Here is a 56,890-nt window from a genome sequence, read left to right as displayed (position 1 = left end):
GGCCAGCTCGGACAGGGACAACCCGGCGCGTTCGCGCTCGCGGCGCAACGAGCGGGCGATCGCGGCCAGCGGTGGGGCGGACTTCACGTCGGACACTTGGTTCGCTCCATCGGTCAATCGTTCGCCTTGACGAACACTCCGGTATTCGTTCATTATAGAAGTCATGCGTTCGATATGGCGATCGCTCGATCCGGGGCTGGCCCGCGACATCGCGCTGGTCCTGGCCGCCGACACACTCGTCGGCGTGTCGTTCGGGGCGATCACGGTGAGCGCGGGCCTCCCGTTCTGGCTGCCCATGGTGTTGTCCGTGGTGGTCTTCGCCGGTGCCGCGCAGTTCATCTTCGTCGGCCTGGTCGCCTCCGGCGGCAACCCGGTGGCGGCGGTGCTCGCCGGGCTGCTGGTCAATGCGCGGCACTTACCGTTCGGCTTCGCGGTGGCCGACACGCTGGGCACGGGGTGGCGCCGGCTGGTGGGCGCCCACCTGATCATCGACGAGTCGGTGGCCTTTGCGCTCGCGCAGCCGAGCCCGGACCAGCGGAAACGGGCCTTCTGGGTCACCGGGGTGAGCCTGTTCGTGTGCTGGAACCTCGGCGTGGTCGCAGGCGCGGCCGCGGGCACGGCCATCACCGACACCGACGCGCTCGGCCTGGACGCGGCATTCCCCGCCGTGCTGTTGGCACTGGTGCTGCCGTCGCTGCGGGACCGGCATGCCCGGCGCGCCGCGATCGCCGGCGCGGTCGTCGCACTGGCCACCACGCCTTTCCTGCCCGCGGGACTGCCGGTACTGCTCGCTCTGGCCGGGGTCGCCGTCGCCGAGGTCTCGCGGGGCCGTGAGCGCTTGCCGGAGTCGTCATGACCGCGACGGCGACGACCCTGCTGGTGTCCGCCCTGGTGCTCGGGCTCGGCACGTACGGGTGCCGTGTCGTCGGTCCGCTGCTGCGCGACCGGTTCTCGCTCTCGCCGCGCGTCGAACGCCTGATGGTGACCGCCACGGTGGTGCTGCTCGCGGCTCTGGTGGCCACCGCGGCGTTCGTCGAGGGGAAGGCGTTCGCCGGGTGGGCCCGGCCCGCCGGGGTGCTGGTCGGTGCCGTGCTGGCGATCCGGAAAGCCCCGTTCGTGGTGGTGGTGCTGGCCGCCGCCGCCACTGCGGCGCTGCTGCGGCTCGCCGGCGTTCCCTGACCCGGTCACCGGTGCGGGGCGCCGGACAACTACGCTGGTAGAGGCCGTTCAGGAAGGTTTCGCCGTTGACCACGAACAAGCCGCACGTCGGTGTTCTCGCCCTGCAAGGTGACGTCCGCGAACACCTCGCGGCATTGGAGTCGGCAGGCGCGCGGGTCAGCGCGGTACGCCGGGTGTCCGAACTCGAGGCCGTCGACGGGCTGGTGATCCCCGGTGGCGAGTCCACCACCATGTCCCGGCTGCTCGACGTGTTCGGCCTGCTCGAGCCCTTGCGTGCCAGGCTGGCCGGCGGGATGCCCGCCTACGGGTCGTGCGCAGGAATGATCCTGCTGGCCGACAAGGTGCTGGACGGCAGGCCGGACCAACACCAGCTGGGCGCCGTGGACATGCTGGTCCGCCGGAACGCGTTCGGCAGGCAGGTCGATTCGTTCGAGGCCGACCTGGACTTCGCCGGGTTAGCCGAGCCGCTGCACGCCGTCTTCATCCGGGCACCGTGGGTCGAGTCGGTCGGGGCGGACGTCGAGGTGCTGGCCACGGTTCCGGACACCCCGGCTGCGGGACCCGCCGCGGGTAAAATCGTCGCGGTTCGGCAGAAGGCGGTGCTGGCGACCGCTTTCCACCCGGAAATCACCGGGGATCTGCGGGTGCACGAGCTGTTCGTCGGCATGGTGTCCGCCGCACGAGCGTAGGGAAGAGACGAGGAGAAATGGCCGGACACTCCAAGTGGGCGACGACCAAGCACAAGAAGGCCGCGCTGGACGCCAAACGAGGCAAGCTGTTCGCGCGGCTGATCAAGAACATCGAGGTGGCCGCGCGTACCGGCGGCGGTGACCCGGACGCCAACCCGACGCTGTACGACGCGATCCTCAAGGCGACCAAGAACTCCGTCCCGAAGGACAACATCGAGCGGGCCCGCAGGCGCGGAGCGGGCGAGGAGGCGGGCGGCTCCGACTGGCAGCCGGTGACCTACGAGGGCTACGCGCCCAACGGCGTCGCGGTGCTGATCGAGTGCCTGACCGACAACAAGAACCGCGCGGCGTCCGAGGTGCGCACCGCGCTGACCCGCAACGGCGGCTCGCTGGCCGATCCCGGCTCGGTCTCCTACCTGTTCAACCGCAAGGGCGTCGTGGTGGTGCCCAAGGGCGACCTGACCGAGGACGACGTGCTGATGGCGGTGCTGGACGCCGGCGCGGAAGAGGTCAACGACCTGGGCGAGAGCTTCCAGATCATCAGCGAGGCGACCGACCTGGTGGCGGTCCGCGACGCGGTGCGGGCGGCGGGCATGGAGTACGAGTCCGCCGACGTCAGCTGGATCCCCTCGGTCACCGTTCCGCTGGACGCCGAAGGCGCTCGCAAGGTCTTCAAGCTGATCGAGGCGCTCGAGGACTCCGACGACGTACAGAACGTTTACGCCAATTTCGACGTTTCCGACGAAGTGCTGGCCGAGGTCGGTTAGGCTGCACCCCGCAGTGAAGGGGGTTCGATGCAGCCTGGGATGCAGCCTGGCCTGAGTGGTGTTCAGCCGCCGCAAGCGCAGCCGTTTTCGCCGCAGCCGGCACCGCCGGTCACCAGGATTCGTCCGGGTGTCCTGCTCGGCGTCACCCTGTGGCGGCTGCTGATCGTCGCCTTCGCGCTCATCGGCGTCATCGCGGCGGTGCAGCAGGACGGCAACCCGTGGCCCGGTCTGAGCCTGCAGGCCAGCCTGTTCACCGCGATCGTCTACGGCGTGCTGATGCTGTGGCCGCTGTTCACGCTCGGTCGCAGCCACGAACCCCCGTCGGCGTGGATTCGCGGCGGCACCGCAGTGCTGTTGCTGCTGGTCATGTCGGTGTACATGACGCTGCTGGACGGCGACCTGAGCGAAACCTGGTCGCTGTTCGAGCACCTGCTGACGCCGCTGGTGGTGTTCGCCGACGCGTGCTTCGTCGGCGCGAGCGCGGCGCGGATGAAGTGGTGGTTCCCGTTCACCTGGGTGTCGCTGCCACTGGCCTACCTCATCTACTACATCGCCGACGACCTGAAGATGTACGGCGGCATGCTCCGGCCGGACAGCGACAAGTTCTTCGTCTACGTGCCGGTGCTGCTGGTGGTCACCATCGCGCTCGGATTCGTGGTGTTCGGGCTGGGCAAGCTGCGCGGCCTCGTTGCGACGTCGGCTGTCACGCCCGGTGGCGGGCAGGCCCCCTTCGGTGGTCCCGCTCCCCAGCACTGGGGGACGGCGCCCCAGCCCGGCATGCCGCCGGCGGGACCGCAGCCCCCGGCCGGTCGTCCCGCTCCGCAGGGCGGGCAGCCGTACCCACCGCAACCGGTGCCGCCGTCGGGCGGTTTCCCGGGCCCGCAGCACTCGCCCGGCGGTCCGCGGTGACGTGATCCCGGCCGGGCGTGCTGCCGTCGGGCGGCTGGGCTGAGCCGTTCGGCGCAGGCGCCGCGGGAATGCCCGGCGGGCCTGTGCCGGTCACGATACGGATACGGCAAGATGTCCGCTGTGACGACCGACTCCTACGCCGACGCTTCTCGTACCCCGAGGCCCGCGCCGCGCCGGGCGCCCGCCTCGCCCGTGGACGCCGTCCTGAGCCCGGAAGAAGCAGAGCTTAAGGAGTGGATGCTCGAACAGGCGCAGACCCGCGGCAACGCGGTGATCTCGGTGCAGCCGGGCGACGGGGTCGGCAACTTCGAGTTCACCGCGGGGGCGTGGCGGACCCACGGCGTGGCCGAGGCCGTGGTGATCGGCCTGCCCAGGCCGATGGGCACGGTGCTGCTGGACGCCTACGTCGACCGGGCGGCGACCGGCGAGCAGTTCCGCATCGGCGTGCCGTACGAGGACTTCTTCGACGGGGTCCCGGTGCTGTTCCAGAAGGTCGCCGAGCGGTACTACCCGCAGTACTTCGGGTCGGCGTTCCTGCTGTACCCGATGGGTGACTTCCCCGCGCTGCAGATCGTCGTGCCGACGCCGCAGGGGCAGTGGCCGTGGAGCCCGGACGCCCCGCCGGGATTCCGCCGCTGGCAGCCGGTGCTCACCGACACCGGGCAGCCGGACCTGGCCTGACGCGGCGCGTCGCCGGCCGGGTGCGCGGCCGGTGGCGGTAGCCTGCGTGTCGAACGGATGTTCGTCGGCTCGGCGGGACGGAGGCGAGAGGGTGCGCGTGCTCGGGGTCGACCCGGGGCTGACCCGGTGCGGGATCGGCGTGGTGGACGGCGGCCCCGGCAGGCAGGTCACCTGCGTGCACTACTCGGTGGTGCGTACGCCGGCCGACGCCGAGCTGCCGTCCCGGTTGCTGGCCGTGGCCGAGGCGGTGGACCAGGCGCTCGAGCAGCACCGGCCCCAGGCAGTGGCCATCGAGCGGGTGTTCAGCCAGCACAACGTGCGCACGGTGATGGGCACCGCGCAAGCCAGCGGCGTGGTCGCGCTGTGCGCCGCGCGGCGCGGCCTGCCCGTCGGCTTCCACACGCCTAGCGAGGTGAAGGCGGCCGTGACCGGGTCCGGTGCGGCGGGCAAGGCCCAGGTGACGACGATGGTGACGCGGCTGCTGTCGCTGCCCCAGCGGCCCAAGCCCGCGGACGCCGCGGACGCGCTGGCGCTGGCCATCTGTCACCTGTGGCGGGAACCGCTGCGCAAGCGACTGGCCGAGGTGGAACGGCACGCGGCCGAGCTGGCCAGGCAGCACAAGGCCAGGCTGAAGGAGGCGGCCCGGCTCCGGGCCCGAGCATGATCAGGGAGTGAGGAGATGATCTCGTCGGTACGCGGCACGGTGCTCTCCGTCGCGCTCGACCACGCGGTGGTGGAGGTCGGTGGCGTGGGACTGGCCGTGCAGGCCGCGCCGGCGACGCTGGCGACGCTGCGGGTGGGGGAGCAGGCGCAGCTGTTCACCTCGCTGGTGGTGCGGGAGGACTCGCTCACCCTGTACGGCTTCTCCGACGTGCAGGCCCGTGAGCTGTTCGAACTGCTACAGACGGTGTCCGGTATCGGGCCGCGGCTGGCGCTGGCCGCGATCGCGGTGCTGGAGCCGGAGACGCTGCGTGCCGCCATCGCCGACGGCAACATCTCCGTGCTCACCCAGGTTCCCGGCATCGGCCGCAAGGGTGCCGAGCGGTTGAGCCTGGAGCTGCGGGACAAGATCGATGCCGCCGGCCAGGCGACCGCAGCGGCCGGGCCCGCCGCCGCGACGGCGAACTCCGCCGTGCGCTCCGAGGTGGTCGAGGCGCTCATCTCGCTCGGCTTCCCGGCCAGGCAGGCGGAGCAGGCGGTCGACGGCGTCCTGGCGGCCAACGGCGACGGTGACAAGTCGGCGGTCTTGCGGGCCGCGCTGAGCAGCATCGGGAAGCAGCGCTGATGAGCGACGAGGACTACGGCGAGTTCGGCACCGCGCGCTCTCCGGTCTCCGCGCTGCCGGAGACGGGGGAGCGGGAGCTGGAGACCGCGCTGCGGCCGCGCAGGCTGAGCGAGTTCATCGGCCAGGCCAGGGTGCGGGAACAGCTGGAGCTGGTGCTGGAGAGCGCCAAGCGGCGCGGCAGGCCGCCGGACCACGTGCTGTTGTCCGGTCCGCCGGGGCTCGGCAAGACGTCGCTGTCGATGATCATCGCCGAGGAGCTGAACAGCACGATCCGGATCACTTCGGGGCCGGCGCTGGAACGCGCAGGCGACCTGGCGGCCATGCTGTCCAACCTGGCCGAGGGCGACGTGCTGTTCATCGACGAGATCCACCGCATCGCCCGGCCCGCCGAGGAGATGCTGTACATGGCCATGGAGGACTTCCGGGTCGACGTGGTGGTGGGCAAGGGCCCCGGCGCCACCAGCATTCCGCTGGAGATCGCGCCGTTCACCCTGGTCGGTGCCACCACCAGGTCCGGTGCGCTGACCGGGCCGTTGCGCGACCGGTTCGGGTTCACCGGGCACATGGAGTTCTACGAGCCGGAAGAACTCGAGCAGGTGCTGCACCGCTCGGCGGCCATCCTGGGCGTGCCCATCGAGCCGGACGGTGCCGCGGAGATCGCCCGGCGCTCCCGGGGGACGCCACGGATCGCCAACCGGCTGCTGCGCCGGGTGCGGGACTACGCCGAGGTGCGGGCGGACGGTGTCGTCACGCTGGAGACGGCGCGCGCCGCGCTCGAGGTGTACGACGTGGACGAGCTGGGCCTGGACAGGCTGGACCGGGCGGTGCTCAAGGCGCTGGTCGAGTCGTTCGGTGGCGGTCCGGTCGGGGTGTCCACGCTGGCGGTGGCCGTCGGTGAGGAGGCGGCCACCGTCGAAGAGGTCTGCGAGCCCTACCTGGTGCGCGCGGGCATGCTGGCCCGCACCCCGCGTGGCCGGGTGGCCACCCCGGCGGCGTGGCGGCACCTCGGCCTGATCCCGCCCAAGGAGCAGCCGGAAGCCCCGACGCTGTTCGACTAGCAGCCTCCAGCGCGCGGTCCGCACGTGGCAAAGACCGATTCCCGGCACTGTTCGCCGAGGCCAAGGCCGGGGACGGGGACCTGCCGACCGGGTGCGGGGCGTACACTGGCACACTCGGCTGCGACGCGGACTTGACAGCCGGTCACAGACGGACGTTGACACAACCGGGCGCCGCGAGTGCCCGACAAGGGAGCAACATGGAAATCCTCCTTCCCATGTTCGTTGCGCTGCTGCTGGTGATGGTCTTCAGCGCGCGCAAGCAGAAAAAGGTGATCGCCGCCCAGCAGGAGATGCAGGACAGCCTCAAGCCGGGCGACCGTGTGATGACCACCTCCGGCTTGTATGCCACGGTGGCCGACGCCAGCGACGACACCACCATCGACCTGGAGATCGCCGACGGCGTGGTGACCACGTGGCTGCGCCAGGCCGTCCGGGAGAAGGTCGGCCCGGTCGTCGAGGACGACGAGGAGCTGACCGACGGCGACACCGACGGCTCCGCCGAGGCCGAGCTGTCGGCCGACGGCTCCGCCGAGGACAAGGCCGAGACCAAGACCGAAAGCGGCGCGCAGGTCGCCCCTCCGCTGGAGCACGGCACGAAGTAGCCATCGGCCAAGGTGTCACACCGGGCTCACGCGGCACGGAGTAAAGTCTCCGTGCCGCGAGGTGAGGTGTGACCGTTCCCACGCGGCATCTCGTCGAACGTCAACTTCGGGCAGCCTCGTCGTGCGGCCCTGTCGAGGAGGAGTAGCACTCCCGTGGCACCACCTGCCGGGACCATCAGACCCTGGCGCCATCTGGCGATATTCCTGCTGATCGGCATCGTCCTGTACGGCTTGGTGTTCTTCACCGGCGACGGCAAGCCGGTGCCGAAGCTGGGCATCGACCTGCAGGGTGGCACCAGCGTCGTGCTGACCGCGCGTACCCCGGACGGCTCGGACCCGTCGCGGGAGTCGCTGAACACGGCGCGAGCGATCATCAACCAGCGTGTGGACGGCCTCGGCGTCGGCGGTGCCGAGGTGGTGCTGGACGGCAACAACATCGTCATCACCGTGCCCGGATCGGGCAACGCGGAGCAGGCCAAGACGCTCAGCCAGACCGCCAAGCTGGGTTTCCGCGAGGTCATCGCGGGCCCGTTCGACCCGGCCGCGGTTGCCGCCGGTGGTGACGAGAAGAGCGAGGCGGACGACGAGAAGGCGGAAAAGGGAGACAAGTCCTCCGGCTCCTCCGGTGACAAGCCGGATTCCGGGAAGAAGTCCGGCTCCGACGCCGACAAGGGCAGCAGCTCCGGCGGCGGCAGCGCCCCGGCCGGCCAGGGCGCGCTCGCGCAGCAGCCGGACAACGACGACGACCTCGACGAGCAGACCAAGAAGGAGATCGCCGCGGCGCGCAAGGTGCGCCAGCACAAGGACCTGGCCTCGCAGGACCCGGCCAAGCAGCGCGCGGCCATCGAGCGGGCGGTCAAGGAACTGCAGGGCTGCGCCAAGAACTTCGACGACCCGCTGCGCGGCAACGACCGGCCCGACCTGCCGCTGGTCGCCTGCCAGCGGCCGAGCGACGCCGCAGGATCCAGCGAGGACGCAGCGGACGAGCCGCGCCAGGCGTACGTGCTCGGCCCGGTGGTGCTGGACGGCACCATGGTGGCCAGCTCGACGTCCAGCGTGAACCCGGACAGCGTCGGCTACCAGGTCAACATCGACTTCACCAGCGAGGGCAACGACAAGTGGTCCGAGCTGACCGCCAAGCTGGCGCAGAAGTCGCAACTGCAGGGCCTGGACAACCCGGCCCGGGTGGCGTTCGTGCTGGACACCGAGGTGGTGTCGGCGCCGTCGGTGACCCAGCAGATCAGCGGCAGCACTCGGATCACCGGTGACTTCACCGAGCAAGAAGCTCGTGAGCTCGCCGAGATCCTGAAGTACGGATCACTGCCGCTGTCGTTCGAGACGCAGGACGCCCAATCGGTGTCGCCGACGCTGGGCCTGTCGTCGCTGCGGGCCGGGCTCATCGCCGGTTTCATCGGCTTGGCGCTGGTGGCGTTGTACTGCCTGTTCTACTACCGCTTGCTCGGGGTGCTGCTGTTCGCGTCGTTGATCTTCACGGCGGCCGTGGTGTACCCGGTGATCGTCCTGCTCGGCCGGTCGGTGGGCTACACCCTGGATCTGGCGGGCGTCGCCGGTCTGATCATCTCCATCGGTGTCACCGCGGACTCGTTCATCATCTACTTCGAACGCATCAAGGACGAAATCCGCGACGGCCGGTCGGTACGGTCGGCCGTGCCGCGGGCGTGGGTGCGCGCCAGGCGCACCATCCTGTCCGCCGACGCGGTCGTGCTGATCGCCGCGGTGGTGCTCTACATCCTCGCCATCGGGCAGGTGAAGGGCTTCGCGTTCACCGTCGGCCTGTCCACCGCGCTCGACCTGACCGTGGTGTTCCTGGTGACGCACCCGCTGATGGTGCTGGCCGGCAACTGGAAGATCTTGAGCAACCGGGCGCTGTCCGGGCTCGGACTGGTGCAGGACGAGGGCAACCTTGCGGCCGCCCGGCGCAAGGCTCGTACGGCGACGGCGAAGGGGGTCTGACGTGGCGGACGAGAAGACGTACTCGCTGGCGACCCCGATCGACCAGGAGCCGAAGAAGCACAGCGTGTTCGCCCGGCTCTACATGGGCACCGGCGCGTTCAACATCGTCGGCAGGCGCAAGATCTGGTACTCGGCGACCGTGGTGCTGCTGCTGGTGTGCATCGGCAGCATGATCTTCCGCGGATTCAACCCGAGCATCGAATTCGTCGGCGGGACGAAGATCCAGCTGCCCGCGGTCTCCGCGGAGGGCAGGCTCGACGTCGACCGGGTGGAGGAGGTGTTCGCGGACACCCTCGGCAAGGACCCGGCGGCGGTGCAGGAGGTCGGCAGCGGCCCGGACGCCACGATCGACATCCGGTCCGAGACGCTGACCAACGCCGAGGTCGCCAAACTCAAGGACGCGCTGTACGAGCAGCTGCAGCCGCTCGGCACGGACGGGGAGCCGGATCGGGCGGCGATCAGCGACCGGGCGCTGAGTGGATCCTGGGGCGGCGAGATCACCGAGCAAGCGATCATCGCGCTGGTGGTGTTCCTTGCCCTGGTCGGGCTCTTCCTGGCGTTCTACTTCGAACGCTGGATGGCGGTGTCCGCGCTGCTGGCCCTCGGTTTCGACCTCACCACCACCGCGGGTGTGTACTCGCTGGTCGGTTTCGAGGTGACCCCGTCGACCGTGATCGGTCTGCTCACCATCCTGGGCTTCTCGCTGTACGACACCGTGGTGGTGTTCGACAAGATCAAGGAGAACAGCAAGAACCTGCTCGATCTGACCAGGATGACGTTCCCCGAGGCGGCGAACCTGGCGGTCAACCAGGTGCTGATGCGGTCGATCAACACGTCGTTGGTCACCCTGCTGCCGGTGCTGGCGCTGCTGGTGATCGGGGTCGGCATGCTCGGCGCGGGCACGTTGAAGGACCTGGCGCTGGTGATGTCGGTCGGCACCGTGGCCGGCACCGTGTCGTCGGTACTGCTGGCCACCCCGCTGCTGGTGGACTTCAAGATGCGCTACCCGGAGTACCGGGAGCACGAACGCCGGGTCATGGAGCGGCGGGCGCAGACCCAGCAGCGGAAGGGCCAGCTGAACGAGCAGATCTCCGTCGACGAGGAGACGCTGGAGGCCGAGATGCGCCGGGAGCGGGCGTACGCGGCGGCTTCCAGCGTGCCCGGTCGCACGCTGCGGCGGATCGACCAGCAGCGAGTGGCCGGTAAGGAGGCCAGGCGGTCCGGCCGGGGCAGCGGCCGCCCGACCGGTAAGCCAACCGGGAAGCGTCGTCGTTGAGCCGAGCGAGCTAACCTGGGTATTCATACCGACCGCGCCGGGACGACGTGAGGGAGGTGCGGGTGAGCCAGGAGCTCGACTCGACGGCGGGCGCGTCGACTGTCGCGCCCACACCAGGGTCCGGCAGGCCCGCGACTCCGTCGGCGACCAAACGGGTGCGGGCCCGGTTGGCCAGGAGAATCACCGCCCAGCGTGCCGCCTCGGTGAAGCAGGTGCTGGAACCGCTGGTGGCGGTGCACCGGGAGCTGCACCCGAACGCCGATCTCGCGCTGCTGCAGCGGGCCTACGACGTCGCCGAGGAGCTGCACCGCGGTCAGCGCCGCAAGTCCGGCGACCCGTACATCACCCATCCGCTGACCGTGGCCACCATCCTGGCGGAGCTGGGCATGGACACCACCACGCTGGTGGCGGCCCTGCTGCACGACACCGTCGAGGACACCGGGTACTCGCTGGAGCAGCTGCGCCGGGACTTCGGCGACGAGGTGGCACACCTGGTCGACGGTGTCACCAAGCTGGACAAGGTCAAGCTGGGCACGGCGGCGGAGGCGGAGACCATCCGCAAGATGGTGGTCGCCATGGCGCGCGATCCTCGCGTGCTGGTGATCAAGCTGGCCGACCGGCTGCACAACATGCGCACGATGCGCTTCCTGCCGCCGGAGAAGCAGGTGCGCAAGGCGCGGGAAACGCTCGAGGTGCTCGCGCCGTTGGCGCACCGGCTGGGCATGGCGACGGTCAAGTGGGAGCTGGAGGACCTGGCGTTCGCCATCCTGCAGCCGAAGAAGTACGACGAGATCGTCCGGCTGGTGGCCAAGCGCGCGCCCAAGCGTGACGAGTACCTGCGCCGGGTCATCGACGAGCTGAACAAGAACCTGTCCGAGGCGCGGATCGAGGCCAAGGTCGAAGGCAGGCCGAAGCACTACTACTCGATCTATCAGAAGATGATCGTCCGCGGCCGCGACCTGGACGAGATCCACGACCTGGTCGGGGTGCGGATCCTGGTCGAGGACGTGCGCGACTGCTACGCCGCCATGGGCGTGGTGCACGCGCTGTGGCAGCCGATGCCCGGCCGGTTCAAGGACTACATCGCCCAGCCGCGGTTCGGTGTCTACCAGTCGCTGCACACCACGGTGATCGGCCCGGACGGCAAGCCGCTGGAGGTGCAGATCCGCACCTACGAGATGCACCACACCGCCGAGTACGGCATCGCTGCGCACTGGCGGTACAAGGAGACAGGCGGCACGCACCGCGGCTCGGCCGACATCGACCAGATGGCGTGGATGCGGCAGCTGCTCGACTGGCAGCGGGAGGCGGCCGACCCCGGGGATTTCCTCGAGTCGCTGCGCTACGAGATGGCGACCAAGGAAATCTTCGTGTTCACCCCGAAAGGCGACGTGATCACGCTGCCCGCGGGCTCGACGCCGGTGGACTTCGCCTACGCCGTGCACACCGAGGTCGGCCACCGGTGCATCGGGGCGAGGGTCAACGGCAGGCTGGTCCCGCTGGAGCGCAAGCTGGAGAACGGCGAGGTCGTCGAGATCTTCACCTCGAAGGCGGAGAACGCGGGCCCGAGCCGGGACTGGCTGAACTTCGCCGGCTCGGCCAAGGCCAGGGCCAAGATCCGCCAGTGGTTCGCCAAGGAGCGCAGGGAAGAGGCCATCGAGGCGGGCAAGGAGGCCATCTCCAAGGAGATCCGCCGGGCGGGCCTGCCGCTGCAGCGGCTGATCTCCGCCGACGTCATGGGCGCACTGGCCACCGAGCTGCGCTACAACGACATCACCGCGCTGTATGCCGCGGTGGGCGAGGGCAACATCAGCGCCAAGCACGTCGTGCAGCGGCTGGTGGCGTTCATCGGCGGCCTGGAGGAGGCGGAGGAGGAGCTGGCCGAGCGCTCCACCCCGTCCACCATCAGCCGCCGGCGCAGCACGAACGACGTGGGCGTGATCGTCAAGGGTGCCGACGACGTCTGGGCCAAGCTGGCCCGCTGCTGCACTCCGGTGCCGGGGGACGAGATCCTCGGTTTCGTCACTCGCGGCGGCGGGGTGAGCGTGCACCGCACCGACTGCACCAACGCCGACGATCTGCGCAAGCAGCCCGAGCGGCTGGTCGAGGTGGAGTGGGCGCCGTCGGAGAACTCGGTGTTCCTGGTGGCGATCCAGGTCGAGGCGCTGGACCGGCACCGGCTGCTGTCCGACATCACCAAGATCCTGGCCGACGAGAAGGTCAACATCCTGTCGGCGTCGGTGACCACCTCGCGCGACCGGGTGGCGATCTCCCGTTTCTCGTTCGAGATGGGCGACCCGAAACACCTCGGCCACGTGCTCAACGCGGTGCGCAAGGTGGAGGGCGTCTACGACGTGTATCGCGTGACATCGGCCTCGTGACCGCGCAACCGGTTTGTGACGATTACTCTGAGTTGTCTTTGTCACGTTCGGTGAGCTGAACCCCGTCGCGTGCGGCCGACGTGTAGCGAGTGACAGCGCCGGACAGCAGTCGCGGCGGCTCCCCGCACGGCGCACAGCGTGCCGGTGCCGGGGATGTCGTCGGCTTCGGCCCACCGACGCTGTCGGGATTGACGCGAGACTGCGAACTCCGGTCGATCGCCCAGAGGTCACGAGTGGCCATCGCAGACGGGTGCCATCGGGTGAACGGGAGCGGACGGACGGCACGACGGGAATTCGCGGCTCGGTCGGGACCACTGGTGTGGTTTCTGCGCGCCACACCAGTCCTGGCGTCCGGCAAGCGAGGGGCATCGTTTCGCGCGACATGTGACGATGCAGGCAGGGACCTCGCTTGCCGGCGCCTTCGACCCCGTTTCGTGTGCGGAGGTCATCAGCACGCCGCGCAGCGCTAGTTGATCGCGTCTCGACCCGTTTCGTATGTGGAGGTCATGCTCGCTTGTGTCCGCGTGTCCGGTGCGTGGCCGGGTGCGTGAGCCTGACAACGTGTGCGGCACCGCGGGCCGCTGACGCCGTAATGTGCTGGACATGGTTGCCGGCCTCGAGTTCTCGGTCGATGCCGACTCCGGCATCGCGCGCTTGACGTTCAACCGTCCGGACAAGCACAACGCGATCACCCTCGACATGTGGCGGGCCATCCCGGAGCTGGTCGCAAAGGTGGAAGCCGACCCGACGGTCCTGGTCCTGCAGCTCACCGGCGCGGGCGGCTCGTTCTCCGCGGGCGCCGACGTCGCCGAGTTCCGCCACCTGCGGGCCGAGCCCGCCGACGCCGCCCGCTACGACGAGGCGGTGCTCGGCGCCGTCCGAGCCCTGCGCGAGATGGTGAAACCCTCGATGGCCGTCCTCCGCGGGAACTGCATCGGCGGCGGATGTCAGATCGCCGTCGCGTGCGATCTGCGGTTCGCCGCGGAGGGGGCCCGGTTCGGCATCACGCCTGCCAAGCTCGGCATCGTCTACGACTTCGAGTCGACCCGGCAGCTGGTGTCGCTGGTCGGCCCGGCGCGCGCCAGGTACCTGCTGCTGTCCGGCGAGCTGATCGACGCGGCGCGGGCCAGGGAGATCGGCCTGGTCGACGACGTGGTCCCGGCCGGCGAGCTGGAGCAGGTGGCCGACCGCTTCGCGGCCACCATCGCCAGTCGGTCGCAGGCGTCCGTGCGCGGGATGAACCGCATCATCGGCAAGATCGCGGCGGGCCAGCACGAGCCGGACGACGAGGTGCGGCACATTCGCCTGCGCGCGTTGACCGGCGAGGACTACGCCGAGGGCGTTGCCGCCTTCCTCGAGCGCAGGCCGCCGCGATTCACGTTCCGCTGACCGCCGGCGCGGCTGCGCTCGGTGCCGGTGTGCTTCGCCGCCGCGACCGGACGCAAGCTTCGAAAAGATCCGCGGGGCCGCGGCGGCGGGGCAGGCCCAGCTCGTTCAGTCGTCCTTCACCGAAACCTTGGTGAACTTCACCTCGAGTACGGGCTTGGCCGTCCCGTCGGCGTACTCGAGGTAGGACTTCGGATCGAGCCCCTTGCGGGCCACCTTCTCCAAGGTCTTCAGCCCGGTGTCGGAGATGGTGCCGAACACCGTGTACTGCCGCGGCAGCATCGAGCCGTCGGACATGGTGGCGGAGCCGTAGATCAGGAAGAACTGCCCGCCGCCGCTGTTCGGCGCCCCGGTGTTGGCCATCGCCACCAGGCCCCGGCCGTACTTCAGCTTGCTGTGGAACTCGTCCGGCACGGTGTACCCCGGCCCGCCACGGCCGGTTCCGGTCGGGTCACCGCACTGCAGCATCTGCAGCCCCTGGATGCCCAGCCGGTGGCACGACGAGCCGTCGTAGTAGCCCTGCTCGATCAGGCTGACGATGCTGTTGACGGTGCAGGGCGCCATCGACCGGTCCAGCGTCAGGCCGATCTCGCCCGCCGTGGTGTCGATGGTGACGTCCACCGTGCCGGACGCGGGCACCGTGGTCTGCTCGGGCGGATCGACGTCCTTGGCTGCTTCTTGCGCCGACTCGGGGTACTTGCACGTCGACGGGTTCGGCAGCGGCTTGGGGTGGGGGACCGGCTCGGTCCGCTTGCCCGGGATCTTCAGCTTGCGGACCATGTCGTCGATCTCGGCCTTCGCCTTGTCCAGCCGCTCCTTCTCGCTCGCCTTCTGCTCCGCGGCCGCCTTGGCCTGGCGAGCGGCTTCGGCCTCCGCTTCCTGCCTGGCCTGGTTGACGAAGATCAGCACCAGCGCGATGACGGCGACCACCGCCACCCCGGTGGCGACGGCGGCGATGATCCGGTTCCGCCGTGCCCGCGCCGCTCTGGCCTTGAGCTGGCGTTCCAACTTGCGCTTCGCGGCTTCGCGGCGCTGCTGGTTGGTCGACACAGGCCCTCCTGATCATGTTCGCCGATGGCGTGTCGGGGCGGATTCTAGGGCGAGCGGGTGTCAAGCCCTCGTGTAGGTCGCCTGCGCCTGGCCCGATGGAGCAGGACCGGTACCCTGACGGCGTGCTTGTGGTGGGGTTTCCGACCGGGGCGTTCCAGGCCAACTGCTACGTGGTGGCCGCGGACACCGGGCAGGACTGCGTGATCATCGACCCGGGGCAGGATGCCGAGCAGGGCATCGAGAAGGCGCTGCGCGAGCACCGGCTCGACCCGGTGGCGGTGCTGGCCACCCACGGGCACTTCGACCACGTGTTCGCGGCGCAGACCGTGGCGGACGCGCACACCATCCCGGTCTACATCCAGCCCGAGGATCGCGTGCTGTTGTCCGACCCGTTGCGCGGGCTCGGCCCGCAGCTGGCGGCCGTGTTCGCCGGCCAGGTCAGCATGCGCGAACCGCGTGACGTCGTGGAACTCACCGAGGGCACGCTGCGCGTCGCCGGATTCGAGTTCACCGTCGACCACGCCCCCGGCCACACTCCCGGTTCGGTCATCTACCGGGTGACCAGCGACGAGGGCGGCCAGGTGGCGTTCACCGGCGACGTGCTGTTCGCCGGCTCGATCGGCCGCACCGACCTGCCCGGCGGCGACCCGGAAGTGATGCAGCGTTCACTGAAGGAGAAGGTGTTGACGCTGTCCGACGACACGGTCGTGCTTCCCGGCCACATGGGAGCGACGACGATCGGTAAAGAACGCGCGAGCAACCCGTTCCTGCCATCATGAGCGAAACACCCGAACAGGCTTCCCGGCCCGGACCGGAGAAGGGGCCGGGCGAGCGGATCCTGTTGCACGGCTCCGATCCGCAGCAGCGCCGCAGGCGAGCCGTCGGCGCGATCGTCGTGGTGGGCGTGCTGGCCGCCGCGGTCGGCGGCATCGTCGGGTTGTTCGCCGACCGCACCGGCGGGCTCATCGCGGCCGCCGTGGTGGGGCTGCCGTTGTTGCTGCTCACCCTCTACTCGGTGCGCAGGCAGGTGTGGCTGGACGGCAACGACCTGGTGGTGCGCACGTGGGGAACGCGGCGCCTGCCGATCGCCGAGGCCACGCGGGTGGACGTGGTGATCACCCAGATGCGCGGCGCCCGCACGGTCGCCCTGCTGTTCGGCGGCAAGCGCACGTCGGTGAAGGTCGACCTGGCCGTCTACCAGGGGTCCGGCCTGGCCGCCACCGGCCGGGAGATGGGCATCGTGCCGCTGCGCAGGCTGGCGAACGCCCTGATGAACAACACCGAGGTCAACGGCATGGTGTTCGCCGAGCTGCTGGTCGCTCAGCTGCGCTCGGAGGCCAAGGGGGACGGGCTGGAGGACCGGCCGCTGTACCGGCTGGCCACCGCGGCCCCGGGGGATCGGCTGGCGCAGCGGTACAGCATGCAGGCGATCAGTCGGTTCGTCGCTTCGCTCGACTGACCTGCCCCGGCCTGCCCGCGCGCGCCTGCCGGGCCTGCCGGTCGGGGGCGGGCCGCTTGGCTCCCGGGGCGCCCGGCTCGGGCTGCGTGGCGTGGGAAGCGGTCGGTTCGGCGGGCCGAAACCGCTGGGGCCGTTCGGCCGGTGCCGGCCCGGGATGGCGGCCGGGTTGGTCGGTCCGGGCGGCGGACGACCCGGAGCGCTGCGTATGTGGCTCGGCTGCTTGCTCGTCGTCGGTCTCGGCCGAGCCGGCGAGCCGTTCGCGGTGCACCACCAGCGCGGCCAGGGCCGTCGTGACCGGGACGGCGGCGATGATGCCCAGGCTGCCCGCCAGCGTGCGCAGGATCTCCTGCGCGATGTCCTGCGAGGTCAGGATGGTGCCGAGGCCGACGCCCGAGATCGCCGTGTACAGCATCACCGGCAGCGCGGCACCGGCGTAGGCGAGCACCAGGGTGTTCACCGCCGAGGCGACGTGGTCCCGGCCGATCCGCAAGGCCGAGCGGTACAGGCGCGCCCAGCCCAGCCCGGCGTTGGCCTGCTTGAGTTCCCACACCGCGCTGGCCTGGGTGATGGTGATGTCGTCCAGCACCCCCAGCGCGCCGATCACCACCCCGGCCAGCAGCAGGCCGCGCGCGTCGATGCCGTGCCCCAGCGCGCTGATCAGCGCCGCCGTCGGCTCGTCCAGGCCGGTGAGCACGGCCAGCCAGGAGAACAGTGCGGCGAACAGGCCGATCAGCGCCAGGCTGATCAGCGTGCCGAGCACGGCGACCGTGGTGCGCGCCGAGATGCCGTGGGTCAGGTACAGCGTGGCGAACATGATCAGCCCGGCCCCGGTGATGGCCACCAGCAGTGGGTCCCGGCCGTCGAGGATCGCGGGCAGGACGAACACCGCCAGCGCACCGAAGGTGAACGACAGCCCGGCGAGCGCGCGCAGTCCTTTCCAGCGCCCCAGCGCCAGCACCGCGAGCACGAACACCGCCGCGAGCAGCAGCAACGGTGTGGCGCGCTGGAAGTCCTTGATCTGGTAGGCGTCCGGTGAGGTGGGGTCGCCGCCGGTGTAGGCGAGCACGACGTCGTCCCCTGCGGTGAACCGGGGCATTGCCGGCTGGATCGGGACGATCTTGTGCAGGGTTTCCCCCGCGGCCGGGCCGTCGGTCAGCCGGAGGGTCACCGTCAGGCACTTCTTGCCGTCGGCGCCGTCGTCCGGGCTGTCGTCGACGGTGATCTCGCCCGGCTCGGTGCACGACCCGGACGCCACGGCGGTGACCGTGGCGTCGACCGGGTCGCCGGAGTCGATGGTGCTGCTCGGCAGATCGCCCGACGGCCACAGCAGCACCAGGCCGACCAGGGTGGCCAGGATGAACGGGGCCAGCAGCGTCCCGAGCAGCGTGCGCAGCCGCGCCGAAGCCGGTGGTGGCGGTTCGTGGGAGTGTGCGTGGCCGTGCGGCGGTTCGGGGCGCTCGGCCTGCTGATCGTCTCGTGGCGGCGCCGTGCGAGTTCGGGTCGGTCGTTGCGCGGGCCGGGAAGTGCGCGCCGCACGAGTGGCGGAGCCGCGGTGCGGCATCCCTTCTCCGGGCGTCGCCGGCACGCGCGGAATCAGATGGGTGGCGTCGTTCGGTCGTCGTGGACGGCCGTGCTGCGGGGGTTCGGGTCGCGTCACCCCTCGACTCCTGTCTGTTCGGACTGCTGGTGATCCCGGCGCCGACGTCGGCCCGGCGGCAGTATGCCAGCGTCGGCCGGTGGCCGTGACCGAAACCGGTGGCAGGCCGCGCGCGGGCGTTGGTTAGCCTTGCCGTCTGGGGAGAACAACGACCAACCGAGAGGCAGCGATACTCGTGCTCCGCACCCACGAAGCCGGCACCCTGCGTGCCGAGCACGCCGGCCAGACCGTCACGTTGAGCGGTTGGGTGGCCAGGCGGCGCGACCACGGCGGCGTCATCTTCATCGACCTGCGGGACGCGTCCGGCGTGGCGCAGGTGGTGTTCCGGGAAGGCGAGATGGCCGAGCGCGCGCACGATCTGCGCTCGGAGTACTGCATCCAGGTCACCGGCGAGGTGGCCAAGCGGCCGGAAGGCAACGAGAACCCGGACATCGCCACCGGTGAGATCGAGGTGCTGGCCACCGAACTGACCGTGTTGTCGGAGTCGGCCCCGCTGCCGTTCCCGGTGGACGACCGGGTGGACGTGGGGGAGGAGACCCGGCTGCGCTACCGCTACCTGGACCTGCGCCGGTCCGGCCCGGCCCGGGCGCTGCGGCTGCGCAGCGAGGTCAACCGGGTGGCCCGCGAGGTGCTGCACAAGCGCGGCTTCGTCGAGGTGGAGACGCCGACGATGACCCGCTCCACCCCGGAAGGTGCGCGGGACTTCCTGATCCCGGCCCGGCTGCGCCCCGGCAACTGGTACGCCCTGCCGCAGTCGCCGCAGCTGTTCAAGCAGCTGCTGATGGTGGCGGGCGTCGAGCGGTACTACCAGATCGCCCGCTGCTACCGCGACGAGGACTTCCGCGCCGACCGGCAGCCGGAGTTCACCCAGCTGGACATCGAGCAGAGCTTCGTCGACCAGGACGACGTGATCGCGCTGGCGGAGGAGATCCTGGTCGCGCTGTGGCGGCTGATCGGGTACGAGATCCCCACCCCGATTCCGCGGATCAGCTACGCCGACGCAATGGCCAGGTACGGCACGGACAAGCCGGACTTGCGCTTCGGGCTGGAGATCACCGACCTCACCGAGTACTTCGCCGACACGCCGTTCCGGGTGTTCCAGGCGCCGTACGTCGGTTCCGTGGTGATGCAGGGCGGGGCGTCCCAGCCGCGGCGCACGCTGGACGCCTGGCAGGACTGGGCACGGCAGCGCGGCGCCCGTGGCCTGGCGTACGTGCTGGTGCAGGAGGACGGCACGCTGACCGGCCCGGTGGCGAAGAACCTGTCCGAGTCCGAACGGGCGGGCCTGGCCGAGGCAGCGGGCGCCAAGCCGGGCGACTGCATCTTCTTCGCCGCGGGCAAGCCGAACGAGGCGCGTGCCCTGCTGGGCGCCGCCCGGGTGGAGATCGCCAACCGGCTCGGGCTGATCGACCCGAACGCCTGGTCGTTCGTGTGGGTGGTGGACTTCCCGCTGTTCGAGTCGGCGGAGGAGGCCGAAGCAGGCGGCGAGGTGGCGGTCGGCAGCGGGAACTGGACCGCGCTGCACCACGCCTTCACCTCGCCGACCCCGGAGTGGCTGGACAAGTTCGACAGCGACCCGGCGAACGCGAAGGCCTACGCCTACGACATCGTGTGCAACGGCAACGAGATCGGCGGTGGCTCGATCCGTATCCACCAGCCGGACGTGCAGCGCCGGGTGTTCAAGGTGATGGGCCTGTCCGAGGAGGAGGCGCAGGAGAAGTTCGGCTTCCTGCTGGACGCGTTCCAGTACGGCGCGCCGCCGCACGGCGGCATCGCGTTCGGCTGGGACCGCATCTGCGCGCTGCTGACCGGCGCGGAGTCGATCCGCGAGGTGATCGCCTTCCCCAAGACCGGTGGTGGGTACGACCCGCTCACCGGGGCTCCGGCGCCGATCACCGCCCAGCAGCGCAAGGAAGCCGGGGTGGACGTCAAGCCGCAGGCGCAGAGCTGAGCCGCGGCGTCAGCACGCCCGCAGCCGGGGGCTGCAGCTGGCGACCGAGTTCGGCATCCGGCCGGCTTGCACCTGGTCCGCCAGCGCTTGCGCCCACGTGCGCAGGCCGTCGACGTCGACACCGTAAGGCCGCTGCCCGGCATACGGCTGGAGGTTGGCCGCGCCCCGGCGCAGCAGCCGGACGCTGCCTTTGGGATTGCCTCGTCCGACGTGGGTGAGCCCGACAGCCAGCTGGGCCAGCGCCTGCCACAGCGGTTCGCGGCCGCCCGGCAGCCCGTCTCCGGCCTTCCACGCGTCCTCGAACACCTCGTGGGCGTGGAACGGTTTTCCTTCGTCCAGCAGCCGCTGAGCCTCGTCGAGCGTCTCGGACGGCGTGCGTGCAACGCCCTCCGGTTGCCGCGGCACACCCGCGGCACCGTAGGGCAGCGGGCGGCCGAGGCCGTCGCGCGGCCGCCGGTTGTGCGGCCTGCCTGATTCGTCCCGGTCTCGGTCGGGGAGTTCCCCCGAACTGCCCGCCGATGCCGTCCCGATGCTGGTCATGGTGACTGCCACGCTAGTAGGGTCGGCCGTTGATGCGTGTGAACACTCCGTCAACCGGCGACGATCTGCTCGCTGACGGGCCGGAGGAGGATCAGCTGCAGGCGGCGGTCGCGGCCGCCGAATCGGTTCTCGCTGATCGGTTCGGGTCGCCCATCGCGCTGACCGAGCCGGAGACTCTGGCCGGCAGCGGCCCGGCCGTGGTGGTGCGGGTCCGGGTGGCGTCCTCGCCGTTCGCCCTGCCGAAGACGCTGGTGGTCAAGCACTATCGCCGCCCGGCCGAGTTCGCCACTGAGGCGGCGAGCTACCAGCTGTTCACCGCGCTGACCTCCGAGGAGCGAATGTGCCCCGAGCCGATCGGGCACGACAAGACGCGCGGCGTGCTGGTGCTGTCCGATCTCGGCTGGGCACCGACCCTGAAGGACAAGCTGCACCAGCGCGATGCTCGCGCGGCCGAGCGTGCGTTGTTGTCGTGGGCACGCGCACTGGGCCGGATGCACGCCACCACGGCGCGACGTGAGGCGGACTTCCTCGCCTTGTTGCGGCGGCTGGGCGGCACGCCGGCCTGCGCGGACGACGAGCAGGCGGCCGTTGCCGCGCAGTTGCCGGGTCTGCTGCAGAACGAGCTCGGTGTCCCGACGTCGGACGTCGTTCGAGAGCAGGTGTCGGCCGCGCTCGCCCGGGTCCAGGCTGCGACGTTCCGCGCCTTCTCCCCGGTGGATCTGTCCCCGGAGAACAACCTGGTCACCAGCAGCGGGGTGCGGTTTCTGGATTTCGAGCACGGCTGTGTGCGCAACGCCCTGCTGGACGTGGCGCACATGCGGGTGCCGTTCGCGTTCTGGGAAGGAGCGCTGGCACTGCCCGCGGGCATGAGCGAGGCGATGATCGCCGGATGGCGCGCGGAAGTGGTGTCGGTGTGGCCCCGGCTGGCCGACGAGTCGGTGTTCGCCGAGGCGCTGCTGGACTGCCAGTTGCTGTGCGTCTGGCAGCAGACGCATCGGGAGCTGCCGGGCCTGGCGGGCAGCGCGCCCGTGCCGGGGACGAGCAGCAGGCCCGCCGCACTGCGTTCGTGGTGGCTGGAGCTGTCCCGGCAAGCGGCCATCTTCGGGGCGGACGACCTGGCCGATCACGCCGGGGCGGTGGCGTCGGGCCTGGACGACCGGTTCGGCCCGGGGCTCGAACTCGCCCCGTATCCGGCGTTCGCGTGACGGCGGCGTGACCGCTGGAGATGTGGCAGCGGCGCGGTAGCGTCGAGGCGTGCAGGACGAACTGTTCACCGTCAATCCCGCGCTGGACGAGTCGCCGGCGGTGGCGGGGGAGCCGGGGCCGGTCGACCCGATGGACCCGCTGGCGGTCCGGATGCGGCCGCGCACGCTGGACGAGGTGGTCGGCCAGGACCATCTGCTCAAGCCGGGCGCGCCGCTGCGCCGCCTGGTGGAAGGCGCGACCCCGGCGTCGGTGGTGCTGTTCGGCCCGCCGGGCACCGGCAAGACCACGCTGGCCTCGCTGATGGCCGGGGCGACCGGCCGCCGCTTCGTGGCCCTGTCGGCGCTCAACTCGGGCGTGAAGGAGCTGCGCGCGGTGATCGCCGAGGCGCGGCGCAGGCGGTCGCACGCGGCGGAGAACACGGTGCTGTTCATCGACGAGGTGCACCGGTTCTCCAAGACGCAGCAGGACGCCCTGCTCGGCGCGGTGGAGGACCGCACGGTTCTGCTGGTGGCGGCGACCACCGAGAACCCGTCGTTCTCCGTGGTGGCGCCGTTGCTGTCGCGTTCGCTGGTGTTGCAGCTGCGTCCGCTGACCGACGACGACATCCGGCTGGTGCTGCACCGTGCGCTGACCGACGAGCGGGGGCTGGCCGGGAAGTTCGAGCTCACCGAGGAAGCCGCCGATCACCTGGTGCGGTTGTCGGGTGGAGATGCCCGGCGTGCGCTGACCGCGCTGGAAGCGGCGGCCGACGCCGCGGGGGAGGGCACCATCGACCTGGCCACGGTGGAGGCGACGGTCGACCGGGCGGCAGTCCGCTACGACCGGGACGGGGACCAGCACTACGACGTGATCAGTGCGTTCATCAAGTCCATCCGCGGCTCGGACGTCGACGCAGCGCTGCATTACCTGGCGCGGATGATCGAAGCGGGGGAGGACCCGAGGTTCATCGCGCGCAGGCTGATCGTGCACGCCAGCGAGGACATCGGCATGGCCGACCCGACGGCGCTGCAGACGGCCGTGGCGGCCGCGCACGCGGTGCAGTTCATCGGCATGCCGGAGGGCAGGCTGGCGCTGGCGCAGGCGACCATTCATCTGGCCACCGCGCCCAAGTCCAACGCGGTGATCTCGGCGATCGACGGCGCGCTGGCGGACGTCCGGGCGGGCAAGGTGGGCAGTGTGCCGCCGCATCTGCGCGACGGGCACTATGCCGGTGCCGAGCGGCTGGGCCACGCGCAGGGCTACCGCTATCCGCACAACGTGCCGGAAGGTGTGGTCGAGCAGCAGTACCCGCCGGACGGCTTGGTGGGCAGGGACTACTACCACCCCACCGAACGAGGCGCGGAGCGCCCGATCGCCGAACGGGTGCAGCGGCTACGCCGGATCGTGCGCGGCGAACGGGCGTGAGCGAAAACGGTCAGCCGCGGGCTGCGGCGCTTAGCACGGCCCGACCCGCGGCCACCAGTGGTTGCCGTGCACGACCTCGTCGGTGAGCGTGTGCGGCATGACCTTGGCCGGATAGCAAGGGTGCTGGACCAGGTAGCCGCCCGGTGCCTCGATGGTGGTGAAGTGACACACGCCGTCGGTCTCGATGCAGTACCGCTCCACCGGGATGCCGCCGAAGTCGGTCCGGCCGGGGCCCGGCGAGGTGAACCCGAACACGCCGATGCCCTTGGGCACGACGGCGCCGATGCCCGTGCCCGGATGCATCGGGTCGCCGTACAGCGAGCCGGACACCTGCGACTTCGGCACCCCGATGCGGCCGTCTGCGACGTCTTCGAGCACGAGGTTCGCCACGTGTGCACCTTGCGAGAAACCGACGATGACGAATTGGCCCGCCGGATCGTCGGCGTAGGTCTGTTCCAGCACGGCGCGCGCTGCCCGGTGACCTTCGGCCACGCTGGCGTCGTAGGAGATGCCGATCGGGCTGCAGAGCGGATTGCCTGCCGCCGGGTACTCCACCCGCAGCCGCACGCCGCCGCGCAGGTCGATGCCGTTGTAGGCGTCGGCGTGCGGATCACACGTGCCGCCGATCAGGACGAAATACCGCGCCCCGGCGGCGTTCTCGGCCTGTGCGGGTTCGGCCGCTGCCAGCCCGCCGGTCAGCGGCAACAGTGCCGTCGCGGCTGCGGCGGCCAGGCCGGCGAGGTGTCTGCGCATCACGTGTCGTGCCCTTCCGGTGGAGGATGCCCGGCAGGCACATTAGCGAACAAGATTGTTCACAAGTAATCCGGCGATCGGGTGGCGCGGTTGCCGGACGCAGGCGACGGGTCGTCGGAGCACGGGTGGGCGGATGGCGACGGGCGCCGGCGCGGCGGGTGCGTCGCTTCCTGCCGGGCAGGCGGCTTCGTGCCAGACTCGTGGCCATGAGCGTGCGCTTCGGAGTTTTCGTGCCGCAGGGCTGGCGGCTGGACCTGACCGAGATCGCCGACCCGGTCGAACAGTGGGAGGCCATGACCGCGGTGGCCAAGGCCGCCGATGCCGGCCCGTGGGACTCGATCTGGGTGTACGACCACTTCCACACCACCCCGGAGCCGACGCAGAACACCACGTTCGAGGCCTGGACCACCACCGCGGCGCTGGCCAGGGACACCCGCCGGGTCAACGTCGGGCAGATGGTGGGGTGCAACGGGTACCGCAACCCGGCGCTGTACGCCAAGATGGCCTCCACGGTGGACGTGCTCAGCCACGGCAGGCTCTACGCCGGGCTCGGCGCGGGCTGGTACGAGCACGAATGGAAGGCCTACGGCTATCCGTGGCCGTCGCTGAAGGACCGGATGGGCGCCTTCGCCGAGGCCACCGAGATCATCTACCGCATGTGGACCGAGGACGAGGTGGTCTTCTCCGGCCGCTACCACTCGGTCGACAAGCCGATCAACGAACCGAAGGGCGTGCGCAAGCCGCACCCGTCGCTGTGGCTGGGCGGCGGCGGCCCGAAGGTCACGCTGCGGCTGGTGGCCCGGTTCGCCGACGCGGCCAATTTCGGCGGCGGCGAACCGGAGCGGATCACCGAGAAGGCGGACATCCTGCGCAGGCACTGCGACGAGGTGGGCAGGGACTACGACGAGATCATCAAGTCCACCAACATCAACATCCTGCCCATCGACCGCGGCGACGACCCGGAACGGGCCATGGCCAGGGCGCACGTCGGCGACCCGGCGCGGTGGCGCTCCGGCTGGGGCCTGGTCGGCACCGAGGACGAGATCGTGGCCAAGGTGGAGTCGGTGCTCGCAGCCGGCGCGGACTATGTCAACTTCTACATTCCGGGCCTTGCCTACGACCTGGACCTGCTGGCGCGGGCGGAGGCGGTCGTCCGGCGGTTCTGACCGCTGGCCCGCTCCTGCCCGCGCGGACCGGTCGCGGTAGCCTGACCTGCATTCTCGGCAGCTGACGTCACTGGAGGAACGTTGTCCGCTGGCCACATCGCGGCGTTGATCGCCGCAGGCGCGTTCGTGCTGCTGGTCGTCCTGCTGGCGGTACCGCTGCTGAAGCTGGGCCGCGCGCTGGACGAGGCGACGATCGCGATCCGGAAAGCCCACGAGAACACCGACCCGATCCTGCACGGCGCCAACGACACGCTGACGCACGTCAACACGCAGCTGCAGCGGGTCGACGGGGTGACGGCCAATCTCCAGCAGGCCTCCAGCAACGTGTCCGCCCTGACATCGGTCTTCACCGCCACCCTGGGTGGGCCGTTGGTGAAGACCGCGGCCCTGGCCTACGGTGTGCGCAAGGCCGTCAAGGCCCGCAGGCAGGCCAAGGAGGAGCGGGCGGGCCGCCGGCCGCGCGCACGGAAGCGGGGCCGCCGATGAAGCGCACGTTCTGGTTCGGCCTCGGCGTCGCCGCGGGTGTCGCGCTGACCAGGAAGGCCGCCAAGTCGGCTCGTCAGGTCACGCCTGCCGGGTTAGCCTCGAACGTGGGCGAGGCGATTCGTGAGCTCGCCCAGGCCGTCGGTTCGTTCGGGGCGGACGTCCGAGCCGGGATGTCCGAGCGTGAGCAGGAGTTGCAGGAGCAGGTGACACGAGACACCGGGATTTCCCTCCGGCACCAGGAGGTGCGGTCGCGTGCGGGCAAGCACGCGGCGTCCGCGCGCCCGGACCAGCGGGCGGTGTCTCGCCGAGCGCCCAGGGCAGACGCCTGACGCGCCTGCGCGCGAGGCGCCTGCCGCCCCACTCGCTCACCCACAGCCGCCGCTTGATGAACCCGTAGGACTGTAGCCGTGCAGACACATGAGATCCGAGATCGCTTCCTGAAGCACTTCACCGCGCGCGGGCACACCGAGGTGCCGAGCGCGTCGCTGATCCTGGACGACCCGAACCTGTTGTTCGTCAACGCCGGGATGGTGCAGTTCAAGCCGTACTTCCTGGGCGAGGCGCCGCCACCGTACCCGCGGGCGACCAGCGTGCAGAAGTGCGTGCGCACCGCCGACATCGACGAGGTGGGCAAGACCACCCGGCACAACACGTTCTTCCAGATGGCGGGCAACTTCTCGTTCGGCGACTACTTCAAGGAAGGCGCCATCGAGCACGCCTGGGATCTGGTCACCAAGCCGCAGTCGGACGGCGGCTACGGGTTCGACGAGAGCCGGCTGTGGGTCACCGTCTACGAGCACGACGCCGAGGCGGCCGCGCTGTGGCGCAAGATCACCGGGATCCCCGAGGAGCGGATCCAGTACCGCAGCGCCAAGGACAACTACTGGGACATGGGCGTGCCCGGTCCTGGCGGCCCGTGCTCGGAGATCTACTTCGACCGGGGGCCGGAGTACGGCCGTGAGGGCGGTCCCACCGTGGACGAGGACCGCTACCTGGAGATCTGGAACCTGGTGTTCATGCAGGACCTGCGCGGCGAGGTCAGCCCGAAGGACGGCGGCCCGGTGCTGGGTCCGCTGCCGAAGAAGAACATCGACACCGGGATGGGCATCGAGCGGGTGGCCTACCTGCTGCAGGGGGTGGCCAACGTCTACGAGACCGATCTGGTCCGCCCGGTGATCACCAAGGCGGAGGAGATCTCCGGCCGTCGGTACGGTGCCAACCACGCCGACGACGTGCGGTTCCGGGTCATCGCCGACCATGCCAGGTCCGGCGTGATGCTGATCGGCGACGGCGTCACCCCCGGTAACGAAGCCCGCGGCTACGTGCTCCGGCGGCTGCTGCGGCGGATCGTGCGCTCGGTGCGGCTGCTCGGCGTGCACGAGCCGGTGCTCGGCGAGTTCGCCGCGGTGGTGCGGGACGCGATGGCCCCGTCCTACCCGGAGATCGCCCGCGACTTCGAGCGCATCAGCGAGGTCATGCGCAACGAGGAAGAGGCGTTCCTGGCCACGCTGACCAGCGGCTCGCGGATCTTCGACCTGGCCGCCGCGGAGACCAAGAAGAGCGGCAGCGGCGTGCTGAGCGGGGAGAAGGCCTTCCAGCTGCACGACACCTACGGCTTCCCGATCGACCTGACCCTGGAGATGGCCGCCGAGCAGGGGCTGCGGGTCGACGAGGAGGGCTTCCGCGCCCTGATGGAGCAGCAGCGGCAGCGCGCCAAGGCCGATGCGGCCAGGCAGAAGGTGGGCGTTGCCGACCTGTCGGAGTACCGCAAGCTGCTCGAGCAGCACGGCGAGACCCAGTTCCTCGGCTACACCGACCTGCAGGCCGAGGCCAGGGTGATCGGCCTGCTGCGGGACGGCCAGCCGGTCAGGTCGGTGCGTGCCGGGGAGCAGGCCGAGCTGGTGCTGGACCGTACCCCGTTCTACGCCGAATCGGGTGGCCAGATCGCCGACACCGGCGTGCTGGTCGGCGCGGGCGGCGAGGTCGAGGTGCTCGACGTGCAGAAGGTCGTCCCCGGCCTGTTCGTGCACAAGGTCAAGGTCACCCAGGGCGAGATCGGGCTGGACACCACGCTGACCGGCTCGGTCGACGAGGCCAGGCGCATGGCCATCCAGCGGTCCCACTCGGCCACCCACCTGGTGCACGCCGCGGTGCGCGGCGCCTACGGTCAGCGGGCGGCCCAGGCCGGTTCGCTGAACTCGCCGGGGCGCCTGCGGTTCGACTTCACCGTGCCCACGTCGGTGTCCACCGACGTGCTGACCGAGGTCGAGGAGGAGGTCAACGACTACCTGCTCTCCGACATCGAGGTGAAGGCCTACGTCACCTCGAAGGACAAGGCGCTGGAGATGGGCGCGATCGCGCTGTTCGGCGAGAAGTACGGCAGCCAGGTGCGGGTGGTCGACATGGGCGACTACTCGCGGGAGCTGTGCGGCGGGACGCACGTGGAGCGCATCGGTCAGCTCGGCCTGGTGAAGCTGGTGTCGGATGCGTCGATCGGTTCCGGGGTGCACCGGGTCGAAGCGCTGGTGGGTACCGACGCGCTGCGGTACGTGCGCAAGGAGCAGCTGCTGGTGTCCCACCTGGCCACAACGTTCAAGGTTCCGCCGGACCAGCTGCCCTCCCGGATCGAGGACGTGCTGACCAGGCTGAAGAACGCCGAGCAGGAAGTGGAGCGGCTGCGCACCGAGCAGGTGCTGTCGTCGGCGGGCAGCCTGGCCGGCCAGGCGCGCGAGGTCGGCGAGTTCACGCTGGTGGCCACTCAGGTGGCCGACGGGGTGGACGCGGGTAGCCTGCGCAAGCTCACCGCGGAAGTGCGCAACCGGCTGGGTTCCCGTCCCGGCGTGGTGGCGCTGTTCTCGGCCGCCGACGGCAAGGTCAGCTTCGCCGTGGCCACCACCGAGCAGGCCAGGGACAAGGGCCTGGCCGCGGGCAAGCTGATCGGGCACTTCGCGGGCGAGGTGTCCGGCCGCGGCGGCGGCAAGCCGGACCTGGCCCAGGGCGGTGGCAGCAATCCGGCCGGAGTGGAGCAGGCGATCGCGGCGCTCGAGCACGCCGTGCGGTCGGGAGCGGCCGGTTGACCCGGGGTCCGGACACGCCCGGCGCCGACGATCCGGGGCCGGGCAGGCGGCTCGGCGTGGACGTCGGGTCGGTGCGGGTCGGCGTCGCGTTGAGCGATCCGGCTCCGGTGCTGGCCACGCCGCTGGTTACCCTGGCTCGCGATGCCGACAACGATTCCGACCTCGCCACGCTGGCTGAGCTGGTGGCCGAACACGACGTCGTGGAAGTAGTCGTGGGCCTGCCGCGCACGCTCGCCGACCGGCACGGCGCTGCCGCCGATGCCGCGGTCGACTACGCGCAGCGGCTGGCTGAGCGCATCGGAAACGTTCCGGTGCGGCTTGCCGACGAGCGGCTGAGCACGGTCACGGCGTCACGGATCCTGTCCCAGCGCGGCGTGAAGGGGCGCAAGCAACGAGCGGTGATCGACCAGGTGGCGGCGGTGGAGATCCTGCAGGGGTGGCTCGACGCGCGCGCGTCGTACCGGGCCCGCCACGCCGGCCGAGAGCAAGGCGGGATGCCGAAGTGACTGGCAGGTACCCGGACGACGAGCAGAACGAGCGGTCACCGCGCAGGCAGCAGCCGCGCCGGATGCCGCCGCCGGGGGCTCGTCGTGCTGCTCGCGCCTCGGACGGCCCGCGGCGTGCCGAGCCGCAGCGGGTGCGCAGGGCGTTCGAAGGCGCCGACGACAGGACGTCGGCAGAGCGATCGGAAAGCGGGCAGGTGCCGAGGCAGCAGCCGAGGTCGCGGGCGCCGGTCCCCGATGATTCGCACACCCAGCCGTTGGCCAGGATCCGGCGCGGCCGGCCTCCAGCGGCCGACGACCGGGAAGCACAGCCTGCTGGTGAGGGCCCGCGTGGCCGTGAGCCCGGGCGCCGGAATGCGGGACCGCGCGCCGACAGGGCCGAGCAGCGGCGTGCCGGGAGACTGCCCCGGGCGCCGCAAGGTGATACCACGCAGCCGAACAGGGCGTCGCGGGTGCACGGGGATTCGCCGGCCCGCAGTGGACGCGCACCTGTGACAGGCCCCGAGTCTCGCCGCTCTGGTGCCGCGTGGGCAGGTGGCCCTGAACCTGCGATGCTGGGAGCACCGCGTCCGCATGGGCAGGGCTCGCCCGGCTCGGGCTCGGTCCCGGGTGGCCGGGGCCCGGACCGGCGTCCTGGTGGCCGTCGTCCGGTGGACGGTGACGCGGCACGGCCCGGTGGACGTCCGCGCGTGCCCGATGCCCCAGCCGGCGGGGGACGCGGTGAGCTACCCCCACGGCAGCGCGGTGCCCATCCGGCCTCACTGCCGGCAGGCGGCGTCCCCCCGGTCTCGTTGCCGCAAGGTGGGGTTCCTCCGGTCTCGTTGCCACCGGGCGGGGTTCCTCCGGTGCACGGGCCGCCGGGCCCGCCGGGGACGCGGCCGTCGATGCCGGCGGCACAAGCGGCGTCTGCGGGCGAGGCCGGTGGGTACCCGGGGCACCCGATGCGGCCGGGCCCACCGCCTGGGCACGGCAGATACGGAGAGCCGGATGAGCCCTCGCCCGGACCGCAGCACGGGAACGATTCCGTCGACGAAGACGTACCGTTCGATCCGGACATCGCCAGGAACCCAGCGATGCGCTACGAGGATGACGCAGGTCGCGGCGCCGGTCGGACGCCCGAACCCGGCGATCGGCAGGACGGGCTGTCATTCGGTGGCGACGAGCGGGACGAACGCTACGCAGACGACTACGAAGGCCGCGGCGAGGAGCACGACGAGGACTACGACGCGGACTACGGCGAGGACTACGACGAGGACTACGACGATCATCCGGTCGATGCCCTGCTCGCCGACGAGGAGTCCGAGGAGGCCCCGGAGCCGGGCAAGCTGCGCGGCAGGCGCCGGTCGGCCGTTCGCCGGCTGGCCGGATGGGCGGCGGCGATCGCGGTGATCGCGGCGATGGCCGGTGGCGCGTGGTTCGGTGCCAAGGAACTGCTGGGCTTCGGGTACGAGGACTACCAGGGCGCTGGGCAAGGCGACGTCGTGGTTCAGGTGGAGCAGGGTGACTCCACGGCGGCGATCGCCGCGCGGCTGGTGAAGGCCGGAGTGGTGGCCAGCAGCGAGGCCTTCCTGGAGGCGGCGGAGAACAACGAGGACATCCGGAGCATCCAACCCGGGTACTACCAGTTGAAGAAGCGCATGTCCGGCGCGGCCGCGGTCCGGGCGATCGTGGCCGACGAGGCCAGGGTCGGGCACGTGCAGATCCGCAGCGGAACTCAGCTGGACGACCTCCGGCAACCCAACGGCGAGAAGATCCCGGGGATCTACAGCCTGCTGTCGAAGGCGACGTGCGCCAAGATCGACGGCAAGAGCACCTGTGTGCCGGTCAAGGAGCTGCGCAAGGTCGCGGAGACCGCGGACCTGACCAAGCTGGGCGTGCCGCGGTGGCTGGCCAGCGGTGCCAAGAAGGCGCCGAAGGAGCGGCGGCTGGAGGGCATGGTGCTGCCCGGCGTGTACGACATCAAGCCCGGCTGGAGTGCCGAAGAGGTGCTGAAGGAAGTGCTGTCGGCGTCGGCAGCCCAGTTCGAGGCCGTCGGCCTGCCCGACACGGCCAAGGCCACCAAGCGCACGGCGTACGAGGTCGTCGTTATCGCCTCGATCGTGGAGCGGGAGGCGGTGAAGAACGACTTCGGCAAGGTGGCCAGGGTCATCTACAACCGGCTCGACGACGGCATGCGGCTGGAGATGGATTCCACGATCAACTACGTGCTGGACCGCCCGCACATTCGCACGTCGCCGAAGGACAGGGCCAGGCCGGGCCCGTACAACAGCTACCAGAACACGTCGCTGCCGCCGACGCCGATTTCGTCGCCGAGCACCGACGCGATCAACGCGGCACTGAAGCCGCCGCGGGGGTCGTGGCTGTACTTCGTCAAGTGCGAGAAGAACGGCCTGTCGTGCTTCTCCACGAGCTTCGACGAGCATCAACGGAACGTCGCTGACGCGAGGAAGCGTGGTGTCTGGTAACGGCGATCGGCGGTCACCGGGCGCGCGCCGCGCGGCGGTGCTGGGCAAGCCGGTGGCGCATTCGCTGTCCCCGGTGCTGCACCTTGCCGCCTATCGTGCGCTCGGTTTGACCGACTGGACCTACGAGCGTGTCGAGGCCGATGCCCAGCGGTTGCCGGAGTTGCTCAGTGGCTTCGGGTCCGAGTGGGTGGGCGTCTCGGTGACCATGCCGGGCAAGCACGCAGCGCTGGAATTCGCCACCGAGGCGACTCCGCGTGCCCGGGCGGTCGGTGCGGCGAACACGCTGGTGAAGCTGGGTGATGGCGGCTGGCGCGCGGATTGCACGGACGTCGACGGTGTAGCGGGAGCTGTGCTGGCCGTCTGCGGCAAGCCGCGGACGGATCGGCCCGCTGTGGTGATCGGCGGGGGTGGCACGGCGTCGGCCGCTGCGGTGGCGTGTCACCAGCTGAGGCTGTCCGAGGTGCTGTTCGTCGTACGTGAACCTGCGCGCGCCGCCGGCGCAATGGCCGCCGCCCAGCGCGCCGGCTTGTCGGCCGAGGCACGGCGCTGGGCCGACGCGGACTGGGCGGAGCTGGCGGCGACGGCGAGCGTGGTGATCAACACGGCACCGGCCGACGCGGTCCGGCCGCACGCAGCGGAGCTGGCGACTGCGGCGAGCGTGCTCGACGTGATCTATCACCCGTGGCCGACACCGTTGGCGGAGGCGGTGCTGGCGGGCGGCGGCCGGCTGGCGACCGGGCTGGACATGCTGCTGCACCAGGCGTTCGGGCAGGTGGAGCAGTTCACCGGCAAGCCGGCGCCCCGAGCGGAGATGCGGGCTGCGCTGCGGGAAGCGACCGGGGGAGTGCACGAGCTTCCGCTGGGCTGAGTACTGAGACGGCCGCACCCGGCCGTGGAAGGCGCGTCGTGCCGCTCTGCGATCCGCGTGTCACCGACGCGATTGTCGGGGGCATGGCTCCTGGTGACGCGATCTCGGCGACGCGATGCCTCGGCGACGCGGTGGAGAATGCCGCCGTATCGCTGCGGGATCGCGATCCGGGGCATGGAACCGTGGAACCGTGCCCTGGAACGGTAGAACCGTGTCATGGAACCGTAGGCGCCGCTTCCCGGCCGGGCGTCCACCCAAGCTGGCTCCAAAGCTGTCGGCATCCCTCCGGCCGCGGTGGGCGGGCGTGATCGGGGTGTTCGCGGCTGTCCGGACTTCAGCTGTGTCCGGCCAGGCGTCCGGTCACTGAGCAGGTCCGCTGGCCGCCCCCTCGGCGGGCTGGAGCGCGAGCTGCCCCGTGTCCTCCAGTGGTCTGCGGGCTCCCGAGCGTTCAGCGGGTCGCTGGCAGGTCCGTCAGCAGTGTGCCGACCCAGGCCCCATCGTCTCCGCTACACCGGGCGTTCAGCGGTTCGTCAACTCGCTCTTGTGTGGGTCGTCGACTCGAGCCTGCAGTGGGCCAGCCAGCTCCGAGCGTTCAGCCGACGCGCTGACCGATCCTCTTGGTGGGACTGCCGGCTTGGTGGGACTGTCAGTGTCTCCGGCCCCGAGCGTTCAGCTGGTCTGTTGGCGCGAGCCCTCAGTGGACCGGTCGACTCGTCTTCAGTGGGTCGTCGACTCGAGCCTGCAGTGGATCTGCTGGCTCAGTGTGTTCAGCCGACCCGCTGGCCGATCCCCTCGGGGTTGCCGAGCCCCGGCTCTGCGTCGCTTCGCCGACCCGAGCCGCTTCGCCGACCCGAGCTTGCCGCAAGTCTGTCGGCTGCGAAGCCTCCGTGGATCTGTCGGTCGGGTTCTCAGCCGGTTCGCCGGCTCGGAGGCTTCAGCCGGTTCGCCGGCCCGAACCTCAGTAGGCCTGCCGGGTCGAGCCCGCGGGCAGGCTGTCGGCCCCGGTCATGCCGTTCGCGGCTACCAGGGCCGGCGGACCATGCGACTGCCTGAAAGGAGTCAGCTCGGCGGTGGCCCCCACAGCTGACCGGCCGGAAGCTGGTCGAGCAGGTCGTTGAGGTAGTTGGCCTTGACCTTGCCGACGTTGGTGTCCGTGCCGGTGCCCCACGTGATGATTTCCTGTCCGTCGCACCACACGACGTACTTGCGGGCCTTGTCGGACTTCAGCAACCAGGCCCGTGCCTGCGGGGTCAGCAAGGCGCGAACCCGATCCGGTTCGGTCGACCGCACGACGAACACGTCGTCGAACTGCGGATCACCCATCTCGACCTTTCCGCCGGTGTAGTCCTTGCCGAACAGCAGCTGGCCCGCCTTCGCACCGATCACGTTACCGGCGATGTTGCCGACAAGCTGTTCGGTGAACCGCGACCGTTCTTGCCGCAACCGTTTGCCCTGTCGTTCTTTGGCGCTGAGCTCGAACTTCGGCAGCTCGGTCGGCACGCCGACGGAAACCACGCCGTAGGACTTCTTGACCTGGCGCGTGTCCCGCTTGCCGTCGTTGTCACGGTCCCCGTCGTCGAAGATGTGGCGGGACTTCACCGGCTCCTCACGCCTGAATGCGAGGGTGAACATGGTGATCGGGCGACCGCGGTACTGGCCGCGCATGACGTGCTTGGCCCGCACCGAGTCACCGTCGACGATCGGCAGGTGCCGGTACTTGCGGCGCAGGCCCTTGCCGAATCGCTGGTAGGTCCAGCCGTTCTTTTCGGCCTCGCGCTTCTTCTTCTCGTACGTCCGCTTTTCCTGCTGGAACCACAGCCACAGCGCGACGCCCACGAACAGGACCCCACCGACGGTCAGCAGAATCTGCTGGATGTCGATCGTGACCACCTCCCCCGAGACCCGGTCAGCGCCGGGCGTACTCCGCCAGTACCGCGTCGGTGAACCGCGGCCACGCCTCCTTCGCCCAGTCCCCGAAGTCGCGGTCGGTCAAGGTTACACAGCCGAGCCCGGCCTCGGGGTCGATCCACAAGAACGTCCCGGACTGTCCGAAGTGTCCGAATGTGCGCGGTGAACTGGTGCTGCCGGTCCAGTGCGGATCCTTGTGGTCCCGCAGCTCGAAGCCCAGGCCCCAGTCGTTCGGACGCTGGTGACCGAAGCCGGGCAGCACACCGTTGAGTCCGGGGAACTGCACCGTGGTCGCCTCGGTGAGCGTCTGCGGGCTGATGAGGGTCGGCCGTTGCAGCTCGTGCGCGAAACGAACGAGGTCGGCAACCGTCGAGTAGCCATCGGCCCCCGGGGAGCCCGCCAGCCGGGTGCTGGTCATCCCCAGCGGGGTCAGCAGCGCTTCCTGCTGATAGGTGTCGAACGCGATGTCGGCGTGCTCGGTGAGCGCCTCGGCCAGCATGTCGAACCCGGCACTGGAGTACAGCCTGCGGGTGCGCGGGGCAGCCACCACCTTCCGCTGGCTGAACGCGACCCCGGCGGTGTGCGCCAACAAGTCCCGGACGGTCGCCCCTTCCGGGCCCGCGGGCGTGTCGAGCTCGAACACGCCTTCCTCGACCGCGATGAGCACGGTGTAGGCGGTGAGCAGCTTGGTCACCGAGGCCAGGTAGTACTCCCGCTTGTCGTCGCCCACTGCTCCGAGTACCCGGCCGTCAGCTGCGACGACAGCGGCCGCGGCGTTGGAGACCGGCCACTGTGCGACCTGATCCAGTGCGCCCGTCACGCCGACCCCGTCATGATCCAGCCGTCTGCGATGTGCACGTCGATCGTCGCCAGCGGCTTCGGCGGCGGTCCCTGGATGACCTCGCCCGTGGCCGGGTCGAAGTCGGCTTCGTGGCACGGGCAGTGCAGGGTCTTGCCCTTCGGCTTGACCAGGCACTCGGCGTGGGTGCACAGGTTGCTGTAGGCCTTGACGGTCTTTTCGTCCGTGCGCACCAGGATGATCTGTTCGAACTCCTGCCCGGGCAGCATCCGGCCGTTGGGGTGCTTCACCAACTTGGGCTTGCCGATCTCCACCTCGTCGGCCTTGACCAGCCGTTTGGGCGGCTCCTTCGGCTGCTGTGGCTCCTCGCTGCCGCAGCCCGCGATGGACACGGCTCCTACGGCGCCGACGGCGACGCCGAATGTCAACGCGTCGCGGCGGGTGTGACGTTCGGGGCTCATGGACGGTCATGCTAGGAGCACAAGGCCGTCACAACCTGACCGGGGCGCGGAGCGTCCGGTGTTCTGGCAGCACACTCGGGTGTCTACTGGTTGAACCGGTAGCAGGAACCACCGCGTTGTGGTGATATGGGTCACCGAGCGAAAGGACGCGTGATGGCCAGAGTCGTGCTGGTTGCGCTACTGCTGTTCGGACTTCTCGGTTCGGCTGTGGTGCATTTGCTCGAGTGGGACGACTGGGCCAACACGCACGAGGTGATCGGCCCGCTGTTCCTGGTGAACGTGGGTGCCGGCATCGTGATCTCCGGTGGGGTGCTGTTCTGGCGGCACTGGCTGCCGTTGCTGGCCGCGGTGGGATTCGGGGCGGCGACATTGGGGGCGTACCTCCTTGCTCTTACGGTCGGTTTGTTCGGCATCCAGCAGCAGCTGACGACGTCGGCCGAGGTGTGGGGACTGGTGACCGACATCGCGTGCATCGTCTTCGGCGGGTTGCTGTTGGCGCGCCGGGATTGGCGCTCCGCGTCGACCACTGGAGCGGAAACCCCGGGATCGACGGCCGCCGGCTAGCCGCCGTCCCGATCGGCTCCGACGGTAGGTCCAAGTCGGCCCCGTGTCACCATCCGGCGCCGCGAATGGCGCATCCCGGGTCGGAAATCGCCGGTTCAGTGACGCGAGTGGCGTCCTGGGTGTCGTCGTGCGTTGTGGACTCGGCGTCGCGTCCCGATGCTGGGCGGCATGACATGGCAACTGACATGCGTGTTCGCCGCGATCGGCGTCCTGCTGGGCGCTGCCGGCCGGTGGGTCCTCGCGGCTCTGCCGCGTGGGTGTCGGATACGACCGGGACCGCTCGAAGTGACGTCCGCTCTGCTGTTCGCCGTCGTCGCCACTCGCGCCGGATCGTCGTGGCCGGAGTGGTGGCTCCCCGTGCCGCTTGCGCTGACGGCATTCGCGGTGCCTCTGGCGGCCGTGGATCTCGAACGCATGCGCCTGCCCGATGCGCTGACCATGTCGGCGACGATCGCTGTCGGGTTGGCCGTCGGTGCAGCGGCGGTGGCAGCGCAGAGCGCGTGGCTGATCGTTTCCGCGGCCGCTGGGGCCGTTGGCTTCTTCCTCTGCCACTGGTGCGTCCACACGTTACGACCGGCGTCATTGGGCGCGGGTGACGTCAAGCTGTCCGGTGGATTGGGTGGTGTCCTCGGTGCGCTCGGCTGGGCCTCGGTCCTGGTGGGTGCGGCGCTGGCGGCCATGACCACGGCAATGCTCGCGCTGGCCGGACGGCTGTCCGGCAGGCGCGCTTGGCGCGATGGCGTGCCGCACGGACCGGGCCTGCTGGTGGGCACGTGGGTGATGGCGGTGTTTCCCGGGGAGAGATTCGGTGTGGGCCCGTAGCGAGCGCAGGTGCGCGACATGACACGATTCATGGGTGTTGCGCTGGATCACCGCAGGAGAGTCCCACGGTCCGAGCTTGACCGCCGTGCTGGAAGGCATGGTGGCCGGGGTGCACATCACCTCGGCCGAGATCAGCGAGCAACTTGCTCGCCGCCGGCTGGGCTTCGGCCGCAGTCCTCGTATGGGTTTCGAGAAGGACACGGTCGAGATCACCGGAGGCGTACGGCACGGTGTGACGCAAGGCGGGCCGATCGCCATCCACATCAGCAACACCGAATGGCCGAAGTGGGAAAAGGTCATGGCGGCCGATCCGGTGGATCCCGGCGAGCTGGAGGGCCTGGCGCGGAACGCTCCGCTGACCCGGCCGCGGCCCGGCCACGCAGACCTGCCAGGGATGCTCAAGTACGGCTTCGACGACGCCCGTCCCGTGCTCGAGCGGGCCAGCGCGCGGGAGACCGCCGCACGGACCGCGCTCGGTACGGTGGCCCGCGCCTACCTGCGTCAGCTGCTCGGCGTGGAGATCGTCAGCCACGTGGTGGCGATCGGCGGGGCAACGGCCCCGGAAGGGCCGCTGCCGCGGCCGGAGGACCTGCCCGCGATCGACGAAAGCCCGGTGCGGGCGTTCGACCCGGCGGCGACCGAGGCCATGGTCGCGGAGGTCGAGGCCGTGCGGAAGGCGGGCGACACCGTGGGCGGGGTGATCGAGGTGATCGCCTACGGGCTTCCGCCCGGGCTGGGCTCACACGTGCACTGGGACCGGAGGCTGGACGCCCGGTTGGCCGGGGCGCTCATGGGTGTGCAGGCGATGAAGGGCGTGGAAATCGGCGACGGATTCACCACGGCCCGCCGATGGGGTTCTCAGGCGCACGACGAGATCGACCTGGGCACCGGGCCTGCCGGGGTCACCAGGCGGTCGAACCGCGCGGGCGGCCTGGAGGGCGGCATGACCAACGGTGAGCCGCTGCGGGTGCGTGTCGCCATGAAGCCCATCTCCACCGTGCCCCGCGCGCTGGCCACGGTGGACACGGCCACGAAGGAGCCTGCCGTGGCCATCCACCAGCGCTCCGACGTCTGTGCCGTGCCCCGCGCGGGCGTGGTGCTCGAGTCGGTGGTCGCCCTGGTGCTGGCCGACGCCGCTGCGGAGAAGTTCGGTGGCGACTCGCTGGCGGAGAGCAAGCGCAACGCCGAGTCCTACCTGGCCGCACTGGAAAAGTGGTGGGCGCGATGAGCCCGGTCGCCGTCATCGTCGGCCCACCCGGCTCGGGCAAGAGCACGGTCGGGCCCCTGCTGGCCGAGCGGCTCGGTGCCGCGTTCGTCGACGCCGATGCCGAAATCGAGCAGACGGCGGGAAAGTCGATCCCGGACATCTTCGCCGAGGACGGCGAACCGCGGTTCCGCGAGCTGGAGGAACAGGTCATCGCCGAAGGACTGCAACGCCACGACGGTGTCTACTCGCTGGGCGGGGGAGCCGTGCTCTCGGCGGCCACCCGGGAGCGCCTGGCGGGCCACCGGGTCGTGTTCCTCAATGTGGGGATGCCCGTCGGGGTCAGACGGGTGGGCCTGTCGACGGCGCGGCCGCTGCTGGCCGGGGTCAACCCGCGGGCAACGTACAAGCAACTGCTGGAGGCTCGGCTCCCGCTCTACCGAGAGGTCGCGACCGTGCAGGTGGACACCGACCAGTTGACGCCGGACGAAGTGGTCGACGCCGTGGTCGCCGAGCTGAAGAAGGTGTCGTGATGACGGAGCCGACACGTATCGAGGTGAAGACGGCCCAGCCGTACAGCGTGATCATCGGTCGCGGGCTGCTCGGGGAGCTCGCCGAGGCGGTGGCCGGGGCGTCCACGGTCGCCATCGTCCATCAGCCGACGCTGGCCACCACCGCCGAGGCGGTACGCGAAGACCTCACCAAGGCCGGGCACGACGCGCACCGGATCGAGATCCCGGATGCCGAGGACGGCAAAGCCCTGGCGGTGGCGGACTTCTGCTGGAACGTCCTCGGCCAGATCGGCCTGGACCGCAAAGGCGTGGTGGTCGGTCTCGGTGGGGGAGCGGTGACCGACCTGGCCGGCTTCGTCGCCGCGACGTGGATGCGCGGCGTTCGGTTGGTCAACGTCCCGACCACGTTGCTCGGCATGGTGGACGCGGCGATCGGCGGAAAGACCGGCATCAACACCGACGCCGGGAAGAATCTGGTCGGTGCCTTCCACGAGCCGAGCGCAGTGCTGGTGGACCTGACCACCCTGGAGACCTTGCCGCGCAACGAGCTCGTCGCAGGCATGGCCGAGATCGTCAAGGGCGGGTTCATCGCCGATCCGGTCATCCTGGACCGCATCGAGGCCGATCCGGCGGCGGCGACCGACCCCACCGGGGACGTCCTGCCCGAGCTGATCCGCCGCAAGATCCAGGTCAAGGCGGACGTCGTGGCCGCCGACCTGACCGAGTCCAGCCTGCGCGAGGTGCTGAACTACGGGCACACCCTGGGGCACGCCATCGAGCGGCGGGAGCGCTACCGGTGGCGGCACGGCGCGGCGGTCAGCGTGGGCCTGGTGTTCGCCGCCGAGCTGGCCCGCTTGGCCGGGCGGCTCGACGACGAGACCGCGGCGCGGCATGCCCGGGTGCTGACCGCCCTCGGGCTTCCGGTCAGCTACGACCCGCAGGCCCTGCCGGAGCTGCTGGAGATCATGCGCAGGGACAAGAAGACACGCTCCGGGGTGCTGCGATTCGTCGTGCTGGACGCGCTGGGCAAGCCGGGCAGGCTGGAGGGCCCGGACCCGGCACTGCTCGCGGCCGCCTACTCGGCGGTGTCCGGAGAACCGGGCGAGACGAAGAAGGTGCTGCTGTGAACGTGCTGATTCTCAACGGCCCCAACCTGAATCGCCTCGGCAAGCGGGAGCCGCACATCTACGGCGAGACGACTTACGACGACCTGGTCGACTACTGCCGCTCGACAGCGGCCGGGCTGGGGCTCCAGGTCGATGTCCGGCAGACCAACCACGAAGGCGACATGGTCGAGTGGTTGCACGAAGCCGCCGACAACCAGTGGCCGGTGATCCTCAACGGGGCGGCGTGGACGCACTACTCGATCGCCCTGCGGGACGCGTGTGCGCAGCTGACCGCACCGTTGGTCGAGGTGCACATCTCCAACATCCACGCACGGGAGGAGTTCCGGAGGCACAGCGTCACCGCGGCGGTGGCCGACGGGGTGATCACCGGCTTGGGCATCACAGGGTACGGTTTGGCGCTGCGATGGATCGCCGAACGGGTGAAATCAGCCGACTGACCCCCGCTGTGGCGGGTGTCGGAGGCAGGGGCGGGAGGCTCGCCGCGAAGCGTGCCGCGCGGCGTCGGCGGGTGGCCGCGGTCGTTCAGATCGTTCTCCTGATGACGCTGGCCGTGCTGTCGGGCTGCGACGACGGCAGTTCGGAGGCGCTGCCCGCCCAGTCGCCGGCGTCGCCGTTGCACGGGCAGCAGCCACGACAGCATCCGGCACAGCAGCAGGTCGAGCCGAAACTGAAGCTGCGCGCGGTCAACCACCGCCAGAGCCCAGGGGTGGTCGCCGCCGGCTGGGCAGATGCACCGTACAACTACGGCCCGACCGTGATGGTCGAGGGCGACCGCAAGCGCATGTGGTGGTGCAGCCAGTACGGCGCGGCGAAGCCTGCAGGCGACGACATCCTGTACGGGGAAGCGCGGACGCTCGACGGGCCGTTCCGTGACGCCTCGGGCACTCAGGGGCCGAAGGCGGTGTTCAGTGGCAGCCGTCGGGGTTTCGACGCCAAGCACACGTGCGACCCGTCGGTCATCAAAGTCGACGGGGTCTACTACCTGTACTACACAGGCGCCCGCAACGACGACCACAACTTCGGCAACGCGATCGGCGTGGCGACCAGCCGCGACGGCATCACGTGGCGCCGGGCCAACGGCGGCAAGCCCATCGTCACCCCGTCGCACGGCCGGAAGCGCGACAACGCCTACGGCGTCGGCCAGCCGTCGGCCGTCTACCTGGACGGCTGGTTCTACCTGATGTTCACCGACACCACGGCCGAAGCGGCGGGGTGGAACGGCGCAGGTCAGTTCCTGCTCAGGTCCCGTGACCCGCGCTTCAACTCCGGGGTCGAAGCGCTGGCGCCCACCGGGTTCAAACCGGTTCCCAACACCGCGGCCCCTCGGGAGAGCTCGCTGGTCGACGCGTTCAGCGCGGATCTGATGTGGGTGGACGTGCTCGACGCGTTCGCGATCGCGCACCAGACGAAGGCAGGCACCACACTCACCTTCTGGGACCGGCATTTCACGGTGAACCCGTTCCCGCCGGTGTCGATCCGCGGTCCGTGGCGGGAAGGCCCCGGCTTGGTGCGCACCGCGCACGGCCACGCGCCGTTGTCCGAGGACGATCCGTGCGGAACCGTGCCGCTGGACGTCATCAGGGCAACGCAGAATTCCGAAGCGCCCACGGACATGCGGCACTTCGGCATGGACCTGGAAGGTGCACGCGGGTGCCAGGACCCGCAGCGAGCGCTCCGCATTCTCGACGGTTACACCTTCCCGTCGCCCGAGCGGACCATGGATCTGGTCACGAACGGCAAGCTGATCAGGGTGGACCGGCGGTCGGTCGCCGAGGTCCTGGCCAGGCACGTGCTGGAGGAACGACCCGCGGATTTGCCCGAGCTGCCGGTGGCGGCCCGGCTGCGTGCGGGAGCGCCGATTTTGCAGTCACCCGACAACAAGGCGGGCATGTTGCTGGAGGACAAGCGGCTGTGGCTGGTGCCCGATCAGCGGCTCGTCTCGAAGCTTGCCCAGCTGAACGGCTCGAAGTCGCGCACCGTCAGCGACAACGCGTGGAGCGCGCACCCGCACGGTGGCTCGCTCGGCTGACGTCGTCCGCGGCCATCCGCCTGGCGGTGTTGATCAACTGTGGCGGAATGTGATCACTTGACGCCTTCGGCCGTGGGGGCGCGGGGCAGCCGGGGTGTGGCGAGCGCCCGCGCAGCGGTGACCGCCTAGTCCTCGGACCCGGACCGACCGGACGAATCCCGGTCCGGGCGCGGACGAGGAGACGGAGTTCTGTTCGCCGGGCCGGACGTCCCCCGGCTTTTTCCCGCCGAACCCGGACGCTGCGCAGTCCGCGAAGCCGGCTCGTCGCGCTCTTGAAGGGCAGTAGGCGACGGTTTGCGATTATGGGGCGAGGGCCGCACCTTGGCGGTTCGCGTTGCCGCACGGGAGCGCGCCGCTTCTTTCGCCGATGCGGCCCGATCCCGGGGAGCGGCTGCGGATGAGACCGCGCCCGCGGCCCCAGGCTCCTGGGCAACGGGCGGATCGAGCCGTGCGCCGATCGCGACCCCGACCCAGGCCGGCACCATGATCAACAGCGCGGTGAACGCCGCCCCACTGGTCAGCTGGGCAGGCAACTGCGACACCCCGGTCTGGTCGACGAACAGCGCGCGCCCGGCCACGTTGAGTACACCACCGAGCAGGCCGCCGACGACGCCCGCGACGAACCAAGTGACCACCGGCCGGTCGATCCGGCGCCAGCCGTCGATGGAGCCCCACAACCACGCGACCCCGATCAGGACCGCGATGGTGATCCAGGTCAGAAACGTCGGTGGCATGACCCCGGCCAGCTTCAGCTTGAGCAGCACGACCGTGCCTGCGGCGTGCACCACCGCCATCACGGGACCCCGAACCGACCACGCACTCATGACCAGCACCCTAGTCGGTGCCACGGGGTGGGGGCGCCGTGCTGTGGGGGTGCCACGAAGGCTTGGGCGCCGTGCCGAGGGAGGTGCTGCGGGGTGGGGGCGCAGTGCCGAGGGAGGTGCTGCGGGGATTGGGCGCCGTGCCGAGCGGGTGCCACGAGGCTTGGACGCTATGCCGAGCCGGTGCCACTAGGCTTGAACGCCGTGCCGCGAACACACACCGAGGACGTCCACCCCCGCCGCCGCGCCGCGCTGCGCCGCCTGCTGGCGGAGCGGGACGTCGACGCGATCCTCGTCACCGACCTCCGCAACATCAGGTACCTGACCGGGTTCACCGGCTCGAACGCCGCGCTGCTGGTGCACGTCGCAGACGAGCCGGCCAGCGAGCAGCGCACGGTCTTCTGCACCGACGGCCGCTACACGACGCAGGCGAAGGCCGAGGTCCCCGACCTGCAGACGGTCCTCGACCGGGCCAGCGCGGCCGCCCTGGTGCGGCACGCCGCGAGCGATGCCCAGGCCTACCGGCGGCTCGGCTTCGAAAGCCAGCACGTCAGCGTCGACTTCTACGACACGATGACCGAGCTGGCGGACGGCATCGACCTGGTCCGGACCCCGGGACTGGTCGAGCAGCTGCGCGCGGTCAAGGACGCCGGGGAGATCGAGGCGCTGCGGATGGCGTGCGCGGCCGCCGACCGTGCCCTGGCCGACCTGATCGAACACGGCGGGGTGCGCGCGGGCTGGACCGAGCGGCAGGTCGCCCGCGAGCTGGAGAACCTGATGCTCGATCACGGCGCCGACGCCATCGCGTTCCCGTCGATCGTGGCCACCGGGCCCAACTCGGCGATCCCGCACCACCGGCCGACCGACGCCGTGCTGGCCGAGGGCGACTTCGTCAAACTGGACTTCGGCGCCGTAGTGGGCGGTTACCACTCCGACATGACCCGCACCCTGGTCATCGGGCGGCCCGCCGCGTGGCAGCGCGAAATCTACAGCCTGGTCAGCACCGCGCAAGCGGCCGGCCGCCAGGCGGCCGTGGCAGGGGCCGACCTGGCCGCGGTGGACGCGGCCGCCCGCAGAGTGATCGACCGCGCCGGATACGGGGACGAATTCCCGCACGGTCTCGGGCACGGCGTCGGCCTCGACGTGCACGAGGCGCCGCGCATCGCCAAGACCGGCGCCGGTAAACTTTCCGCTGGTATGACGGTCACCGTGGAGCCCGGTGTGTATCTGGCCGGCCGCGGGGGCGTACGGATCGAGGACACCCTCGTCGTCGCCGAGGGCGACAACGAAGTTCTGACCTTGTCGATTAAGGAATTGGTGACCGTTTGACAGAGCATGGCGCGCGCCGGCGCGCACGACGAACACGGGAGAACGGCAACCAGTGGCCACCACCAACGACCTGAAGAACGGCATGGTGCTCAACCTGGACGGTGAGCTGTGGACCGTCCTGAACTTCCAGCACGTCAAGCCCGGCAAGGGCGGCGCGTTCGTGCGCACCACGCTGAAGCACGTGCTCAGCGGGAAGGTGCTGGACAAGACCTTCAACGCGGGTGTGAAGGTGGACACCGCCACGGTCGACCGGCGCGCCATGACGTACCTGTACAAGGACGGCGACGACTACGTGTTCATGGACGCCAAGACCTACGACCAGGTGCCGGTCTCGGCCGAGGTCGTCGGTGACGCCGCCAAGTACATGCTGGAGAACACCGAGGCCACGGTGTCGTTCCACGAGTCGACGCCGCTGTTCGTCGAGCTGCCCACCTCGGTCGAGCTGGTCGTGGAACACACCGACCCCGGCTTGCAAGGGGACCGGGCCACCGGAGGCACCAAGCCGGCCAAGCTCGAGACCGGCGCGGAGATCCAGGTGCCGCTGTTCGTCAACACCGGTGACAAGGTCAAGGTCGACACGCGTGACGGCCGCTACCTCGGCCGTGCATCCAGTTGAGCGGGCGGGCATCCCGGCCTGCTGGGCGCCGCGCGGCGCGCCAGCGGGCCGTCGAGCTGCTTTACGAAGCGCACCTGCGCGGCGTCGAGCCGGCCGAGGTGCTGTCCGCACGTGTCGGGTCGCCGGACGCTGACCCGGTCCCGGACTACGCCATCACCTTGGTCGAAGGGGTGGCCGAACACCGGGAACACATCGACGAGCTGCTGGCCGAGTACGCCAAGGGCTGGACGATCGAGCGTATGCCGCCGGTCGACCTCGCCGTGCTGCGCATGGGCGTCTTCGAGCTGCTGTGGGCCGAGGACGTGCCGGATCCGGTCGCCATCGACGAGGCCGTCAGCATCGCCAAGATGCTCTCCACCGACGACTCGCCCCGTTTCGTCAACGGCGTGCTGGGCCGGATGGCCACGGTGGCCGACAAACTGCGCTCCGTGCTCTGACCGCCGGGGTGCGGCTCTGGTCGGCCGGGGTGCGGTGTTCTGACCGCCGGGGCGCGGCGCTCTGACCGGCCGCGGTGCGGCGCTCTGTCGCCAGGGTGCGGTGCTCTGATCGCCAGGACGCGGCGCTCTGACCGGCCGGGGTGTGCTCCGGGCAGACCGGCTGCCGACTTCGGGCGACTGGAGCCGACGCCGGATGGAGCGTGTGCAGGACTCCGATCCGGTGTTACGCGCTCCGGTCACCTGGGCTGCGCGTTTCGGGTCCGGGCAACGGGGTTTCGGACGGTCGCGACCGGCTGTGTTCGCGCTCCAACTGGCTGCGGTGATCGTCCCTGCACGCTGTGCTTGCCGCCACCAGCCTCGCTGGTTGCGATCCGAGCACCGCTTTCCCGGTCGCCCCGAGCTTGCCGGCTACGCCGACCCCCAGCCGCGCTCACGGCCGCGTTCCCTTGCCCCGGCGGCTGCGTTCCGTACCGATTGCCACCTGACCCACTTGAACAGCAAAGCTCGGTGTTCTGCGCAACCACCGGCGCACACCGTGCTGGCCGCTGCGCGGGGCGCCGGACAACGACCAAGGCTCCGGCCCGCCCAGCGTGCCGGAGCCTTTCGTGCGACGTGTCAGTTGTTGTCGTCCTTGGCCGGTCGCGCCTCCGGCGGCAGCACACCCCACTCGATCAGCTGCTCGGTCAGCTCACCCGGCGTCATGTCGTAGATGATCGCCAGCGAGCGCAGGTCCTCGGTCCGGATGGACAGCACCTTGCCGTTGTAGTCGCCGCGCTGGCTCTGGATGGTCGCCGCGTAGCGGGCCAAGGGGCCGACCTTCTCGGCGGGTAGCTGCTGCAATCGCTCCAGGTTGATCACGATCTTGGTGGCCGGCTCGGCACCGGACGGCACGCGTCCCTCCGGCAGCAGCTCGACCACCGGCACGCCGTAGAAGTCGGCGAGTTCAGCGAGCTTCTGGACGGTTACTGCCCGGTCGCCCCGTTCGTAGGAGCCGACCACGACCGCTTTCCACCGGCCACCGGACTTCTGCTCGACGCCGTGCAACGACAGCCCTTGCTGCTGCCGGATGCTGCGGAGCTTGGCGCCCAGCGCCTTGGCGTAATCGCCCATGTGCTCATCTCTCCGTTCCCTGTGCCCCGCCACTGTTGTCGGACGGGCGAGCTTCGTGAGGTGAATACTCAGCGTAATGGTTACCGCTCGTGGTCACCAGTTCAACCCGTTCATCCGGGGGAATCGTCCCAAATTCTCGACACCACCCAGTCGGCTGAGTAACGGACCCTGCTACTGTCGGGGCGACGCTGCCGCGCACACGCGGGGTAGCCGATCTGGAATCCTTTAACGACCCGTCCCGTGAGGCGGGGAAGGAGCTGCACGTGGCGCCGCGCACCCGCGGCGCGACGGGACCGGCAGAGCGCGAGCTGCTCTCCGCCGGCGACGTCGCGCGCACCATCGCCCGCATCGCGCATCAGATCATCGAGAAGACGGCCATCGGGCCCGGAGGCGAACCGGTCCCGGTCCTGCTGGGCATCCCCACCAGGGGAGCGCCGCTGGCGGCTCGCCTCGCCGGGCGCATCACCGAGTTCTCCGGTCAGCCGGTTCCCCACGGCAGCCTCGACGTCACCCTCTACCGGGACGATCTGCGCCGTCGCCCGCCGCGTCCGCTCGAACTCACCCAGCTGCCGGAAGGCGGCATCGACGACCGGACCGTCGTCCTGGTCGACGACGTGTTGTATTCCGGCCGCACCATCCGCTCCGCGCTGGACGCGCTGCGCGACATCGGCAGGCCACGCGTGGTGCAACTGGCCGTGCTGGTGGACCGCGGCCACCGTGAGCTGCCGATCAGGGCCGACTACGTGGGCAAGAACGTGCCGACGTCGCGCCGGGAAGAGGTCGCGGTGCTGCTGTCGGAGGTGGACGGGCGCGACGCGGTGCTGCTGCGCGCGGCCGCGCCGGAAGCAGGCGGGGGAGAGGGTTCGCGGTGAAGCATCTGCTGACCACCGAGGGACTGGACCGGGACACCGCAACGGCGTTGCTGGACACCGCCGACGAGCTCAAGCGCACCTTGCTGGGGCGCGAGGTGCGCAAGCTGCCGACGCTGCGCGGCCGCACCGTGATCACCATGTTCTACGAGAACTCCACCCGCACCAGGGTGTCGTTCGAGCTGGCGGGCAAGTGGATGAGCGCCGACGTGGTGAACGTCTCGGCCAGCGGCTCGTCGGTGGGCAAGGGCGAGAGCCTGCGCGACACGGCGCTGACCCTCTCGGCGGCGGGCGCGGACTGCGTCATCGTGCGGCACCCCGCGTCGGGCGCCGCCCAGCGGCTGGCCGAGTGGCTGGCGGATACCCCCACTTCGGTGATCAACGCCGGTGACGGAATGCACGAGCACCCGACACAGGCGCTGCTGGACGCCGCCACGCTCCGCGAACGGCTTGGGCCGTTGGAGGGACGGCGAGTAGTCATCGTGGGTGATGTGCTGCACAGCCGGGTCGCCCGCTCCAACGTCCACCTGCTGACCACGCTCGGTGCCGAAGTGGTGCTGGTCGGCCCGCCCACGCTGGTGCCCGCCGCGCTGACCGGCTGGCTGGCGTCACGCCGGGTGCGGGTCAGCTTCGACCTGGACGCCGAGCTGCCCGCCGCGGACGCGGTGATGATGCTGCGGGTGCAGGCCGAGCGGATGCACGGGGCGTTCTTCCCGTCGGCCCGCGAGTACTCGATCAACTACGGCCTCAACGCCGCGCGGGCCGCCTTGCTCCCGGAGCACGCGGTGGTGATGCACCCCGGCCCGATGCTGCGCGGCATGGAGATCGCCGACAGCGTGGCGGACGCGGCCAATTCCGTGATCGTCGAGCAGGTGCGCAACGGCGTACACGTGCGGATGGCCGTCCTCTACCACTTGCTGGCCGCGCAGACCCGGGCCGGCGGGGACGCATGACCAGCCGAGCGCAGCACACGGCAGGCGGGGGACGCATGGCCTGCCGGGAACGAGCACCGAGACGAGCGGAGGCCCGATGACCGACGTTGTGATCAGCGGCGCCCGGCCCTACGGCGAGGGCGACCCGGTGGACGTGCTGGTGTCGGACGGGGTGATCGCCGCGATCGAGCCGAAGATCACGCCACCGGACGGCGCGGAAGTGATCGAAGCGGGCGGCCAGGTGCTGCTGCCCGGTTTCGTCGACCTGCACACCCACCTGCGGGAACCCGGGCGGGAAGACGCCGAGACGATCGCCACCGGCAGCGCGGCCGCCGCTCTCGGCGGGTACACGGCGGTGTTCGCGATGGCCAACACCGACCCGGTTGCGGACAACGCCGTCGTCGTCGAGCACGTCCGCCGGATCGGCGAGTCCGTCGGGCTGGTCGACGTGTACCCGGTCGGTGCGGTGACCGTCGGGCTGGAGGGCGAACAGCTCGCCGAGCTCGGCACCATGGCCTCCTCGCGGGCCCGGGTGCGGATGTTCTCCGACGACGGTTTCTGCGTGCACGACCCGCTGATCATGCGCCGCGCGCTCGAGTACTCCCGGGCGCTGGATGCGGTGATCGCGCAGCACGCGGAAGAACCCCGCCTGACCGTCGGGGCGCAGGCGCACGAAGGTGAGCTGGCGGCGCGACTCGGGCTCGCCGGCTGGCCCGCGGCCGCTGAAGAAGCGATCGTCGCCCGCGACTGCATCCTGGCGCAGCACGTCGGCGCCCGCTTGCACATCTGCCACGTCTCCACCAAGGGGACGGTCGACGTCCTGCGCTGGGCGAAGGAGCGCGGCACCCAGGTCTCCGCCGAGGTGACCCCGCATCACCTGCTGCTCACCGACGAGCGGCTGACCAGCTACGACCCGGTGAACAAGGTGAACCCGCCGCTGCGCACCGAGCCGGACACCGCGGCCCTGCGCCAAGCACTGGCCGAGGGCATCGTCGACTGCGTGGCCACCGACCACGCCCCGCACGCCCCGCAGGACAAGGACGTGGAGTGGCAAGCCGCCCGCCCGGGCATGCTCGGCCTGCAGACCGCGCTGTCGGTCGTCGTGCAGACCATGGTCCGCCCCGGCCTGCTGTCCTGGCGCGACGTCGCGCGGGTGATGAGCGAGCGGCCCGCGGAAATCGGGCGGCTGGCCGACCAGGGCAGGCCGGTGGCCGTGGGTGAGCCCGCGACGCTGGCGTTGGTCGACCCGGACCGGGAGTGGACGGTGCACGGCGACGAGCTGGCCAGCATCGCCGCGAACACCCCGTACGAGGGGATGACGCTCCCCGGCGTCGTGACGGCGACCATGTTGCGTGGGCGAATCACCCAGTTGGATGGGAAGGTTCGCTAGTGGAACGTTTTCTGCTCACGTTGCTGGTGCTCGCGGTCTTCCTGCTCGGGGTCTGGGCGATGTGGCTCGGCTGGCGGCGCAAGGCTCGCGAACAGAGTGTGCTGTACCCGCCTTTCCCGGACGTCCCGGAAGATCTCGGGCCGGAGCTGGCGGCGATGGACGGCGTGTACGTGGCGACCACGCCGCACGGCCGATGGCAGGACCGCATCGTCGCCCGTGGGGTGGGGATGCGCGGCCCGGCCACCCTGCGGCGGCACGACAGCGGCGTCGTGGTCGAGCGGCACGGTGCGCGCAGCTTCTTCATCCCGGCTTCGGCGATCACCGAGGTCGGCACCGCACGCAGGATGGCGGGCAAGGTGATGGGCATCGACGGTCTGCTGGTGATCACCTGGCGGCTCGGTGACGCGCTGCTGGACACCGGCTTCCGTGGCGACGACATGGACGCATATCCCGAGTGGACGAGCATGAAAGGTGCGGCATGAACGGCACCGTGACCCCCTCGGCCGCGCTGGTGTTGGAAGACGGCCGCATCTTCCGCGGCGAGCCCTTCGGCGCGCGTGGGACGGCGCTGGGCGAGGCGGTGTTCTGCACCGGCATGACCGGGTATCAGGAGACGCTGACCGACCCTTCGTACTACCGCCAGATCGTGGTGCAGACCGCGCCGCACATCGGCAACACGGGGTGGAACGACGAGGACGACGAGTCGGCACGCATCTGGGTGGCCGGCTACGTGGTGCGCGATCCCGCGCGCATCCCGTCGAACTGGCGTGCCACCCGCACCCTGGCGGACGAGCTGGACCGGCAGGGCGTGGTCGGCATCGCCGGGGTGGACACCCGGTCGCTGACCCGGCACCTGCGAGAGCGCGGCGCGATGCGAGCGGGCGTGTTCTCCGGTGAGACTTTGCCGCCCGAGCAGGAGATGCTGGAGCAGGTGCTGGCTTCGCCGCCGATGGCCGGTGCGGACCTGGCCAAGCACGTCACCACCGCCGAACCCTACGTGGTGCCTGCGCACGGTGAACGGCGGTTCCGAGTGGCCGCGCTCGACCTCGGCATCAAGTCCAACACGCCGCGAATGATGGCCGAGCGGGGGATCGAGGTGCACGTGCTCCCGGCGTCCACGTCCGCCGAGGAGCTGCTGGCCATGGAGCCGGACGGGGTCTTCTTGTCCAACGGGCCGGGCGACCCGGCGACGATGGATCACGCCACCGAGGTGACCAGGCAGGTGCTGCGCCACGAGGTGCCGTTGTTCGGCATCTGCTTCGGCAATCAGATCCTGGGCCGCGCGCTGGGCATGTCCACCTACAAGCTGCGCTACGGGCACCGCGGCATCAACATCCCGGTGATCGACGTGCGCACCGGCACCGTGGCGATCACCGCACAGAACCACGGTTTCGCGCTGGAAGGCGAACCCGGCGAGCGCTTCGACACCGACTTCGGCGCGGCCGAAGTCAGCCACTACTGCCCGAACGACGGGTGTGTGGAAGGTGTGCGCGCGCTGGACGTGCCCGCGTTCAGCGTGCAGTACCACCCAGAGGCGGCGGCCGGACCCCATGACGCGGCGCCGTTGTTCGACCAGTTCGTGGCTGTGATGGAGGCCAAGGGTGCCTAAGCGCGACGACATCGAGCATGTCCTGGTGGTCGGCTCCGGCCCGATCGTCATCGGTCAGGCCGCCGAGTTCGACTACTCCGGGACGCAGGCCTGCCGGGTGCTGCGCGCCGAAGGGCTGCGGGTGAGCCTGGTCAACTCCAACCCGGCGACGATCATGACCGACCCCGAGTTCGCCGACGCCACCTACATCGAGCCGGTCACGCCCGAGTTCCTGGAGAAGGTCATCGAACGGGAGCGCCCGGACGCGCTGCTGGCCACGCTGGGCGGGCAGACGGCGCTGAACGCCGCCGTCGCGCTGCACGAGCGGGGCGTGCTGGACGCCTACGGCGTCGAGCTCATCGGCGCCAACATCGACGCCATCCAGCGCGGCGAGGACCGGCAGAAGTTCAAGGACATCGTCCGCTCCATCGGCGCCGACGTGCCGCGCAGCCGGGTGTGTCACTCCATGGACGAGGTCCGCCAGACCGTCGCCGAGCTCGGCCTTCCGGTGGTCATCCGGCCGTCGTTCACCATGGGCGGCCTCGGCTCCGGCATGGCGCACACCGAGGAGGACCTGGAGCGGATGGCCGCCATCGGCCTGGAGGAGTCGCCGGTCACCGAGGTGCTGATCGAGGAGAGCGTCCTCGGCTGGAAGGAATACGAGCTCGAGCTGATGCGCGACAAGCACGACAACGTGGTCGTGGTCTGCTCGATCGAGAACGTCGACCCGATGGGCGTGCACACCGGCGACTCGGTCACCGTGGCGCCCGCGATGACCTTGACCGACCGCGAGTACCAGCACATGCGCGACGTCGGGATCAAGGTGATCCGTGCGGTCGGGGTGGACACCGGCGGCTGCAACATCCAGTTCGCGGTGCACCCGCAGACCGGCCGCATGGTCGTCATCGAGATGAACCCGCGGGTGTCCCGGTCGTCCGCGCTGGCCTCCAAGGCCACCGGTTTCCCGATCGCCAAGATCGCCGCGAAGCTGGCCATCGGCTACACGCTGGACGAGATCCGCAACGACATCACCGGGGAGACGCCCGCGTCGTTCGAGCCGACGCTGGACTACGTCGTGGTCAAGGTGCCGCGGTTCGCGTTCGAGAAGTTCCCCGGTGCCGACCCGACGCTGACCACCACGATGAAGTCGGTCGGCGAGGCGATGGCGCTCGGCCGGAGCTTCACCGAAGCGCTCGGCAAGGCCCTGCGGTCGCTGGAGACCAAGGCGGCGGGCTTCTGGACGCAGCCGGATCCGGCAGGCGCCACGCTGGAGTCGACGCTGGAGGAACTGCGCACCCCGCGCGACGGAAGGCTGTATGCGGTGGAGCGGGCGCTGCGGCTCGGCGGCACCGTGCAGCAGGTGGCCGAGGCGTCCGGGATCGACCCGTGGTTCGTCGACCAGATCCAGTCGCTGGTGGAGCTGCGCAAGCAGATCGTGGACGCGCCGGTGCTGGACGAGCCGCTGCTGCGGCGGGCGAAGCGCTACGGCATCTCCGACCAGCAGATCGCCGCGCTGCGGCCGGAACTGGCCGGGGAGGACGGCGTGCGTGCACTGCGGCACAGGCTGGGGGTGCGGCCGGTGTTCAAGACGGTCGACACCTGCGCCGCGGAATTCGCCGCGCGGACGCCGTACCACTACAGCGCCTACGAGCTCGACCCGGCCGCCGAGTCCGAGGTCGCCGAGCAGCGCGAGCGGCCCAAGGTGATCATCCTGGGCAGTGGGCCGAACCGGATCGGCCAGGGCATCGAGTTCGACTACTCGTGCGTGCACGCCGCGCTGGCGTTGCGGGACGCCGGCTACGAGGCCGTGATGATCAACTGCAACCCGGAGACGGTCTCCACCGACTACGACACCTCGGACCGGCTGTACTTCGAGCCGCTGACGTTCGAGGACGTGCTGGAGGTCGTGCACGCCGAGCAGCAGAGCGGCACAGTCGCCGGGGTGATCGTCCAGCTGGGCGGGCAGACGCCGCTCAAGCTCGCACAACGGCTGGCCGACGCGGGGGTGCCGATCGTCGGCACCCCGCCGGAGGCGATCCACCTCGCCGAGGACCGGGGCTCGTTCGGCGAGGTGCTGCGGGCCGCCGGGCTGCCCGCGCCGAAGTACGGCACCGCCACGTCGTTCGAAGGCGCCAAGCGCATCGCGGACGAGATCGGCTACCCGGTGCTGGTCCGCCCGTCCTACGTGCTGGGCGGCCGTGGCATGGAGATCGTCTACGACGAGCAGCACCTGGCCAGCTACATCGAGCGCGCCACCGAGGTCACGCCGGAGCACCCGGTGCTGGTGGACAACTTCCTCGACGACGCCATCGAGATCGACGTGGACGCGCTGTTCGACGGCGAAGAGCTCTACCTCGGCGGCGTGATGGAGCACATCGAGGAAGCCGGTGTGCACAGCGGCGACTCGTCCTGCGCACTGCCGCCGATCACGCTCGGTGTCACCGACCTGGAGAAGGTCCGGGCGTCCACCGAGGCCATCGCCCGCGGGGTCGGCGTGCGCGGGCTGCTCAACGTGCAGTACGCCCTCAAGGACGACGTGCTGTACGTGCTGGAGGCCAACCCGCGCGCGTCACGGACGGCGCCGTTCGTCTCCAAGGCCACCGGTGTCCCGCTGGCCAAGGCGTGCGCGCTGCTGATGATGGGGCAGTCCATCAAGCAGCTGCGGGAAAGCGGTGTGCTCCCGGCCCATGGCGACGGCGGCACGCTCCCGCCGGAGGCTCCGGTGTCGGTGAAGGAGGCGGTGCTGCCGTTCCACCGGTTCCGCACCCCGGAAGGCCAGGGCGTCGACTCGCTGCTCGGGCCGGAGATGAAGTCCACCGGCGAGGTGATGGGCGTCGACTCGTCGTTCGGGATGGCCTTCGCCAAGTCCCAGGCGGGCGCCTACGGCTCGCTGCCGACGTCCGGCCGGGTGTTCGTGTCGGTGGCCAACCGGGACAAGCGCGCGATGATCTTCCCGGTGAAACGGCTGGCCGACCTCGGCTTCGAGGTGCTGGCCACCGCGGGCACGGCGGCCGTGCTGCGCCGCAACGGCGTCCCGTGCACCGTGGTGCGCAAGCACTACGAGAGCGCCGGCGACGGCGAGCCGAACATCGTCGAGATGATCCTCGACGGCGCGGTGGACATGGTGATCAACACCCCGTACGGCAACAGCGGGCCGCGCATCGACGGCTACGAGATCCGCACCGCGGCGGTGTCCAGGGACATCCCGTGCGTCACCACCATCCAGGGCCTGGCGGCGGCCGTGCACGGCATCGAGGCGGCCATCCGCGGTGACATCGGTGTGCGGTCGTTGCAGGAGTTGCAGGCGGCGTTGCGGGCGGAGCGGTCATGAGTGCGGGTACGAGGTTCGGTGAGCGGCTGCTGGCCGCGATCCGGCGGCGCGGGCCGCTGTGCGTGGGCGTGGACCCGCATCCGGAGCTGCTGCGGTCCTGGGGCCTGCCGGACGACCCGTTCGGGCTGGCCCGGTTCGCCCAGACCTGTGTGGACGTGTTCGGGCCGGAAGCGGCGGTGGTCAAGCCGCAGTCGGCGTTCTTCGAAAGCTACGGTGCCGCGGGCATCGCGGTGCTCGAGCGACTGATCGACGGCCTGCGCGCCGCCGGGGCGCTGGTCCTGCTGGACGTCAAGCGCGGAGACATCGGCTCGACCATGGCCGCCTACGCGCGCGCCTACCTCTCCGACAAGGCGCCGCTCGCGGCCGACGCGATCACCGTCTCGCCGTATCTGGGGTTCGGGGCGCTGCGGCCCGCGGTGGAGCTGGCCGCGGAAACCGGCCGCGGGCTGTTCGTGCTGGCCAGGACGTCCAATCCGGAGGGGCACCAGCTGCAACGGCAGGTGGCGCAGGAAATCGTCGACGCGGCGGCGGAGCTGAACGCCGGGCGCGCGCCGCTCGGCGACGTCGGCCTGGTGATCGGCGCCACGCTGCCGGAGCTGGACGTCGACATCGGCAGGCTGAACGGTCCGGTGCTCGCCCCCGGATTCGGCGCTCAGGGCGCCACAGCGGACGATTTGCGGCGGTTGTTCGGTGCCAGCCCTGGGAACCTCGCCAACGCCGTCCACGGCGCTTCTGGCGGCCGGAACGTGGTGCTTCCGGCGTCCGCGCGGGACATCCTGCGGCACGGTCCGGACCCGGACGAGCTGCGCGCTGCCCTGCGTCGCGTGGCCGCCGGCGTGACGTGATTCATCCGTCGTCTCCGACGATCACCCGGTCATTGGCAGGCCGGGGTTTTTATGTTGGGATAGACCCCGATCCGCGACGGCCACCGACCAGCACGTCTGGCAGCGGTCACCCGATGCAGACCCCGCGTTGAGGTGGTCGGTCGCAGGTAGGTAACGTCGCGGCGACGAAGCGACCGTAAGCAAATCGGAGGACATCGTGGCACTTCCCCAGCTGACCGAGGAACAGCGCGCCGCTGCCTTGGAGAAGGCTGCTGCGGCTCGCCGGGCCCGGGCGGAGCTCAAGGAGCGGCTGAAGCGAGGTGGCACCACTCTGGCCGACGTGCTCAAGCAGGCCGAGACGGACGAGGTTCTCGGCAAGATGAAGGTCTCTGCGCTGCTCGAGGCGCTGCCGGGCGTGGGCAAGGTGCGCGCCCAGGCGACCATGGAGAAGCTGGAGATCGCCGCCAGCCGTCGGCTGCGCGGGCTCGGTGAGCGGCAGCGCAAGGCTCTGCTCGCCGAGTTCAGCGGGGAGTGAAGCGCACCGGTGAGCCGGTGTCGGGCCGCCCGGCCCGGCGCCGGCTCACTGTCGTCTCCGGTCCGTCCGGGGTCGGCAAGTCCAGCGTCATGGCGGTGCTGCGTGAGCTGGCGCCGGAGATCTACTTCAGCGTCTCGGTGACCACCCGCCCGCCGCGGGAGGGCGAGGTCGACGGGGATCACTACCACTTCGTCGACCGGGAGACGTTCGCAAAGATGGTCGCCAACGGCGAGCTGCTCGAGCACGCCGAGTACGCGGGCAATTTCTACGGCACGCCGCGCGCACCGGTGATCGAGGCGCTGGAGTCCGGCAGACCCGCGGTGCTGGAGATCGAGCTGCAGGGCGCCCGCCAGGTGCGCGCCGCCATGCCCGACTGCCAGCTGGTGATGCTGGTCCCACCGTCGTGGGAGGAACTGGTCGACCGGTTGACCGGGCGAGGCACGGAGGAGGACGCCGCCGTGGCGGCACGGCTGGAGGCCGCCAAGCGGGAACTGGCCGCCGCAGGCGAGTTCGACGCGTGCGTAGTCAATGCCGACGTGCAGCGTGCCGCCCGCGAGTTGCTAACCTTGGTTGTTGCAGACCGTGAGTGAGGCATGGCGGGGATGACGCTGTCCGGGCGCATGTCCGATTCGCCGGCCGGTACAGGCAAGGAGACGAAGCGAGTGACCACCACCACGCAGGAAACGACGGGCGAGAAGCTCGAGGGCATCATCAACCCGCCGATCGACGACCTGCTGGAGAAGGTCAGCTCGAAGTACGCCCTGGTCATCTACGCGGCCAAGCGGGCGCGGCAGATCAACGACTACTACGCCCAACTCGGCGAGGGCCTGCTGGAGTACGTCGGTCCGCTGGTCGAGCCGGGCCCGCGGGAGAAGCCGCTGTCGATCGCGCTGCGGGAGATCCACGCCGG

At 70.4% G+C, this 56,890-nt stretch carries 56 protein-coding genes (2 of these 56 running past the window's edge); 46 read left to right on the top strand and 10 right to left on the bottom strand.

From position 1 onward, the window contains the following. Positions 1–87, bottom strand: partial view of a helix-turn-helix domain-containing protein gene (locus tag CXP56_RS18175; protein WP_028846212.1) — the beginning only. The gene continues 468 nt to the left of window position 1, outside the view; only the first 87 of its 555 coding nucleotides appear in the window; it begins with the start codon at positions 85–87; the stop codon falls past the left edge of the window. Between the two features lie 76 nt (positions 88–163). On the opposite strand from CXP56_RS18175, the gene CXP56_RS18170 reads away from it, so the two are divergent. The 14 genes from CXP56_RS18170 (at position 164) to CXP56_RS18105 (ending at position 14,190) form a co-directional block, all read left to right on the top strand. Continuing rightward, positions 164–856, top strand: a complete 693-nt coding sequence (locus tag CXP56_RS18170; protein WP_286902090.1) for an AzlC family ABC transporter permease — start codon at positions 164–166, stop codon at positions 854–856. Continuing rightward, the gene (locus CXP56_RS18165) at positions 853–1,179 is read left to right on the top strand and encodes an AzlD domain-containing protein (RefSeq protein ID WP_028846211.1); all 327 of its coding nucleotides are present in this window, start codon (positions 853–855) and stop codon (positions 1,177–1,179) included. Before CXP56_RS18170 ends, CXP56_RS18165 begins: the two co-directional genes overlap by 4 nt. A gap of 65 nt (positions 1,180–1,244) precedes the next feature. Further along, positions 1,245–1,868 carry a pyridoxal 5'-phosphate synthase glutaminase subunit PdxT gene (gene pdxT / locus CXP56_RS18160; RefSeq protein ID WP_286902087.1) on the top strand — a complete coding sequence of 208 codons (624 nt, stop codon included), beginning with the start codon at positions 1,245–1,247 and terminating at the stop codon, positions 1,866–1,868. A gap of 17 nt (positions 1,869–1,885) precedes the next feature. After that, positions 1,886–2,635, top strand: coding sequence for a YebC/PmpR family DNA-binding transcriptional regulator (locus CXP56_RS18155; protein ID WP_028846209.1), 750 nt, complete (start codon positions 1,886–1,888; stop codon positions 2,633–2,635). Positions 2,636–2,674: 39 nt separating this feature from the next. Continuing rightward, complete coding sequence (locus CXP56_RS18150) at positions 2,675–3,544, top strand: hypothetical protein (RefSeq protein WP_211227455.1); 870 nt, start codon at positions 2,675–2,677, stop codon at positions 3,542–3,544. A gap of 111 nt (positions 3,545–3,655) precedes the next feature. Continuing rightward, positions 3,656–4,225, top strand: coding sequence for a DUF4262 domain-containing protein (locus tag CXP56_RS18145; RefSeq protein ID WP_084608774.1), 570 nt, complete (start codon positions 3,656–3,658; stop codon positions 4,223–4,225). Between the two features lie 91 nt (positions 4,226–4,316). Further along, positions 4,317–4,889, top strand: a complete 573-nt coding sequence (gene ruvC, locus CXP56_RS18140) for a crossover junction endodeoxyribonuclease RuvC (protein WP_028846207.1) — start codon at positions 4,317–4,319, stop codon at positions 4,887–4,889. A gap of 15 nt (positions 4,890–4,904) precedes the next feature. After that, positions 4,905–5,510 (top strand): Holliday junction branch migration protein RuvA, encoded by a 606-nt coding sequence (gene ruvA, locus CXP56_RS18135; protein ID WP_286902081.1) that lies wholly within the window; start codon positions 4,905–4,907, stop codon positions 5,508–5,510. Beyond that, on the top strand, positions 5,510–6,568 hold the full coding sequence (gene ruvB / locus CXP56_RS18130; protein ID WP_028846205.1) for a Holliday junction branch migration DNA helicase RuvB: 1,059 nt from the start codon (positions 5,510–5,512) through the stop codon (positions 6,566–6,568). The genes ruvA and ruvB overlap by 1 nt, the downstream gene beginning before the upstream one ends. A gap of 197 nt (positions 6,569–6,765) precedes the next feature. Further along, positions 6,766–7,170: a preprotein translocase subunit YajC gene (gene yajC / locus CXP56_RS18125; RefSeq protein WP_028846204.1), complete on the top strand. Its 405-nt coding sequence runs from the start codon at positions 6,766–6,768 to the stop codon at positions 7,168–7,170. A gap of 153 nt (positions 7,171–7,323) precedes the next feature. Continuing rightward, positions 7,324–9,144 (top strand): protein translocase subunit SecD, encoded by a 1,821-nt coding sequence (gene secD / locus CXP56_RS18120; protein ID WP_286902079.1) that lies wholly within the window; start codon positions 7,324–7,326, stop codon positions 9,142–9,144. A gap of 1 nt (position 9,145) precedes the next feature. Next, the gene (secF, locus tag CXP56_RS18115; protein ID WP_286902076.1) at positions 9,146–10,420 is read left to right on the top strand and encodes a protein translocase subunit SecF; all 1,275 of its coding nucleotides are present in this window, start codon (positions 9,146–9,148) and stop codon (positions 10,418–10,420) included. A 62-nt stretch (positions 10,421–10,482) separates the two neighbouring features. Beyond that, positions 10,483–12,801 (top strand): RelA/SpoT family protein, encoded by a 2,319-nt coding sequence (locus CXP56_RS18110; protein ID WP_028846201.1) that lies wholly within the window; start codon positions 10,483–10,485, stop codon positions 12,799–12,801. A gap of 603 nt (positions 12,802–13,404) precedes the next feature. Then, positions 13,405–14,190 (top strand): enoyl-CoA hydratase-related protein, encoded by a 786-nt coding sequence (locus CXP56_RS18105; protein ID WP_286902073.1) that lies wholly within the window; start codon positions 13,405–13,407, stop codon positions 14,188–14,190. A 105-nt stretch (positions 14,191–14,295) separates the two neighbouring features. On the opposite strand, the gene CXP56_RS18100 is transcribed toward CXP56_RS18105, so the two are convergent. Further along, complete coding sequence (locus CXP56_RS18100) at positions 14,296–15,237, bottom strand: peptidylprolyl isomerase (protein WP_028846199.1); 942 nt, start codon at positions 15,235–15,237, stop codon at positions 14,296–14,298. A gap of 122 nt (positions 15,238–15,359) precedes the next feature. Here CXP56_RS18100 and CXP56_RS18095 point away from each other — a divergent pair, with 122 nt between their 5' ends. Both CXP56_RS18095 and CXP56_RS18090 read left to right on the top strand, forming a co-directional pair. Beyond that, positions 15,360–16,016, top strand: a complete 657-nt coding sequence (locus CXP56_RS18095) for an MBL fold metallo-hydrolase (RefSeq protein ID WP_028846198.1) — start codon at positions 15,360–15,362, stop codon at positions 16,014–16,016. Continuing rightward, on the top strand, positions 16,013–16,696 hold the full coding sequence (locus tag CXP56_RS18090; protein ID WP_028846197.1) for a hypothetical protein: 684 nt from the start codon (positions 16,013–16,015) through the stop codon (positions 16,694–16,696). Before CXP56_RS18095 ends, CXP56_RS18090 begins: the two co-directional genes overlap by 4 nt. Here the strand turns inward: CXP56_RS18090 and CXP56_RS18085 are convergent. Continuing rightward, complete coding sequence (locus CXP56_RS18085; RefSeq protein ID WP_286902070.1) at positions 16,668–18,257, bottom strand: YibE/F family protein; 1,590 nt, start codon at positions 18,255–18,257, stop codon at positions 16,668–16,670. The two genes, CXP56_RS18090 and CXP56_RS18085, sit on opposite strands and share 29 nt — an antisense overlap. A gap of 271 nt (positions 18,258–18,528) precedes the next feature. Between CXP56_RS18085 and aspS the strand changes: the two genes are divergently transcribed. Further along, entirely contained in the window at positions 18,529–20,304 is a 1,776-nt protein-coding gene (gene aspS, locus CXP56_RS18080) for an aspartate--tRNA ligase (protein WP_028846196.1), read from the top strand. Between the two features lie 9 nt (positions 20,305–20,313). Here the strand turns inward: aspS and CXP56_RS18075 are convergent, their stop codons facing one another. Next, positions 20,314–20,844: a DUF309 domain-containing protein gene (locus tag CXP56_RS18075; protein ID WP_051309475.1), complete on the bottom strand. Its 531-nt coding sequence runs from the start codon at positions 20,842–20,844 to the stop codon at positions 20,314–20,316. 32 nt (positions 20,845–20,876) lie between these two features. On the opposite strand from CXP56_RS18075, the gene CXP56_RS18070 reads away from it, so the two are divergent. After that, complete coding sequence (locus CXP56_RS18070) at positions 20,877–22,049, top strand: phosphotransferase (RefSeq protein WP_028846194.1); 1,173 nt, start codon at positions 20,877–20,879, stop codon at positions 22,047–22,049. 49 nt (positions 22,050–22,098) lie between these two features. Then, positions 22,099–23,454: a replication-associated recombination protein A gene (locus CXP56_RS18065; protein WP_028846193.1), complete on the top strand. Its 1,356-nt coding sequence runs from the start codon at positions 22,099–22,101 to the stop codon at positions 23,452–23,454. A 30-nt stretch (positions 23,455–23,484) separates the two neighbouring features. Here the strand turns inward: CXP56_RS18065 and CXP56_RS18060 are convergent, their stop codons facing one another. Further along, the gene (locus CXP56_RS18060) at positions 23,485–24,207 is read right to left on the bottom strand and encodes a PE-PPE domain-containing protein (protein WP_038044227.1); all 723 of its coding nucleotides are present in this window, start codon (positions 24,205–24,207) and stop codon (positions 23,485–23,487) included. A 206-nt stretch (positions 24,208–24,413) separates the two neighbouring features. On the opposite strand from CXP56_RS18060, the gene CXP56_RS18055 reads away from it, so the two are divergent. From CXP56_RS18055 to CXP56_RS18025, 7 genes are all read left to right on the top strand, one after another. Further along, positions 24,414–25,373 (top strand): LLM class F420-dependent oxidoreductase, encoded by a 960-nt coding sequence (locus CXP56_RS18055; protein WP_028846191.1) that lies wholly within the window; start codon positions 24,414–24,416, stop codon positions 25,371–25,373. 81 nt (positions 25,374–25,454) lie between these two features. Next, positions 25,455–25,859: a DUF948 domain-containing protein gene (locus CXP56_RS18050; protein WP_028846190.1), complete on the top strand. Its 405-nt coding sequence runs from the start codon at positions 25,455–25,457 to the stop codon at positions 25,857–25,859. Further along, positions 25,856–26,188, top strand: coding sequence for a hypothetical protein (locus tag CXP56_RS18045; RefSeq protein ID WP_028846189.1), 333 nt, complete (start codon positions 25,856–25,858; stop codon positions 26,186–26,188). Before CXP56_RS18050 ends, CXP56_RS18045 begins: the two co-directional genes overlap by 4 nt. Before the next feature lie 78 nt (positions 26,189–26,266). After that, positions 26,267–28,936 (top strand): alanine--tRNA ligase, encoded by a 2,670-nt coding sequence (gene alaS, locus CXP56_RS18040; protein ID WP_028846188.1) that lies wholly within the window; start codon positions 26,267–26,269, stop codon positions 28,934–28,936. Then, positions 28,933–29,442: a Holliday junction resolvase RuvX gene (gene ruvX, locus CXP56_RS18035; RefSeq protein WP_028846187.1), complete on the top strand. Its 510-nt coding sequence runs from the start codon at positions 28,933–28,935 to the stop codon at positions 29,440–29,442. Before alaS ends, ruvX begins: the two co-directional genes overlap by 4 nt. A 1,070-nt stretch (positions 29,443–30,512) precedes the next feature. Next, positions 30,513–31,904, top strand: coding sequence for an endolytic transglycosylase MltG (gene mltG, locus CXP56_RS18030; RefSeq protein ID WP_286902065.1), 1,392 nt, complete (start codon positions 30,513–30,515; stop codon positions 31,902–31,904). Further along, positions 31,894–32,772, top strand: a complete 879-nt coding sequence (locus CXP56_RS18025; protein ID WP_051309531.1) for a shikimate dehydrogenase — start codon at positions 31,894–31,896, stop codon at positions 32,770–32,772. Before mltG ends, CXP56_RS18025 begins: the two co-directional genes overlap by 11 nt. Before the next feature lie 1,059 nt (positions 32,773–33,831). On the opposite strand, the gene CXP56_RS18020 is transcribed toward CXP56_RS18025, so the two are convergent. The 3 genes from CXP56_RS18020 to CXP56_RS18010 are packed head-to-tail and all read right to left on the bottom strand — an operon-like array spanning position 33,832 to position 35,940. After that, complete coding sequence (locus CXP56_RS18020) at positions 33,832–34,662, bottom strand: hypothetical protein (RefSeq protein ID WP_028846185.1); 831 nt, start codon at positions 34,660–34,662, stop codon at positions 33,832–33,834. Positions 34,663–34,678: 16 nt separating this feature from the next. After that, positions 34,679–35,500, bottom strand: a complete 822-nt coding sequence (locus CXP56_RS18015; protein WP_038044226.1) for a serine hydrolase domain-containing protein — start codon at positions 35,498–35,500, stop codon at positions 34,679–34,681. Continuing rightward, positions 35,497–35,940 carry a Rieske (2Fe-2S) protein gene (locus CXP56_RS18010; RefSeq protein WP_028846183.1) on the bottom strand — a complete coding sequence of 148 codons (444 nt, stop codon included), beginning with the start codon at positions 35,938–35,940 and terminating at the stop codon, positions 35,497–35,499. The genes CXP56_RS18015 and CXP56_RS18010 overlap by 4 nt, the downstream gene beginning before the upstream one ends. 153 nt (positions 35,941–36,093) lie before the next feature. Here CXP56_RS18010 and CXP56_RS18005 point away from each other — a divergent pair, with 153 nt between their 5' ends. The 7 genes from CXP56_RS18005 (at position 36,094) to CXP56_RS17975 (ending at position 42,198) form a co-directional block, all read left to right on the top strand. Further along, positions 36,094–36,504 (top strand): hypothetical protein, encoded by a 411-nt coding sequence (locus CXP56_RS18005; RefSeq protein ID WP_051309470.1) that lies wholly within the window; start codon positions 36,094–36,096, stop codon positions 36,502–36,504. Between the two features lie 168 nt (positions 36,505–36,672). After that, a complete protein-coding gene (locus CXP56_RS18000) occupies positions 36,673–37,326 on the top strand; it encodes a prepilin peptidase (RefSeq protein ID WP_286902061.1) in 654 nt (217 codons plus the stop codon). A gap of 34 nt (positions 37,327–37,360) precedes the next feature. Then, entirely contained in the window at positions 37,361–38,554 is a 1,194-nt protein-coding gene (aroC, locus tag CXP56_RS17995; protein ID WP_286902059.1) for a chorismate synthase, read from the top strand. Continuing rightward, positions 38,551–39,063: a shikimate kinase gene (locus CXP56_RS17990; RefSeq protein WP_286902058.1), complete on the top strand. Its 513-nt coding sequence runs from the start codon at positions 38,551–38,553 to the stop codon at positions 39,061–39,063. The genes aroC and CXP56_RS17990 overlap by 4 nt, the downstream gene beginning before the upstream one ends. Next, the gene (gene aroB / locus CXP56_RS17985; RefSeq protein ID WP_028846180.1) at positions 39,063–40,169 is read left to right on the top strand and encodes a 3-dehydroquinate synthase; all 1,107 of its coding nucleotides are present in this window, start codon (positions 39,063–39,065) and stop codon (positions 40,167–40,169) included. Before CXP56_RS17990 ends, aroB begins: the two co-directional genes overlap by 1 nt. Further along, entirely contained in the window at positions 40,166–40,606 is a 441-nt protein-coding gene (gene aroQ / locus CXP56_RS17980; RefSeq protein ID WP_028846179.1) for a type II 3-dehydroquinate dehydratase, read from the top strand. The genes aroB and aroQ overlap by 4 nt, the downstream gene beginning before the upstream one ends. A 101-nt stretch (positions 40,607–40,707) precedes the next feature. Further along, positions 40,708–42,198, top strand: a complete 1,491-nt coding sequence (locus tag CXP56_RS17975; RefSeq protein ID WP_286902055.1) for a glycoside hydrolase family protein — start codon at positions 40,708–40,710, stop codon at positions 42,196–42,198. Positions 42,199–42,323: 125 nt separating this feature from the next. Here CXP56_RS17975 and CXP56_RS17970 read toward each other — a convergent pair whose 3' ends face one another. Further along, on the bottom strand, positions 42,324–43,022 hold the full coding sequence (locus CXP56_RS17970; protein ID WP_286902052.1) for a hypothetical protein: 699 nt from the start codon (positions 43,020–43,022) through the stop codon (positions 42,324–42,326). 201 nt (positions 43,023–43,223) lie between these two features. Here CXP56_RS17970 and CXP56_RS17965 point away from each other — a divergent pair, with 201 nt between their 5' ends. Genes CXP56_RS17965 through nusB form a run of 3 tightly spaced genes read left to right on the top strand, consistent with a single transcriptional unit; the run spans position 43,224 to position 45,401 of the window. Continuing rightward, complete coding sequence (locus CXP56_RS17965; protein WP_286902051.1) at positions 43,224–44,348, top strand: M24 family metallopeptidase; 1,125 nt, start codon at positions 43,224–43,226, stop codon at positions 44,346–44,348. A gap of 52 nt (positions 44,349–44,400) precedes the next feature. After that, positions 44,401–44,964 (top strand): elongation factor P, encoded by a 564-nt coding sequence (efp, locus tag CXP56_RS17960; protein ID WP_286902050.1) that lies wholly within the window; start codon positions 44,401–44,403, stop codon positions 44,962–44,964. Beyond that, positions 44,955–45,401, top strand: coding sequence for a transcription antitermination factor NusB (gene nusB, locus CXP56_RS17955; protein WP_038044225.1), 447 nt, complete (start codon positions 44,955–44,957; stop codon positions 45,399–45,401). Before efp ends, nusB begins: the two co-directional genes overlap by 10 nt. A gap of 615 nt (positions 45,402–46,016) precedes the next feature. On the opposite strand, the gene bldD is transcribed toward nusB, so the two are convergent. Further along, positions 46,017–46,511 carry a transcriptional regulator BldD gene (gene bldD, locus CXP56_RS17950; protein WP_028846174.1) on the bottom strand — a complete coding sequence of 165 codons (495 nt, stop codon included), beginning with the start codon at positions 46,509–46,511 and terminating at the stop codon, positions 46,017–46,019. A gap of 263 nt (positions 46,512–46,774) precedes the next feature. Between bldD and pyrR the strand changes: the two genes are divergently transcribed. The 10 genes from pyrR to rpoZ all read left to right on the top strand — a co-directional run. Next, a complete protein-coding gene (gene pyrR / locus CXP56_RS17945) occupies positions 46,775–47,383 on the top strand; it encodes a bifunctional pyr operon transcriptional regulator/uracil phosphoribosyltransferase PyrR (protein WP_286902049.1) in 609 nt (202 codons plus the stop codon). Further along, positions 47,380–48,333 (top strand): aspartate carbamoyltransferase catalytic subunit, encoded by a 954-nt coding sequence (locus CXP56_RS17940; RefSeq protein ID WP_286902048.1) that lies wholly within the window; start codon positions 47,380–47,382, stop codon positions 48,331–48,333. Before pyrR ends, CXP56_RS17940 begins: the two co-directional genes overlap by 4 nt. Before the next feature lie 76 nt (positions 48,334–48,409). Beyond that, positions 48,410–49,702, top strand: a complete 1,293-nt coding sequence (locus tag CXP56_RS17935; RefSeq protein ID WP_028846172.1) for a dihydroorotase — start codon at positions 48,410–48,412, stop codon at positions 49,700–49,702. After that, positions 49,702–50,184 carry a PH-like domain-containing protein gene (locus CXP56_RS17930; RefSeq protein WP_028846171.1) on the top strand — a complete coding sequence of 161 codons (483 nt, stop codon included), beginning with the start codon at positions 49,702–49,704 and terminating at the stop codon, positions 50,182–50,184. Before CXP56_RS17935 ends, CXP56_RS17930 begins: the two co-directional genes overlap by 1 nt. Next, positions 50,181–51,311: a glutamine-hydrolyzing carbamoyl-phosphate synthase small subunit gene (carA, locus tag CXP56_RS17925; protein ID WP_028846170.1), complete on the top strand. Its 1,131-nt coding sequence runs from the start codon at positions 50,181–50,183 to the stop codon at positions 51,309–51,311. Before CXP56_RS17930 ends, carA begins: the two co-directional genes overlap by 4 nt. Next, on the top strand, positions 51,304–54,621 hold the full coding sequence (gene carB / locus CXP56_RS17920) for a carbamoyl-phosphate synthase large subunit (RefSeq protein ID WP_286902045.1): 3,318 nt from the start codon (positions 51,304–51,306) through the stop codon (positions 54,619–54,621). Before carA ends, carB begins: the two co-directional genes overlap by 8 nt. Further along, the gene (pyrF, locus tag CXP56_RS17915) at positions 54,618–55,466 is read left to right on the top strand and encodes an orotidine-5'-phosphate decarboxylase (RefSeq protein ID WP_028846168.1); all 849 of its coding nucleotides are present in this window, start codon (positions 54,618–54,620) and stop codon (positions 55,464–55,466) included. The genes carB and pyrF overlap by 4 nt, the downstream gene beginning before the upstream one ends. Before the next feature lie 196 nt (positions 55,467–55,662). Then, entirely contained in the window at positions 55,663–55,980 is a 318-nt protein-coding gene (gene mihF, locus CXP56_RS17910; protein ID WP_028846167.1) for an integration host factor, actinobacterial type, read from the top strand. Between the two features lie 17 nt (positions 55,981–55,997). Next, the gene (gene gmk / locus CXP56_RS17905) at positions 55,998–56,570 is read left to right on the top strand and encodes a guanylate kinase (RefSeq protein WP_342665083.1); all 573 of its coding nucleotides are present in this window, start codon (positions 55,998–56,000) and stop codon (positions 56,568–56,570) included. Positions 56,571–56,642: 72 nt separating this feature from the next. Beyond that, positions 56,643–56,890 carry the 5' portion of a DNA-directed RNA polymerase subunit omega gene (rpoZ, locus tag CXP56_RS17900; protein ID WP_028846165.1) on the top strand. Its footprint extends 28 nt past the window's final position, so the window shows 248 of its 276 coding nt (coding positions 1–248); the start codon lies at positions 56,643–56,645; its stop codon lies beyond the right edge, outside the window.

Source organism: Thermocrispum sp. (assembly GCF_002919275.1).
Taxonomy (GTDB): domain Bacteria; phylum Actinomycetota; class Actinomycetes; order Mycobacteriales; family Pseudonocardiaceae; genus Thermocrispum; species Thermocrispum agreste.
This window is presented reverse-complemented; position numbering and strand designations above follow the sequence as displayed.

Excerpts from the sequence above, each read along its gene's own strand:
- CXP56_RS18145 (WP_084608774.1), top strand. The coding sequence starts at position 3,656 with ATGTCCGCTGTGACGACCGACTCCTACGCCGACGCTTCTCGTACCCCG.
- CXP56_RS17990 (WP_286902058.1), top strand. The coding sequence starts at position 38,551 with ATGAGCCCGGTCGCCGTCATCGTCGGCCCACCCGGCTCGGGCAAGAGC.
- CXP56_RS17935 (WP_028846172.1), top strand. The coding sequence starts at position 48,410 with ATGACCGACGTTGTGATCAGCGGCGCCCGGCCCTACGGCGAGGGCGAC.
- CXP56_RS18105 (WP_286902073.1), top strand. The coding sequence starts at position 13,405 with ATGGTTGCCGGCCTCGAGTTCTCGGTCGATGCCGACTCCGGCATCGCG.
- yajC (WP_028846204.1), top strand. The coding sequence starts at position 6,766 with ATGGAAATCCTCCTTCCCATGTTCGTTGCGCTGCTGCTGGTGATGGTC.
- CXP56_RS17975 (WP_286902055.1), top strand. The coding sequence starts at position 40,708 with ATGACGCTGGCCGTGCTGTCGGGCTGCGACGACGGCAGTTCGGAGGCG.
- ruvB (WP_028846205.1), top strand. The coding sequence starts at position 5,510 with ATGAGCGACGAGGACTACGGCGAGTTCGGCACCGCGCGCTCTCCGGTC.
- CXP56_RS18045 (WP_028846189.1), top strand. The coding sequence starts at position 25,856 with ATGAAGCGCACGTTCTGGTTCGGCCTCGGCGTCGCCGCGGGTGTCGCG.
- CXP56_RS18000 (WP_286902061.1), top strand. The coding sequence starts at position 36,673 with ATGACATGGCAACTGACATGCGTGTTCGCCGCGATCGGCGTCCTGCTG.
- CXP56_RS18170 (WP_286902090.1), top strand. The coding sequence starts at position 164 with ATGCGTTCGATATGGCGATCGCTCGATCCGGGGCTGGCCCGCGACATC.
- CXP56_RS18165 (WP_028846211.1), top strand. The coding sequence starts at position 853 with ATGACCGCGACGGCGACGACCCTGCTGGTGTCCGCCCTGGTGCTCGGG.
- bldD (WP_028846174.1), bottom strand. The coding sequence starts at position 46,511 with ATGGGCGATTACGCCAAGGCGCTGGGCGCCAAGCTCCGCAGCATCCGG.
- CXP56_RS17970 (WP_286902052.1), bottom strand. The coding sequence starts at position 43,022 with ATGAGTGCGTGGTCGGTTCGGGGTCCCGTGATGGCGGTGGTGCACGCC.
- CXP56_RS18155 (WP_028846209.1), top strand. The coding sequence starts at position 1,886 with ATGGCCGGACACTCCAAGTGGGCGACGACCAAGCACAAGAAGGCCGCG.
- CXP56_RS18150 (WP_211227455.1), top strand. The coding sequence starts at position 2,675 with ATGCAGCCTGGCCTGAGTGGTGTTCAGCCGCCGCAAGCGCAGCCGTTT.
- carA (WP_028846170.1), top strand. The coding sequence starts at position 50,181 with ATGAACGGCACCGTGACCCCCTCGGCCGCGCTGGTGTTGGAAGACGGC.
- mltG (WP_286902065.1), top strand. The coding sequence starts at position 30,513 with ATGCGCTACGAGGATGACGCAGGTCGCGGCGCCGGTCGGACGCCCGAA.
- CXP56_RS18005 (WP_051309470.1), top strand. The coding sequence starts at position 36,094 with ATGGCCAGAGTCGTGCTGGTTGCGCTACTGCTGTTCGGACTTCTCGGT.
- CXP56_RS18070 (WP_028846194.1), top strand. The coding sequence starts at position 20,877 with ATGCGTGTGAACACTCCGTCAACCGGCGACGATCTGCTCGCTGACGGG.
- pyrF (WP_028846168.1), top strand. The coding sequence starts at position 54,618 with ATGAGTGCGGGTACGAGGTTCGGTGAGCGGCTGCTGGCCGCGATCCGG.
- CXP56_RS18085 (WP_286902070.1), bottom strand. The coding sequence starts at position 18,257 with ATGCCGCACCGCGGCTCCGCCACTCGTGCGGCGCGCACTTCCCGGCCC.
- CXP56_RS18090 (WP_028846197.1), top strand. The coding sequence starts at position 16,013 with ATGAGCGAAACACCCGAACAGGCTTCCCGGCCCGGACCGGAGAAGGGG.
- CXP56_RS18075 (WP_051309475.1), bottom strand. The coding sequence starts at position 20,844 with ATGACCAGCATCGGGACGGCATCGGCGGGCAGTTCGGGGGAACTCCCC.
- CXP56_RS18010 (WP_028846183.1), bottom strand. The coding sequence starts at position 35,940 with ATGAGCCCCGAACGTCACACCCGCCGCGACGCGTTGACATTCGGCGTC.
- CXP56_RS18060 (WP_038044227.1), bottom strand. The coding sequence starts at position 24,207 with ATGCGCAGACACCTCGCCGGCCTGGCCGCCGCAGCCGCGACGGCACTG.
- CXP56_RS18055 (WP_028846191.1), top strand. The coding sequence starts at position 24,414 with ATGAGCGTGCGCTTCGGAGTTTTCGTGCCGCAGGGCTGGCGGCTGGAC.
- ruvA (WP_286902081.1), top strand. The coding sequence starts at position 4,905 with ATGATCTCGTCGGTACGCGGCACGGTGCTCTCCGTCGCGCTCGACCAC.
- aroB (WP_028846180.1), top strand. The coding sequence starts at position 39,063 with ATGACGGAGCCGACACGTATCGAGGTGAAGACGGCCCAGCCGTACAGC.